The 56,866-nt window shown below is 71.1% G+C and carries 51 protein-coding genes, 1 tRNA gene and 1 pseudogene (1 of these 53 cut by a window edge); 23 read left to right on the top strand and 30 right to left on the bottom strand.

Going from position 1 to position 56,866, the window contains the following annotated elements:
• On the bottom strand, positions 1-449 hold the 5' portion of the coding sequence (locus tag ACFZDL_RS12685; protein ID WP_391191029.1) for an ArsR family transcriptional regulator. The gene continues 364 nt to the left of window position 1, outside the view; only the first 449 of its 813 coding nucleotides appear in the window; it begins with the start codon at positions 447-449; its stop codon lies beyond the left edge, outside the window.
• A 171-nt stretch (positions 450-620) separates the two neighbouring features.
• Between ACFZDL_RS12685 and ACFZDL_RS12680 the strand changes: the two genes are divergently transcribed.
• From ACFZDL_RS12680 to ACFZDL_RS12670, 3 genes are all read left to right on the top strand, one after another.
• Complete coding sequence (locus ACFZDL_RS12680) at positions 621-1,547, top strand: ABC transporter ATP-binding protein (protein WP_353593049.1); 927 nt, start codon at positions 621-623, stop codon at positions 1,545-1,547.
• Complete coding sequence (locus tag ACFZDL_RS12675) at positions 1,544-2,317, top strand: ABC transporter permease (protein ID WP_353593048.1); 774 nt, start codon at positions 1,544-1,546, stop codon at positions 2,315-2,317. The genes ACFZDL_RS12680 and ACFZDL_RS12675 overlap by 4 nt, the downstream gene beginning before the upstream one ends.
• Before the next feature lie 130 nt (positions 2,318-2,447).
• Complete coding sequence (locus ACFZDL_RS12670) at positions 2,448-3,437, top strand: COX15/CtaA family protein (RefSeq protein ID WP_353593047.1); 990 nt, start codon at positions 2,448-2,450, stop codon at positions 3,435-3,437.
• On the opposite strand, the gene ACFZDL_RS12665 is transcribed toward ACFZDL_RS12670, so the two are convergent.
• The 3 genes from ACFZDL_RS12665 to ACFZDL_RS12655 form a co-directional block, all read right to left on the bottom strand.
• Positions 3,401-4,579 carry an amidohydrolase gene (locus ACFZDL_RS12665; RefSeq protein ID WP_353593046.1) on the bottom strand — a complete coding sequence of 393 codons (1,179 nt, stop codon included), beginning with the start codon at positions 4,577-4,579 and terminating at the stop codon, positions 3,401-3,403. The genes ACFZDL_RS12670 and ACFZDL_RS12665 overlap by 37 nt on opposite strands.
• Positions 4,580-4,826: 247 nt before the next feature.
• Positions 4,827-5,222: a hypothetical protein gene (locus tag ACFZDL_RS12660; RefSeq protein WP_353593045.1), complete on the bottom strand. Its 396-nt coding sequence runs from the start codon at positions 5,220-5,222 to the stop codon at positions 4,827-4,829.
• 24 nt (positions 5,223-5,246) lie between these two features.
• Entirely contained in the window at positions 5,247-6,104 is an 858-nt protein-coding gene (locus ACFZDL_RS12655) for a heme o synthase (protein WP_353593044.1), read from the bottom strand.
• Positions 6,105-6,481: 377 nt separating this feature from the next.
• On the opposite strand from ACFZDL_RS12655, the gene tkt reads away from it, so the two are divergent.
• Genes tkt through pgl form a run of 5 tightly spaced genes read left to right on the top strand, consistent with a single transcriptional unit; the run spans position 6,482 to position 13,135 of the window.
• Positions 6,482-8,560 carry a transketolase gene (gene tkt / locus ACFZDL_RS12650; RefSeq protein ID WP_353593043.1) on the top strand — a complete coding sequence of 693 codons (2,079 nt, stop codon included), beginning with the start codon at positions 6,482-6,484 and terminating at the stop codon, positions 8,558-8,560.
• A gap of 44 nt (positions 8,561-8,604) precedes the next feature.
• Positions 8,605-9,747 (top strand): transaldolase, encoded by a 1,143-nt coding sequence (tal, locus tag ACFZDL_RS12645; RefSeq protein ID WP_353593042.1) that lies wholly within the window; start codon positions 8,605-8,607, stop codon positions 9,745-9,747.
• Between the two features lie 6 nt (positions 9,748-9,753).
• Positions 9,754-11,289, top strand: a complete 1,536-nt coding sequence (zwf, locus tag ACFZDL_RS12640) for a glucose-6-phosphate dehydrogenase (RefSeq protein WP_353593041.1) — start codon at positions 9,754-9,756, stop codon at positions 11,287-11,289.
• Positions 11,286-12,356 (top strand): glucose-6-phosphate dehydrogenase assembly protein OpcA, encoded by a 1,071-nt coding sequence (gene opcA / locus ACFZDL_RS12635; RefSeq protein WP_353593040.1) that lies wholly within the window; start codon positions 11,286-11,288, stop codon positions 12,354-12,356. The genes zwf and opcA overlap by 4 nt, the downstream gene beginning before the upstream one ends.
• Positions 12,353-13,135 carry a 6-phosphogluconolactonase gene (gene pgl, locus ACFZDL_RS12630; protein WP_353593039.1) on the top strand — a complete coding sequence of 261 codons (783 nt, stop codon included), beginning with the start codon at positions 12,353-12,355 and terminating at the stop codon, positions 13,133-13,135. The genes opcA and pgl overlap by 4 nt, the downstream gene beginning before the upstream one ends.
• Positions 13,136-13,208: 73 nt before the next feature.
• Here the strand turns inward: pgl and pgi are convergent, their stop codons facing one another.
• From pgi to uvrC, 13 genes and pseudogenes are all read right to left on the bottom strand, one after another.
• Entirely contained in the window at positions 13,209-14,861 is a 1,653-nt protein-coding gene (pgi, locus tag ACFZDL_RS12625; RefSeq protein WP_353593038.1) for a glucose-6-phosphate isomerase, read from the bottom strand.
• Between the two features lie 50 nt (positions 14,862-14,911).
• A complete protein-coding gene (locus ACFZDL_RS12620) occupies positions 14,912-16,150 on the bottom strand; it encodes an MFS transporter (RefSeq protein ID WP_353593037.1) in 1,239 nt (412 codons plus the stop codon).
• Between the two features lie 147 nt (positions 16,151-16,297).
• Positions 16,298-16,633 carry an RNA polymerase-binding protein RbpA gene (locus tag ACFZDL_RS12615; RefSeq protein WP_076971064.1) on the bottom strand — a complete coding sequence of 112 codons (336 nt, stop codon included), beginning with the start codon at positions 16,631-16,633 and terminating at the stop codon, positions 16,298-16,300.
• Positions 16,634-16,827: 194 nt separating this feature from the next.
• Positions 16,828-17,055: a preprotein translocase subunit SecG gene (gene secG / locus ACFZDL_RS12610; RefSeq protein WP_319696307.1), complete on the bottom strand. Its 228-nt coding sequence runs from the start codon at positions 17,053-17,055 to the stop codon at positions 16,828-16,830.
• A gap of 143 nt (positions 17,056-17,198) precedes the next feature.
• A complete protein-coding gene (gene tpiA, locus ACFZDL_RS12605; RefSeq protein WP_353593036.1) occupies positions 17,199-17,975 on the bottom strand; it encodes a triose-phosphate isomerase in 777 nt (258 codons plus the stop codon).
• 5 nt (positions 17,976-17,980) lie between these two features.
• The gene (locus ACFZDL_RS12600) at positions 17,981-19,183 is read right to left on the bottom strand and encodes a phosphoglycerate kinase (RefSeq protein ID WP_353593035.1); all 1,203 of its coding nucleotides are present in this window, start codon (positions 19,181-19,183) and stop codon (positions 17,981-17,983) included.
• Positions 19,184-19,261: 78 nt separating this feature from the next.
• Positions 19,262-20,266 carry a type I glyceraldehyde-3-phosphate dehydrogenase gene (gene gap / locus ACFZDL_RS12595; RefSeq protein ID WP_353593034.1) on the bottom strand — a complete coding sequence of 335 codons (1,005 nt, stop codon included), beginning with the start codon at positions 20,264-20,266 and terminating at the stop codon, positions 19,262-19,264.
• Positions 20,267-20,453: 187 nt separating this feature from the next.
• Positions 20,454-20,760, bottom strand: a pseudogene (locus ACFZDL_RS12590) (zinc carboxypeptidase); the annotation flags it as partial.
• Positions 20,761-20,900: 140 nt separating this feature from the next.
• Positions 20,901-21,383, bottom strand: a complete 483-nt coding sequence (locus ACFZDL_RS12585; protein ID WP_353593033.1) for a hypothetical protein — start codon at positions 21,381-21,383, stop codon at positions 20,901-20,903.
• 103 nt (positions 21,384-21,486) lie between these two features.
• Positions 21,487-22,476 carry a DNA-binding protein WhiA gene (gene whiA / locus ACFZDL_RS12580; protein ID WP_353593032.1) on the bottom strand — a complete coding sequence of 330 codons (990 nt, stop codon included), beginning with the start codon at positions 22,474-22,476 and terminating at the stop codon, positions 21,487-21,489.
• Positions 22,467-23,486, bottom strand: a complete 1,020-nt coding sequence (yvcK, locus tag ACFZDL_RS12575) for a uridine diphosphate-N-acetylglucosamine-binding protein YvcK (protein WP_353593031.1) — start codon at positions 23,484-23,486, stop codon at positions 22,467-22,469. Before yvcK ends, whiA begins: the two co-directional genes overlap by 10 nt.
• Positions 23,483-24,418, bottom strand: a complete 936-nt coding sequence (rapZ, locus tag ACFZDL_RS12570) for an RNase adapter RapZ (RefSeq protein WP_353593030.1) — start codon at positions 24,416-24,418, stop codon at positions 23,483-23,485. The genes yvcK and rapZ overlap by 4 nt, the downstream gene beginning before the upstream one ends.
• On the bottom strand, positions 24,415-26,454 hold the full coding sequence (uvrC, locus tag ACFZDL_RS12565) for an excinuclease ABC subunit UvrC (protein ID WP_353593029.1): 2,040 nt from the start codon (positions 26,452-26,454) through the stop codon (positions 24,415-24,417). Before uvrC ends, rapZ begins: the two co-directional genes overlap by 4 nt.
• A gap of 178 nt (positions 26,455-26,632) precedes the next feature.
• Between uvrC and ACFZDL_RS12560 the strand changes: the two genes are divergently transcribed.
• Both ACFZDL_RS12560 and ACFZDL_RS12555 read left to right on the top strand, forming a co-directional pair.
• Positions 26,633-27,631 carry a LacI family DNA-binding transcriptional regulator gene (locus ACFZDL_RS12560; protein WP_353593028.1) on the top strand — a complete coding sequence of 333 codons (999 nt, stop codon included), beginning with the start codon at positions 26,633-26,635 and terminating at the stop codon, positions 27,629-27,631.
• Between the two features lie 70 nt (positions 27,632-27,701).
• Positions 27,702-28,646, top strand: coding sequence for a carbohydrate kinase (locus ACFZDL_RS12555; RefSeq protein ID WP_353593027.1), 945 nt, complete (start codon positions 27,702-27,704; stop codon positions 28,644-28,646).
• A gap of 111 nt (positions 28,647-28,757) precedes the next feature.
• Here ACFZDL_RS12555 and uvrA read toward each other — a convergent pair whose 3' ends face one another.
• A complete protein-coding gene (gene uvrA / locus ACFZDL_RS12550; protein ID WP_353593026.1) occupies positions 28,758-31,748 on the bottom strand; it encodes an excinuclease ABC subunit UvrA in 2,991 nt (996 codons plus the stop codon).
• A gap of 229 nt (positions 31,749-31,977) precedes the next feature.
• Between uvrA and ACFZDL_RS12545 the strand changes: the two genes are divergently transcribed.
• The 3 genes from ACFZDL_RS12545 to ACFZDL_RS12535 all read left to right on the top strand — a co-directional run bounded on the left by ACFZDL_RS12545 (position 31,978) and on the right by ACFZDL_RS12535 (position 34,837).
• Complete coding sequence (locus ACFZDL_RS12545; RefSeq protein ID WP_353593025.1) at positions 31,978-32,703, top strand: maleylpyruvate isomerase family mycothiol-dependent enzyme; 726 nt, start codon at positions 31,978-31,980, stop codon at positions 32,701-32,703.
• A 4-nt stretch (positions 32,704-32,707) separates the two neighbouring features.
• Positions 32,708-33,364: an MBL fold metallo-hydrolase gene (locus ACFZDL_RS12540; protein WP_353593024.1), complete on the top strand. Its 657-nt coding sequence runs from the start codon at positions 32,708-32,710 to the stop codon at positions 33,362-33,364.
• A 171-nt stretch (positions 33,365-33,535) separates the two neighbouring features.
• Positions 33,536-34,837, top strand: coding sequence for an MFS transporter (locus ACFZDL_RS12535; RefSeq protein WP_353593071.1), 1,302 nt, complete (start codon positions 33,536-33,538; stop codon positions 34,835-34,837).
• A 112-nt stretch (positions 34,838-34,949) separates the two neighbouring features.
• Here the strand turns inward: ACFZDL_RS12535 and ACFZDL_RS12530 are convergent, their stop codons facing one another.
• The 4 genes from ACFZDL_RS12530 to uvrB all read right to left on the bottom strand — a co-directional run bounded on the left by ACFZDL_RS12530 (position 34,950) and on the right by uvrB (position 41,191).
• Positions 34,950-35,969, bottom strand: a complete 1,020-nt coding sequence (locus ACFZDL_RS12530; RefSeq protein ID WP_353593070.1) for a TerC family protein — start codon at positions 35,967-35,969, stop codon at positions 34,950-34,952.
• Between the two features lie 263 nt (positions 35,970-36,232).
• Positions 36,233-38,176, bottom strand: a complete 1,944-nt coding sequence (locus ACFZDL_RS12525) for a TerD family protein (protein WP_353593023.1) — start codon at positions 38,174-38,176, stop codon at positions 36,233-36,235.
• Positions 38,177-38,309: 133 nt separating this feature from the next.
• A complete protein-coding gene (locus tag ACFZDL_RS12520; RefSeq protein WP_353593022.1) occupies positions 38,310-38,888 on the bottom strand; it encodes a TerD family protein in 579 nt (192 codons plus the stop codon).
• 164 nt (positions 38,889-39,052) lie between these two features.
• The gene (gene uvrB, locus ACFZDL_RS12515; RefSeq protein ID WP_353593021.1) at positions 39,053-41,191 is read right to left on the bottom strand and encodes an excinuclease ABC subunit UvrB; all 2,139 of its coding nucleotides are present in this window, start codon (positions 41,189-41,191) and stop codon (positions 39,053-39,055) included.
• A 286-nt stretch (positions 41,192-41,477) separates the two neighbouring features.
• Here uvrB and ACFZDL_RS12510 point away from each other — a divergent pair, with 286 nt between their 5' ends.
• The 4 genes from ACFZDL_RS12510 (at position 41,478) to ACFZDL_RS12495 (ending at position 44,874) form a co-directional block, all read left to right on the top strand.
• Positions 41,478-42,401 carry a glycerophosphodiester phosphodiesterase family protein gene (locus ACFZDL_RS12510; protein WP_353593020.1) on the top strand — a complete coding sequence of 308 codons (924 nt, stop codon included), beginning with the start codon at positions 41,478-41,480 and terminating at the stop codon, positions 42,399-42,401.
• Between the two features lie 99 nt (positions 42,402-42,500).
• Positions 42,501-43,121, top strand: a complete 621-nt coding sequence (locus tag ACFZDL_RS12505; RefSeq protein ID WP_353593019.1) for a methylated-DNA--[protein]-cysteine S-methyltransferase — start codon at positions 42,501-42,503, stop codon at positions 43,119-43,121.
• Positions 43,122-43,484: 363 nt separating this feature from the next.
• Positions 43,485-44,132: a DUF4360 domain-containing protein gene (locus tag ACFZDL_RS12500; protein ID WP_353593018.1), complete on the top strand. Its 648-nt coding sequence runs from the start codon at positions 43,485-43,487 to the stop codon at positions 44,130-44,132.
• An 82-nt stretch (positions 44,133-44,214) separates the two neighbouring features.
• Positions 44,215-44,874, top strand: coding sequence for a DUF4360 domain-containing protein (locus tag ACFZDL_RS12495; protein WP_353593017.1), 660 nt, complete (start codon positions 44,215-44,217; stop codon positions 44,872-44,874).
• A 90-nt stretch (positions 44,875-44,964) separates the two neighbouring features.
• Here ACFZDL_RS12495 and ACFZDL_RS12490 read toward each other — a convergent pair whose 3' ends face one another.
• Positions 44,965-45,612: a uridine kinase gene (locus ACFZDL_RS12490; protein WP_353593016.1), complete on the bottom strand. Its 648-nt coding sequence runs from the start codon at positions 45,610-45,612 to the stop codon at positions 44,965-44,967.
• 178 nt (positions 45,613-45,790) lie between these two features.
• Here ACFZDL_RS12490 and ACFZDL_RS12485 point away from each other — a divergent pair, with 178 nt between their 5' ends.
• Positions 45,791-46,333 carry a DUF1697 domain-containing protein gene (locus ACFZDL_RS12485; RefSeq protein WP_353593015.1) on the top strand — a complete coding sequence of 181 codons (543 nt, stop codon included), beginning with the start codon at positions 45,791-45,793 and terminating at the stop codon, positions 46,331-46,333.
• A 29-nt stretch (positions 46,334-46,362) separates the two neighbouring features.
• On the opposite strand, the gene ACFZDL_RS12480 is transcribed toward ACFZDL_RS12485, so the two are convergent.
• Positions 46,363-46,833 (bottom strand): type II toxin-antitoxin system PemK/MazF family toxin, encoded by a 471-nt coding sequence (locus ACFZDL_RS12480; protein ID WP_353593014.1) that lies wholly within the window; start codon positions 46,831-46,833, stop codon positions 46,363-46,365.
• 101 nt (positions 46,834-46,934) lie between these two features.
• Between ACFZDL_RS12480 and ACFZDL_RS12475 the strand changes: the two genes are divergently transcribed.
• Together ACFZDL_RS12475 and ACFZDL_RS12470 are read left to right on the top strand one after the other, a co-directional pair.
• Positions 46,935-48,158 (top strand): aromatic acid exporter family protein, encoded by a 1,224-nt coding sequence (locus tag ACFZDL_RS12475; protein ID WP_353593013.1) that lies wholly within the window; start codon positions 46,935-46,937, stop codon positions 48,156-48,158.
• Between the two features lie 214 nt (positions 48,159-48,372).
• Entirely contained in the window at positions 48,373-49,449 is a 1,077-nt protein-coding gene (locus ACFZDL_RS12470) for an RNA ligase (ATP) (RefSeq protein WP_353593012.1), read from the top strand.
• A 388-nt stretch (positions 49,450-49,837) separates the two neighbouring features.
• Here the strand turns inward: ACFZDL_RS12470 and ACFZDL_RS12465 are convergent.
• Together ACFZDL_RS12465 and ACFZDL_RS12460 are read right to left on the bottom strand one after the other, a co-directional pair.
• Positions 49,838-49,924, bottom strand: a tRNA-OTHER gene (locus ACFZDL_RS12465).
• 30 nt (positions 49,925-49,954) lie between these two features.
• The gene (locus tag ACFZDL_RS12460; protein ID WP_353593011.1) at positions 49,955-50,686 is read right to left on the bottom strand and encodes a hypothetical protein; all 732 of its coding nucleotides are present in this window, start codon (positions 50,684-50,686) and stop codon (positions 49,955-49,957) included.
• 267 nt (positions 50,687-50,953) lie between these two features.
• Between ACFZDL_RS12460 and ACFZDL_RS12455 the strand changes: the two genes are divergently transcribed.
• Positions 50,954-52,021 carry a transposase gene (locus ACFZDL_RS12455; RefSeq protein ID WP_353593010.1) on the top strand — a complete coding sequence of 356 codons (1,068 nt, stop codon included), beginning with the start codon at positions 50,954-50,956 and terminating at the stop codon, positions 52,019-52,021.
• Here ACFZDL_RS12455 and ACFZDL_RS12450 read toward each other — a convergent pair whose 3' ends face one another.
• Entirely contained in the window at positions 52,022-53,224 is a 1,203-nt protein-coding gene (locus tag ACFZDL_RS12450; RefSeq protein WP_353593009.1) for an ADP-ribosylglycohydrolase family protein, read from the bottom strand. It lies immediately after the preceding gene.
• Positions 53,225-53,408: 184 nt separating this feature from the next.
• Here ACFZDL_RS12450 and ACFZDL_RS12445 point away from each other — a divergent pair, with 184 nt between their 5' ends.
• Positions 53,409-53,741: a DUF6343 family protein gene (locus tag ACFZDL_RS12445; RefSeq protein WP_353593008.1), complete on the top strand. Its 333-nt coding sequence runs from the start codon at positions 53,409-53,411 to the stop codon at positions 53,739-53,741.
• Here ACFZDL_RS12445 and ACFZDL_RS12440 read toward each other — a convergent pair.
• From ACFZDL_RS12440 to ACFZDL_RS12430, 3 genes are all read right to left on the bottom strand, one after another.
• Positions 53,710-54,078, bottom strand: a complete 369-nt coding sequence (locus tag ACFZDL_RS12440) for a tetratricopeptide repeat protein (RefSeq protein WP_065958464.1) — start codon at positions 54,076-54,078, stop codon at positions 53,710-53,712. The two genes, ACFZDL_RS12445 and ACFZDL_RS12440, sit on opposite strands and share 32 nt — an antisense overlap.
• A gap of 186 nt (positions 54,079-54,264) precedes the next feature.
• Complete coding sequence (gene coaE / locus ACFZDL_RS12435) at positions 54,265-54,882, bottom strand: dephospho-CoA kinase (RefSeq protein ID WP_353593007.1); 618 nt, start codon at positions 54,880-54,882, stop codon at positions 54,265-54,267.
• Positions 54,883-54,970: 88 nt separating this feature from the next.
• A complete protein-coding gene (locus ACFZDL_RS12430) occupies positions 54,971-55,915 on the bottom strand; it encodes a PAC2 family protein (protein ID WP_353593006.1) in 945 nt (314 codons plus the stop codon).
• Between the two features lie 335 nt (positions 55,916-56,250).
• On the opposite strand from ACFZDL_RS12430, the gene ACFZDL_RS12425 reads away from it, so the two are divergent.
• Positions 56,251-56,700 (top strand): hypothetical protein, encoded by a 450-nt coding sequence (locus ACFZDL_RS12425; protein WP_353593005.1) that lies wholly within the window; start codon positions 56,251-56,253, stop codon positions 56,698-56,700.
• The last annotated feature ends 166 nt before the right edge of the window (positions 56,701-56,866 follow it).

Genomic DNA, 56,866 nt, shown 5'->3' with positions numbered 1-56,866 from the left:
CGGTACGCCACGGCCTGGGCGGCGAGCCTGGCGCGCGCGAAGGCGGCGACCGCGGCCCGGCCCGCCTCGCCGCCGCCGGCGCTCTGCTCGATCCAGCGCAGGGCGTCCATGGCCAGCTCGTCATACGCCTGGTCGAACGCGTCGCGACCGCAGTCGGTGAGCGCGAAGACCTTGGCCGGGCGGCCGCGGCCCCGCGCCCCGTACACCCTCTTCTCGCGGGGCTCGACGACGCCGTCGGCGACGAGGGTGTCGAGGTGGCGGCGCACGGCCGCCTGGGTCAGCTCGAGCCGCAGGGCGAGCTCGGCCGCGGTGGACGGGCCGTGGTCGAGGATGGAGCGGGCGACCTTGTTGCGGGTGCCGTGCTGCTCGTCGGGCGCGGGCACGGGCACGGCAGATCGCGCGGCCGCCTCGACCGCGCGTCCCGCCGGAGCTTCGCTCGCGTATTTCACAACGCCATTGTTGCGTAATTCCCCGCGGAGGTACAAGCGGGGTCCTCCCGGTGGTCCGGTGGAGTGCGTCACTAAGGCACACCTAACCGGAATGCCGAGCCGGCCTGCGGAAACAGGGTCCGCCCCGCCCTGCCCTCCAGGCCCGCCCGGGCGATTCGTAGACTGCCGGGCATGCGAGAAGAGCCCGCGGTCGACATCGTCGGCCTCGTCAAGCGGTACGGCTCGAAGACCGCCGTGGACGGGCTCGACCTGTCCATCGCGCGCTCCTCCGTGACCGCCGTGCTCGGCCCCAACGGGGCAGGCAAGACCACCACCGTCGAGACCTGCGAGGGGTACCGCCGGCCCGACGCCGGCACGGTGCGCGTCCTCGGCCTCGACCCCGTCACCCAGGCCGCCGCACTGCGCCCGCGCATCGGCGTGATGCTGCAGTCCGGAGGGGTTTACTCCGGGGCGCGCGCAGAAGAGATGCTGCGCCACACCGCGGGCCTGCACGCCCATCCCGTCGACGTCGACCACCTCATGGAACGGCTCGGCCTCGGCTCCTGCGGCCGCACGACCTACCGGCGGCTCTCCGGCGGCCAGCAGCAGCGCCTGGCGCTCGCCATGGCCGTCGTCGGCCGCCCCGAACTCGTCTTCCTCGACGAGCCCACCGCCGGTCTCGACCCGCAGGCCCGGCGCGCCACCTGGGAGCTCGTCCGCGACCTGCGCCGGGATGGCGTGACCGTCGTGCTGACCACGCACTACATGGACGAGGCCGAAGAGCTCGCCGACGACGTCGCGATCGTCGACGGCGGCAAGGTGATCGCCCAGGGCAGCCCGGAGGAGCTGTGCCGCGGCGGAGCCGAGAACACCCTGCGCTTCAGCGGCCGCCCCGCGCTCGACCTGGCCTCGCTGCTCAAGGCGCTGCCCGCCGACTCCACGGCCGACGAGCTGACCCCCGGCTCGTACCGCGTCACCGGCAAGATCGACCCGCAGCTGCTGGCCACCGTCACCTCCTGGTGCGCCCAGAACGGCGTCCTGCCGGACCGGATCTCGGTCGAGCGGCACACCCTGGAGGACGTCTTCCTCGAGCTGACCGGCAAGGAGCTGCGCGCGTGACCGCCCCGGGAACCTTCACCCCGCAGCCGGGCGCCGCCCCGCTGCCCCGCATGATCCGCGCCCAGGCCACCCTGGAGACCCGGATGCTGCTGCGCAACGGCGAGCAGCTGCTGCTGACCGTGATCATCCCGTCCCTGCTGCTGGTGCTGTTCAGCAGCGTCGACATCGTCGACACGGGCTCGGACGGCAAGGCCGTGGACTTCCTGGCCCCCGGTGTCCTGGCGCTCGCCGTGCTGTCCACGGCCTTCACCGGCCAGGCCATCGCGACCGGCTTCGAGCGGCGGTACGGCGTCCTCAAGCGGCTCGGCGCCTCGCCGCTGCCGCGCTGGGCGCTGATGACCGCCAAGACCTGCTCGGTGCTGGTCACCGAGGTGCTGCAGGTCGCGCTGCTGACCGTGATCGCCCTGGCTCTCGGCTGGTCCCCGCACGGCAACCCGCTCACCGTCGCCCTGCTGCTGCTCCTCGGCACGGCCGCGTTCTCCGGCCTCGGCCTGCTGATGGCCGGCACCCTGAAGGCCGAGGCGACCCTCGCGGCGGCCAACCTGGTCTTCCTGCTGCTGCTCGTCGGCGGCGGGGTGATCGTGTCGCTGGACAAGTTCCCGGACGCGGTGCGCGGCGTGCTGCAGCTGCTGCCGATCTCCGCCCTGTCGGACGGGCTGCGGGACGTGCTGCGGGACGGGGCCGGGGTGCCGTGGAGGGACCTGGGGATCCTGGCGGTGTGGGCGGTGCTGGGGCTGGGGGCGGCGGCGCGCTGGTTCCGCTGGGAGTAGTGGGACCCCCGTACCGCCTCGTACTGCATGTCCGCGGGGACCCCCTCGTACTGCATCTTCACGGGGGAGCCGACTCCCCCCACACCCCCCTCGTGAAAAGCTGCACAAGCGCCCGCCTACGATGGGCGGCGTGCCCTCTTCGCTGAACCCCCTTGAGCAGATCGCCCGCCGCTGGCAGCCCTCCGCGCGCTTCGTGGAGCGCGCGGCGCTGGTCGCCGTGGTGATGACCGTGGTCATCGTGGTGACGGGCGGCGCGGTCCGGCTCACCCAGTCCGGGCTCGGCTGCCCGACCTGGCCGACCTGTACGAAGGACAGCCTGACGCCCACCCACGAGATGGGCATCAACGGAGCCATCGAGTTCGGCAACCGCATGCTGACGTATGTGCTGTGCGCGGTCGTCGGCGTGCTGATCATCGCGGCCCGCGCCCGTACCCCGGTGCGCCGCTCGCTCACCCGGCTCGGCTGGGCCCAGTTCTGGTTCGTGATGGGCAATGCCGTGGTCGGCGGCATCACGGTGCTCACCGGGCTCAACCCGTACATCGTCAGCTCGCACTTCCTCCTGGCCACCGCCCTGCTCGTGGTCACCGTGATCACCTGGCAGCGCACCCGCGAGGGCGACGGCGAGCCCCGCGATCTGGTCGCCCGCCCCATCCGCCAGCTGACCTGGCTGCTGGTCGGCGCGACCGGTGCGCTGATCCTCATCGGGACCGTGGTCAGCGGCGCCGGGCCGCACGCGGGCGACGCCCGCAAGGTGCACCGCATCCCGCTGGACTGGCAGGAGATCACCCAGCTGCACGTGGACTTCGTCTACATCGTGCTGGGCCTGAGCGCCGCCCTGTGGTTCACGCTGCGCGCGGTGAAGGCGCCGGCCGCTCTGCGCCGCCCCGTCGTCGAATTCCTCGTCGTGCTGCTCCTGCAGGGCGTGGTCGGCTACGTCCAGTACTTCACGCACCTGCCCGAGGTGGTCGTCGGCGTCCACATGTTCGGCTCCTGCCTGGTGCTGATCGCGGTGCAGCGGATCCTGCTCTCCCAGCGCGAGCGGGCCGAGCTTCCCGCCCCGGTCGCCACCCCCGCACCCGCCGCTCAGCCCGTGGCCGAGCCCGCCGCGTCCAGCCGGTAGACGCGGCGCGCGGTCCCGGCCGCGACGAGCGCGGCGATGCGCCGCGCCTCGGGCCGGGTGCAGACGCCGTCGGCGACCCATTCGGCCGCCAGCCGCGCCATGGACCGTACGAACAGCCGGGCGCCGGTCACATACAGCTCGGGCAGCGCCCGCGCCCCGGTCGAGAACAGCAGCTTGCCGAACGGCGCCTCGCCAAGGGTCTCCCCCGGCTGGGGCCCCGCGTCCGCGTACACATGCGCGAAGGCGGCGGCCAGCTGGGCGGCGCGGCGGTGGTGCGGCCGGCCGGGCAGCAGCACCAGGTCGGTCCCGGCGCCCGCGGTGGCGCGCAGAAATCCCGCGAGCGGCTGGGGATCGGCGCAGTGCAGCTGGACGGGCAGGCCGGTCGCGACGGCGCTCCACAGCAGATGCTGGAGGAGCGCCGGATCGGCGGGGCGGGCCCGCGGGGTGCGCCCGCCGAGCCAGCGGTCCGCCGCCCGCCGCACCTCCCGGGGGTCCGGCGGGGTCTCGTCGCAGAAGGTGAGGCCCACGGCGAAGGCGGTCGCGTGCTGGGCCGCGGCGTACAGGGCCTCCGCGGCGTTGCCGATGAACGAGTCGGCCGAGCCCGAGGTGTGCGCGACCTCCTCGGCCAGCGGCTCCAGCCGGATGACCTCGTGGACCGGGCCGTCCGCGGCCGCGGCCAGCTCGGCGGCCGAGGTGAGCTCGCCCGGCGCCCCCGACTCCAGCAGGAAGGCGCCGATGCCGGCGCCGCGCAACAGCAGCCGCCCGGCGCGGTAGGCGCCCAGCTCGCGGCGCCGGGCGAGATAGCGGACGGGGGAGCAGTGGGCCTCCAGGCCGAGGAGCGGGGGGCACCAGCGGCGTACGGCCAGGCCGGTCCAGCTGTCGAAGAAGGTGGTGCCCGCCGGGGCGGCGGCGCCGGAGCCCACGGCGGCGGCGAGATGGGCCTCGAACGAGCCGAGGCCGAGCTCGCTGTGGAGAGCGCCGTGGCTGTGCTGGTCGATGAGCGGCGGCAATCCCAGGGGGCGAGCGGCCTCGGAGGGTCTGTGTCCTGTTTCCGGGGCGGCCTCCGGGACGTCCGAGGCGGCCGGGTCGGCCGCAGTGCCCGTCGCCTCGTCCATCACCGCCGCCTCCTCGCCGTCGGGCATCGAAGGGCTTAACGGGCGAAACGGTATGAGGTGTCGCCGGGCCCGCCCCCGAGCCTGGCCCGCCTTGGCCTCGCCCGACAAGGGCGCACCGTCGGAGGTGGAGTGCGAGCCCTTGTGGACCGCGGAGGTCTTCCCCGGCCCCAGCCCACAAGAACGGTGCCGCGCCCACACCGGGCGCGGTACGCGGCCCGCGCCGGCGCACGCCCCGGGAGGGGCGGGCCGGGGGCGCGAGCCGCCGCGGCGCGGGCTACGCGTTGCTCGGGCCGCCGAGCTGGATACCGGCCATACGGGTCCACTCGTACGGGCCGGTGCGGACCTTCGCGGCGAGTTCGCCGTCGAAGTCGTCGTGCAGGGTGATCCCCGCGGTCTCCGCGGCGCGGCGGGCGGTCTCGTAGGAGGGGGCGACCAGGTTGCCCCAGTCGCCGTTGGCGCCGACCAGGGCGACGCGGACGGTGCCGCGCCCGATGTGGGCGAGCTGGCCCTCGGCGCTGCCGCCGTGGGACTGCGCGAAGGCCGTCATCTGGTGGGCGAGCCGCCTGGCCCGCTTCTCGGCCTTGGCCGACGCGGACTTGCTCGACGCGGACGTGCCCGGTGCGGACTCGTCCGACGGGCCTTCCGGGGCCGTCTGCGTGGTGTCTCCCATAAGGCCGATGCTACCGGCTGGTAATCAGCGCAGGAAGGGGTCCACGGCGACGGCGGCGAACAGCAGCGAGGCATAGGTGATGGACCAGTGGAACAGCCGCATCTCCTTGAGCTTCGCCCCCGTGATCCCGGCCTTGGCGCGCGCCTGGAGGCCGTGCGCCTCCTTGAGCCAGAACGCGCCCAGCACCGCGGCCACGGCGGGGTAGAACCAGCCGGTATAACCGAGCGGCCAGAGCAGCAGCGAGACGATGACCATGACCCAGCTGTAGAGGACGATCTGCCGGGCGACCGCCTTGTTGCCCGCGACCACGGGCATCATCGGCACGCCCACGCGCGCGTAGTCCTCCTTCACCTTCATGGACAGGGGCCAGTAGTGCGGCGGCGTCCAGAAGAAGATGACGAGGAACAGAATCAGCGCGGCCCAGGAGACCGTATTGGTGACGGCGGACCAGCCGATGAACACCGGCATACAGCCGGCGATGCCGCCCCACACGATGTTCTGCGCGGTACGCCGTTTGAGCCACATCGTGTAGACGACGACGTAGAAAACCAACGCGCCGAGCGACAAAATCGCGGACAGCGGATTGACCAGGAACCAGAACCAGGCCGTCGACCCGATCGCGAGCGCGAAGGCGAAGACCAGGCACTCGGCCGGCGAGACCATCCCGGTCACCAGTGGGCGGTGCGAGGTGCGGTCCATGAGCGCGTCGATGTCGCGGTCGTAATACATATTGAACGCGCCCGCGCCGCCGGCCGACAGATAGCCACCGACGCAGGTGGCGAGCACCAGCCATAGATCCGGGACGCCCTCGGCGGCCAGGAACATCACCGGCACCGTCGTCATCAGCAGCAGCTCGATGACACGCGGCTTGGTCAGTGCCACGAAAGCCTTGACGCGGGCACCGAGCGGCCGGTGGCTCCGGCTCGTATCGAGCACCCCCGCAGGACGGGAATCGACGGCCGTCACGCACACCCCTGGTAGAAGCAAGAACCAGCAAGCACCGGACATGAAGAGCCGGTAAAGACTTGCGCGTACCACGCCACTCTAGACGTTGCGGATACGCCGCCCGCCGCCGGGGTCGGCTCGTGTTCGCCGAGCTCACGACCCTCGGGGGAATGGCACATCTCCGGCATTCGTTCCCGGGATGTCGGGTACTCGCTCGAAAAGATGAGCGTTCTTCCAGGGGTAGGCTCGACAACGCCGGTGTGCGCATCGTCGCCGGGATATCGACATTTTGTGGAGAGGAGCCCTGACTCAGGGTGAGCACGAAGCCGACTACCACAGACCTCGAGTGGACCGATGTGGACCAGCGTGCCGTGGACACAGCACGCGTCCTGGCCGCGGATGCAGTGCAGAAGGTCGGCAACGGCCACCCCGGCACCGCCATGAGCCTGGCCCCCGCCGCATACCTGCTCTTCCAGAAGCTGATGCGGCACGACCCCTCCGACGCCGGATGGGTGGGCCGCGACCGGTTCGTCCTCTCCCCCGGGCACACCTCGCTGACCCTCTACGTCCAGCTGTACCTGGGCGGGTTCGGTCTGGAGCTGGAGGACCTGAAGTCGTTCCGCACCTGGGGCTCGCTGACCCCGGGCCACCCGGAGCACGGCCACACGGTCGGCGTCGAGACCACCACCGGCCCGCTGGGCCAGGGCATCGCCAACGCGGTCGGCATGGCGATGGCCGCCCGCTACGAGCGCGGTCTGTTCGACCCGGAGGCGCCCGAGGGCACCTCTCCCTTCGACCACACCATCTGGGCGATCGTCTCCGACGGCGACCTGGAGGAGGGCATCTCCGCTGAGGCCTCCTCGCTGGCCGGCCACCAGAAGCTCGGCAATCTGGTCGCGCTCTACGACGACAACCACATCTCGATCGAGGGCGACACCGCGACCGCCTTCTCCGAGGATGTGCTCAAGCGCTACGAGGCGTACGGCTGGCACGTCCAGCGCGTCGAGCAGGCGGAGAACGGCGACTTCGACGTCCACGCGCTGTACGCGGCGCTGAAGGCGGCGCAGGCCGAGACCGAGCGCCCCTCGATCATCGCCGCCCGCACCATCATCGCCTGGCCCGCGCCGAACGCGCAGAACACCGAGGCCGCCCACGGCTCGGCGCTCGGCGCCGACGAGGTCGCCGCCACCAAGCGCGTCCTGGGCTTCGACCCCGAGAAGGACTTCGAGGTCGAGGAGTCGGTCATCGCCCACTCCCGCTCCCTGGCCGACCGCGGCCGCGAGGCCCGCGCCGCCTGGGACAAGAAGCTCCAGGACTGGCGGAACAACAACCCCGAGCGCGCCGCCCAGTTCGACCGGATCACCGCCGGTGAGCTGCCCGAGGGCTGGGACAAGGCGATCCCGGTCTTCGAGCCGGGCAAGGACGTGGCCACCCGCAAGGCCTCCGGCCAGGTCCTCAAGGCGCTCGGCGGGGTGCTCCCCGAGCTGTGGGGCGGCTCCGCCGACCTCGCGGGCTCGAACAACACCACCATCGACGCGTCCTCGTCCTTCCTCCCGAAGGACAACCCGCTGCCCGAGGCCGACCCGTACGGCCGTACGGTGCACTTCGGCATCCGCGAGCACGCCATGGGCTCGACCATGAACGGCATCGCGCTGCACGGCAACACCCGTATCTACGGCGGCACCTTCCTGGTCTTCTCCGACTACATGCGCCCCGCCGTCCGTCTCGCCGCCCTGATGAAGCTCCCCGTCACCTATGTGTGGACGCACGACTCCATCGGCCTGGGTGAGGACGGCCCGACCCACCAGCCGGTCGAGCACCTGTCCGCGCTGCGCGCCATCCCGGGCCTGAACATCGTCCGCCCTGCCGACGCCAACGAGACCGCCATCGTCTGGCGCGAGATCACCCGCCGCCACAGCGACAAGCCGGCTCCCCACGGCATCGCGCTGACCCGGCAGAACGTGCCGACGTACGACGTCAACGAGGACGCCGCCAAGGGCGGCTACGTCCTGGCCGAGGCCGAGGGCGGCACCCCGCAGGTGATCCTCATCGGCACCGGGTCCGAGGTGCAGCTCGCCGTCGAGGCGCGCGAGCAGCTGCAGGCCGCCGGGGTCCCGACCCGCGTGGTCTCGATGCCCTCGGTCGAGTGGTTCGAGGAGCAGGACCAGGCGTACCGGGACAGCGTGCTGCCGCCGTCGGTGAAGGCCCGGGTGGCGGTCGAGGCGGGCATCGGCCTGACCTGGCACCGCTTCGTGGGCGAGGCCGGCCGCATCGTCTCCCTCGAGCACTTCGGCGCCTCCGCCGACTACAAGGTGCTCTACCGGGAGTTCGGCCTGACCTCGGAAGCCGTCGTCGCCGCCGCCCGCGAGTCGCTTGAGACCGCCGGGCACTGACGCCGTATACGACCCTGTAGCGACGAGTAGGAGATGCAATCCCGATGACAGACGCACTCAAGCGGCTGGCCGACGCAGGCGTCGCGGTCTGGCTCGACGACCTTTCGCGCAAGCGCATCACATCCGGCAACCTGGCCGAGCTGATCGACGAGAGCCATGTGGTGGGCGTGACCACCAACCCGTCGATCTTCCAGAAGGCGATCGCCGGCGGTGACGGCTACCAGCAGCAGGTGGCCGACCTCGCGACCCGCAAGGTCACCGTCGAGGAAGCGGTCCGGATGATCACCACCGCGGACGTCCGGGACGCCGCCGACATCCTGCGCCCGGTCTACGACGCGACCGGCGGCCAGGACGGCCGGGTCTCCATCGAGGTGGACCCGCGCCTGGCGCACAACACGGCCGCCACCATCGCCGAGGCCAAGCAGCTGGCCTGGCTGGTGGACCGGCCCAACACCTTCATCAAGATCCCGGCCACCAGGGCGGGCCTGCCCGCGATCACCGAGGTGATCGGGCTCGGCATCAGCGTCAACGTCACGCTGATCTTCTCGCTTGAGCGCTACCGCGAGGTCATGGACGCCTTCCTGGCCGGCCTGGAGAAGGCCAAGGCCGCGGGTCTTGACCTGCAGAAGATCCACTCGGTGGCGTCCTTCTTCGTGTCCCGCGTGGACACCGAGATCGACAAGCGCCTCGACAAGCTGGGCACCGACGAGGCCAAGGCGCTGCGCGGCAAGGCCGCCCTGGCCAACGCCCGCCTCGCCTACCAGGCGTACGAGGAGGTGTTCGGCTCCCACGACAAGTCGACGCCGCCGTCGGAGCGCTGGGCCGCCCTGGACCGGGCCAACGCCAACAAGCAGCGCCCGCTGTGGGCCTCGACCGGCGTCAAGGACCCGGCCTACAAGGACACGCTCTACGTGGACGACCTGGTCGCCCCGGGCACGGTCAACACCATGCCGGAGGCCACGCTCGAGGCCGTCGCCGACCACGGCCAGATCACCGGTGACGCGGTGCGCGGTACATACGAGCAGGCCAAGGCCGATCTCGACGCGCTCGCCGGGGTCGGAATCTCGTACGATGACGTTGTACAGCTCCTCGAGGACGAGGGCGTCGAGAAGTTCGAGGCGTCCTGGAACGACCTGCTGAAGTCCACTGAGGCGGAGCTGGGCCGCCTCGCTCCTTCGGAGGCGTGAGAGACCTTGTCACTTTCCACGAGCGGAGCCAATCCGCTGCGTGACCCCCGGGACCGGCGGCTTCCGCGTATCGCGGGGCCGTCCGGCCTGGTCATCTTCGGCGTCACGGGCGACTTGTCCCGCAAGAAGCTGATGCCGGCCGTCTACGACCTGGCCAACCGCGGCCTGCTGCCGCCGGGCTTCTCGCTCGTCGGCTTCGCCCGCCGCGACTGGGAGAACGAGGACTTCGCCCAGGTCGTGCACGACGCGGTCAAGGAACACGCCAGGACCCCCTTCCGCGAGGAGGTCTGGCAGCAGCTCGCCGAGGGCTTCCGCTTCGTGCCCGGCGAGTTCTCCGACGACGAGGCGTTCGAGAAGCTGCGGGAGACGATCGAGGACCTGGACAAGGCGCGCGGCACGGGCGGCAACTTCGCCTTCTACCTGTCGGTCCCGCCGAAGTTCTTCCCCTCCGTCGTCCAGCAGCTCAAGAAGCACGGCCTGTCCTCCGGGCCCGGCGACTCCTGGCGGCGCGCCGTCATCGAGAAGCCCTTCGGCCACGACCTGGCCAGCGCCCAGGAGCTCAACCAGGTCGTCCACGAGGTCTTCCGGCCGAGCGACGTCTTCCGGATCGACCACTACCTGGGCAAGGAGACGGTCCAGAACATCCTGGCGCTGCGCTTCGCCAACACCATGTTCGAGCCGCTGTGGAACCGGTCGTACGTCGATCACGTACAGATCACCATGGCCGAGGACATCGGCATCGGCGGCCGGGCCGGCTACTACGACGGCATCGGCGCCGCGCGCGACGTCATCCAGAACCACCTGCTGCAGCTCCTCGCGCTGACCGCCATGGAGGAGCCCTCCTCCTTCGACGCCACCGCGCTGGTCACCGAGAAGCTCAAGGCGCTCAAGGCCGTCAAGCTGCCGAAGGAGCTGGGCAAGCACACCGTGCGCGGCCAGTACTCCCACGGCTGGCAGGGCGGCGAAGAGGTGCTGGGCTATCTGGAGGAGGAGGGCATCGACCCCCACTCCAAGACCGACACCTATGCCGCGATCAAGCTGGAGATCGACAACCGCCGCTGGGCGGGCGTCCCCTTCTATCTGCGCACGGGCAAGCGGCTCGGGCGGCGGGTCACCGAGATCGCGGTGGTCTTCCAGCGCGCCCCGCACTCTCCCTTCGACGCCACCGACACCCAGGAGCTCGGGGAGAACGCCCTGGTCATCCGGGTGCAGCCGGACGAGGGCGTGACCATCCGGTTCGGCTCCAAGGTGCCCGGCACCTCCATGGAGATCCGGGACGTGACGATGGACTTCGCCTACGGCGAGTCCTTCACCGAGTCCAGCCCCGAGGCCTATGAGCGGCTGCTGCTCGACGTCCTGCTCGGCGACGCCAACCTCTTCCCCCGCCACCAGGAGGTGGAGGAGTCCTGGCGGATCCTCGACCCCGTCGAGGCCTACTGGGACCAGCACGGAAAGCCCGAGCAGTACACGGCGGGCACCTGGGGGCCGAAGGCGGCGGACGAGATGCTCGCACGAGACGGACGGAGCTGGCGCCGGCCATGAACATCGATCTCACCGACACCACGTCCAGCCAGATCAACGCTGCTCTGGTCCAGGCGCGGAGGGCGGCGGGGATACCGGCCGTGGGCATGGTGCTCACCCTTGTCGTCGTGACCGACGAGGGCAATCACTACGACGCGCTGAAGGCGGCGAGCGAGGCGTCCAAGGAACACCCCTCGCGCATCCTGGTCGTCATCAGGCGGCCGGGGCGCTCGCCGCGCGACCGCAAGATGGCCCGGCTTGACGCGGAGGTGCGGATCGCCGGCGAGAGCGGCACCGGTGAGACGGTGCTGCTGCGGCTGCACGGCGAGCTCGCGGGCCACGCCCAGTCGGTGGTGCTGCCACTGCTGCTGCCGGACGCCCCGGTGGTGGTGTGGTGGCCGGATGACGCGCCGGAGCACCCCAGCGAGGATCTGCTGGGCCGGCTGGCCGCCCGCCGGATCACCGACGCCCAGGCCACCGAGGACCCGGTGGCCACGCTCGCGCTGCGGGCCAGGACGTACACCCCGGGCGACACCGACCTGGCCTGGACCCGCATCACCCCGTGGCGCAGTGTGCTGGCGGCGGCGCTCGACCAGAAGCACTCGGCGATCACCTCCGCCGTGGTCGAGGGTGAGGCGTACAACCCCAGCGGCGAACTGCTGGCGCTGTGGCTCGCGGAGCGGCTTCGGGTCCCGGTGCAGCGGCAGGTCTCCGAGGGCCCGGGGCTGACCGCGGTGCGGCTGGAGACGCCCGACGGCACGATCTGCCTGGACCGGGCCAACGGGTCACTGGCCGAGCTGGCGATGCCGGGGCAGCCGGACCGGCATGTCGCGCTGCAGCGGCGGGACAGGTCGGAGCTGATAGCGGAAGAGCTGCGCCGTCTGGACCCGGACGAGATGTACGCCTGCGCGGTGAGGTTCGGGGTGAGCCGGCTCGGCAAGGGCATGACCCGCGCGGCCGAGCAGCCCGCGGCGCGGGCCGGTGACGCGGGTCGTCCGGAGGCGGCGCAGAAGGCGGCCGGGGCCCCGGCGCATGCGGCCGGCGGCCCTGGTGACGCGGGCGGCGCGGCCGGCAAGGCGGCGTCGTGAGCGCTCCGCAGGTCGTCGTCCACCGCGACAAGGAGCTGATGGCACAGGCCGCGGCGGCCCGGCTGATCACAAAGATCGTGGACGCCCAGTCGGCCCGTGGCTCGGCCTCGGTGGTGCTGACCGGCGGGCGCAACGGCAACGGCCTGCTGGCCGCGCTCGCCGAGGCGCCCGCCCGGGACGCCGTGGACTGGTCGCGGCTGGATCTGTGGTGGGGTGACGAGCGGTTCCTGCCGGAAGGACACCCGGACCGCAATATCACCCAGGCGCGGGCGGCGCTGCTGGACGCGGTGGGTCTGGACCCGGCCCGGGTGCACCCGATGCCGGCGTCCGACGGCCCGTGGGGCAGCGAGGTGGAGGCCGCCGCGGAGGCGTACGCCGAGGAGCTGGACCGGGCCGCGCGGCCGGAGAACCACGGCGCGGTGCCGTCCTTCGATGTCCTGCTGCTGGGCGTCGGCCCGGACACCCATGTGGCCTCGCTCTTCCCGGAGCTGCCCGCCGTACGGGAGGCCGAGCGGACGGTGGTGGCGGTGCGCGGCGCGCCCAAGCCCCCGCCCACGCGGGTCTCCCTGACCCTGCCCGCGATCCGCGCGGCGCAGGAGGTCTGGCTGCTGGCGGCGGGCGAGGACAAGGCCAAGGCGGTGACGATCGCGCTGTCGGGGGCCGGGGAGATCCAGGCCCCGGCCGCGGGCGCGTACGGCCGCCGCCGCACGCTGTGGCTGCTGGACCGGGCCGCCGCGGCGGGCCTGCCGCGCGAGCTGTACCCCCCGGCGTCGCCCTGACCGGGCGCGGGACACAGCCGGACGGGCCGACTGGGCAAAGCCCCGGTCGGCCCGTCCCGCGTCCTGCACCGTCTCAGCGCCCGCGCAGCGAGCGGTAGGTGGCGACCAGCCTCGCCGTGGAGGGGTCGAGCCCCGGCACCTCGGCGCCCTCGGTGAGGGCGGGCTCGACGCGCTTGGCGAGGACCTTGCCGAGCTCCACCCCCCACTGGTCGAACGAGTCGATGTTCCACACGGCGCCCTGGACGAACACCTTGTGCTCGTAGAGCGCGATCAGCTGGCCGAGCACCGAAGGGCTCAGCTCGGCGGCCAGGATCGTGGTCGTGGGGCGGTTGCCGGGGAAGGTCTTGTGCGGCACCAGCTCCGGCGCCACCCCCTCGGCGGCCACCTCCTGCGCCGTCTTGCCGAACGCCAGTGCCTGGCCCTGGGCGAAGAGGTTGGCCATCAGCAGGTCGTGGTGGCCGGCGAGGATCGGGGACAGGTCCGCCACCGGGTTGGCGAAGCCGATCAGATCGGCCGGAATCATCTTGGTGCCCTGGTGGAGCAGCTGGTAGTAGGCGTGCTGTCCGTTGGTGCCGGGCGTGCCCCAGACGACCGGTCCGGTCTGCCAGCCGACCGGATTGCCCTCGCGGTCCACCGACTTGCCGTTGGACTCCATGTCCAACTGCTGCAGATAGGCGGGGAACTTCGACATGTAGTGCGAGTACGGCAGCACGGCATGGGACTGCGCGTCGAAGAACTGTCCGTACCAGATGCCGAGCAGCCCGAGCAGCATCGGCGCGTTCTCCTCGGGCGGGGCGCAGCGGAAGTGCTCGTCGACGAGGCGGAAACCGGCCAGCATCTCGCGGAAGTGCTCCTGGCCGATGGCGATCATCAGCGACAGGCCGATGGCCGAGTCGAAGGAGTAACGTCCGCCGACCCAGTCCCAGAACTCGAACATGTTGTCGGTGTTGATGCCGAACTCGGCGACCTTCTCCGCGTTGGTCGACAGCGCCACGAAGTGCTTGGCGACCGCTTCCTGGCCCGCTTCGAGGCCCCTCAGCAGCCATCGGCGGGCGGAGGTGGCGTTGGTGATGGTCTCGATGGTGGTGAAGGTCTTGGAGGCGACGATGAACAGGGTCTCGGCCGGGTCAAGACCGAGCAGCGCCTCGTGCAGATCCGCCCCGTCGACATTGGAGACGAAGCGGAACCGCAACTCGCGGTGGGTGTAGGCGCGCAGCGCCTCGTACGCCATCGCCGGGCCCAGGTCGGAGCCGCCGATACCGATGTTGACGACGTTCTTGATGCGCTTGCCGGTGTGGCCGGTCCACTCCCCCGAGTGGATCCGGTCGACGAACGTGCCCATCTTGGTGAGCACCGCGTGTACTTCGGGGACGACGTCCTGGCCGTCGGCCTCGATGACCGCCGAGTGGGGCGCGCGCAGCGCGATATGCAGCACCGACCGGTCCTCGGTGGTGTTGATCTTCTCGCCCCGGAGCATGGCGTCCCGCAGCTCGGCCACCCCGGTGGCCCGGGCCAGCTCCCGCAGCAGCCGCAGGGTCTCGTCGGTCACCAGGTGCTTGGAGTAGTCCAGATGGAGGTCGCCGACCGACAGGGTGAACCGCTCCGCGCGCCCGGGGTCCTGGGCGAACAGCTCGCGCAGCCGCGCGTCACCCAGCTCCTGGCGGTGTGCGGCCAGTGCGTTCCACTCCGGCAGCTGGTCGAGCCTGCTGCGGCCATCTGCGTTCATCTCGGAATCAGCCCACTTCTTGTCGGTGCCTGGCCCCCGTGGCCCCCAACCTAATTGATCGGGGCGCGCATCCCGGGGACGAGGGCCACCAGACCGCCCGCGAAGAGCGCGGCGGCCGCCAGCGCCGGTGTGTTCAGCCCCCATGCCCCGGCTATGACCCCGCCGAGCAGGGCGCCCAGCGGGGTGCCGGCGATCGACAGCGTGCGGAAGGCGGCGCTGACCCGGCCCAGCATCTCGGCCGGGCTGCGCTGCTGCATCATCGTCACCTCCGTGACGTTCCATATGATCCCGGCGAAGCCGAAGACGCCGAGGGCGGCCGCGGCGGCCGGCAGCTCGCGGATGACGCCCAGGGCGAGGAGGGCGGCGACCTGCGCGATACCGCACACCATGATCGTGGGGCCGCGCCCCAGCCGCTCCGCCACCCGCGCGGCCACCAGCCCACCCGCCACACTGCCGATCCCGTACACCGTGATGACGGCCGCGTAGCCCGCGTCCCCGGCGCCCAGCCATCCGGTGACATGCAGCACCAGCGTGGCGATGAGCGCGCCGATGCCTATGTTGCACAGCGTCGTGGACACACACAGCGCCCGCAGCAGCCCGTCCCGCCACAGCACTTTGATGCCCTCGGCCATGTCCCGGCGGATCGTGCGCCCCGGCGCCCGGGGCTCCCCGCCCGATGGGCGCACCGAGCCCAGCGAGGCGACGAGCGCGGCGGCGGCGAGATAGGTGGCCGCGTCCGCCGCGTACGGCACGGCGGCGCCGAGCCCCAGGGCCACCGGCACCAGCGGCGCGCCCACGAACCGGCCCATGACCTCCTGCCCTGTCATCAGGCGTGCGTTGGCCCGGCTCAGGGCCTCCGGCGCCACCACGGACGGCAGCAGGGCCGTGGCCGCGTTGTCGAAGAGGGTCTGCAGGGTGGTGAGCGCGAAGGCGAGGGCGAGCAGCAGGCCGATCGTGGCATGTCCCAGCCATACGACGACGGCGAAGGCGGCCATCAGCACGCCGCGCGCCACGTCCACCGCCCACATCGCCCGCCGCTGGTCCACCCGGTCGGCGATGGCCCCGCCGAGCAGCCCGAACAGCAGCCACGGCAGGAAGCCGCACGCGGTCACCAGGGAGACCAGCACCGGGGAGTCGGTCAGCGAGACGGCCAGCAGCGGAAGGGCCGCCCCGCGCAGCGCGTCCCCGAACCGGGACACCACCGCGGCCCCCCACAGCCGCCCGAAGCCACCCCGCCACCCGAGCGACGCCCGCTCGGCACCCTGCTCACCCGCCTCCACCGTGGTCATGCCGCCCCCTCACAGCCACGCGGCACCGCCCCGTACGGCACCCCACGTCACGACCGTAGCCCCCGCCACTGACAACGGCCCGGCCGCGCACCCCCGTCAGAGGTGCCCGGCCGGGCCGTCGTACCGTGCGTCGTCCCCGCCCGCCGCTCAGATCTCGCCGCGGAGCTTGGCGAGGGCCTCGGCGAGGATCGCCTCGCCGTCGGCGTCGCTCCGCCGCTCCCGCACATACGCCAGATGCGTCTTGTACGGCTCGGTGCGCGGCGGGTCCGGCGGGTTGTCCCGGTCCTTGCCGGCCGGGAAGCCGCAGCGGGGGCAGTCCCAAGTGTCCGGGATCTGCGCGTCGCTGGCGAAGCTCGGCTGAGTCTCGTGCCCGTTCGAGCACCAGAAGGAAATACGCAGGCGAGGCGCCGATTCGCCTCGCTCCGCTTCTCCCATCGGCCCCGCTCCGACCCGACTTCCACGGATCGCGTTGCCACTTGCCACGGTCGTAACTCCCTGCGTGATGGTGCCGCGAAGCATTGGTAGGCAGCTCCGCTGCCGGGCGCCCCAGTCTACGTAAGGCCCAACGCGCGTCCAGTGAGAGGAGTTACACCCTCCCCCAGCCTTCGGCAAGGAGGTGCCCCCGAGGACGCAAACCCATGATAAGCCGCGCTCGCGACGGTGCGTCAGCTATCGGCTCAATCGAGCTTCATCAGCAGCCCGAGCACCACGATGCAGACGAACCACAGCAGACCGACGACGATGGTGATCCGGTCCAGGTTGCGCTCGGCGACCGAGGAGCCGCCCACTGAGGACTGCATGCCACCACCGAACATGTCGGACAGACCTCCGCCCTTCCCCTTGTGCATGAGCACCAGCATCATCAGCAGGACGCTGAAGATGATGAGGGCGATCGAGAACCCCATGACCACGGCTGGAACCAACTCTCTCGGGCTTGGACGGGACGGTAGGAACGGTAAGGAGCGGGGGCCGGGCGGTGCCTTCCGCACCACCTCGACCCCCGCCAGGGTACGACGAGTGACCTGCTACGGCCTACTCACCGGCCTGCTCACTGGTCGCGGAACCGGACGATCTTGACGAAGTCGTCCGCGTCCAGGCAGGCGCCCCCGACCAGCGCGCCGTCCACGTCCGGCTGCGCCATGATCGCGGCGACGTTCCCGGGCTTCACCGAGCCGCCGTACTGGATCCTGACCTTGTCGGCCACGTCCTGGCTGTAGAGCTCGGCCAGGCGGCCCCGGATGGCCCCGCAGACCTCCTGGGCGTCCTCGGGCGTGGCCACCTCACCGGTGCCGATGGCCCAGACCGGCTCGTAGGCGATCACGATCCGCTCGGCCTGCTCGGCGGGGATGTCCTTGAGACCCCCGTCGACCTGCGCGAGCGTGTGGGCGACCTGGTTGCCCGCCTTGCGCACCTCCAGGCCCTCACCGACACACAGGATGGGGACGATGTCGTTCTTGAACGCGGCCTTGACCTTGGCGTTGCACAGCTCGTCGGTCTCGTTGTGGTACTGGCGCCGCTCGGAGTGGCCGACCGCCACATAGGAGCACCGCAGCTTGGCGAGCATCGCGCCGGAGATCTCTCCGGTGTACGCGCCTGAGTCGTGCGCCGAGATGTCCTGGGCGCCGTACTTGAGCTTCAGCTTGTCGTGCTCGACCAGGGTCTGGAGCGTCCGGAGGTCCGTGAACGGCGGAAGGACCGCGACCTCGACGGCCTCGTAGTCCTTGTCGGTGAGCGAAAAAGTGATCTTCTGGGTGTGGGCGATGGCCTCGAGGTGGTTGAGGTTCATCTTCCAGTTGCCCGCGATCAGCGGGGTGCGGTCACTCACGGTGTTCAGTCCTCCAGTGCGGCAAGGCCGGGGAGCGTCTTGCCCTCGAGGTATTCGAGGCTCGCTCCACCGCCGGTCGAGATGTGGCCGAAAGCATTCTCGTCGAAGCCCAGGATGCGTACGGCGGCGGCGGAGTCTCCCCCGCCCACCACGGTGAAGGCCGGGCTCTCGACCAGCGCCTGGGCGACGGCCCTGGTGCCCTCGGCGAAGTCGGGGTGCTCGAAGACGCCCATCGGGCCGTTCCAGAAGACGGTGGCGGCGTCGGCCAGCTTCGAGGCGTACAGCTCCTGGGTCCCCGGGCCGATGTCAAGACCCATCCGGTCGGCCGGGATCTCCGCGACGGAGACGGCCTGCGGGCCGGCGGGGGCCTTCGTCTTCAGGTCCGGGAACTCGGGGGCCACCAGGACGTCGACGGGGAGCACGAACTCCACACCGCGCTCCTTGGCGCGCGCCAGGTACTCCTGGACGGCCCCGATCTGGTCCTCCTGGAGCAGCGAGGTGCCGATCTCATGGCCCTGGGCCTTGAGGAAGGTGTACGCCATGCCGCCGCCGATCAGGATGCGGTCGGCCCGCTCCAGGAGGTGGTCGATGACGCCGAGCTTGTCGGACACCTTGGCGCCGCCGAGGACCACCGCGTACGGGCGCTTCACGTCCTCGGTGAGCTGCCTGAGGACGTTCAGCTCCGCGGCGATCAGGTGGCCCGCGGCGTGCGGCAGCCGCGCCGGGAGGTCGAACACGGAGGCGTGCTTGCGGTGCACGGCGCCGAAGCCGTCGCCCACGTACAGGTCCGCGAGGGCGGCGAGCTGATCGGCGAAGGCGCCGCGCTCGGCGTCGTCCTTGCTGGTCTCACCGGCGTTGAAGCGCAGGTTCTCCAGCAGCACCACATCGCCCTCGCCGAGCCCGGCCACGGCCTCGCGGGCGCTGTCCCCGACCGTGTCGGCCGCGAACGCGACCTGCTTGCCGAGGAGTTCGCCGAGCCGCCGGGCGACCGGGGCGAGCGAGAAGCGGGGCTCGGGCGCGCCCTTGGGCCGGCCCAGGTGGGAGGCGACGATCACCTTGGCGCCCGACTCGGCGAGCCCCGCGATGGTCGGCACGGCGGCGCGGATACGGCCGTCGTCGGTGATCGTCTCGCCGTCGAGCGGGACGTTCAGATCGGCGCGGACGAAGACCCGCTTCCCGGCGACCTGCAGATCGTCAATCGTCTTCACAGAGGACTCCTAGTTCATGGGACAGGGCCCGTACGACAGCGTCGTACCGGGCCCTGTCCTGGCTCATCTCGGCAGCGGTCAGAGCTGGTTGCCGACGAAGACGGTCAGGTCGACGAGGCGGTTGGAGTAGCCCCACTCGTTGTCGTACCAGCCGATGACCTTGACCTGCTTGCCCTGGGCCATGGTCAGCGAGGAGTCGAAGGTGCAGGAGGCCGGCCAGTTGACGATGTCCGAGGAGACGATCTCGTCCTCGGTGTACTCGAGGATGCCCTTGAGCTGGCCCTCGGCGGCCTTCTGGAAGGCGGTGTTGACCTCGTCCCTGGTGACCTCGCGGTCCAGCTCGACGACCAGGTCGGTGACCGAGCCGGTGGGCACCGGGACGCGCATGGCGATGCCGTCCAGCTTGCCCTTGAGCTGCGGGAGGACCAGGGCGGTGGCCTTCGCCGCACCGGTCGAGGTCGGGATGATGTTCTCCGCGGCGGCCCGCGCGCGGCGCAGGTCCTTGTGCGGGAAGTCCAGGATGCGCTGGTCGTTGGTGTACGCGTGCACCGTGGTCATCAGACCCTTGGTGATGCCGAAGGCCTCGTCGAGGACCTTGGCCATCGGGGCCACACAGTTGGTGGTGCAGGACGCGTTGGAGATGACGTGGTGGTTGGCGGCGTCGTACTTGTCCTGGTTGACGCCCATGACGATGGTGATGTCCTCGCCCTTGGCGGGCGCGGAGATCAGGACCTTCTTGGCACCGGCGGCCAGGTGCTTCGCCGCGTCGTCGCGCTTGGTGAAGATGCCCGTCGACTCGATGACGATGTCGGCGCCGAGCTCGCTCCAGGGCAGCTGGGCCGGGTCCCGCTCGGCGAACGTCTTGAACGTCTGGTTGCCGACGGTGATGGTGTCGTCGGTGTGGCTGACCGCCTGCTTCAGCCGACCCAGGATGGTGTCGTACTTCAGCAGGTGGACGAGAGTGGCGTTGTCGGTCAGGTCGTTGACACCGACGATCTCGATGTCCGCGCCCTGGTCCAGGAGCGCGCGGAAGTAGTTGCGTCCGATGCGGCCGAAGCCGTTGATGCCTACGCGGATCGTCACGAACCGATCTCCTCGTTGGTGTGCCGGTATGGACGCCGGCGAGCCTTATTGGATGTCCCCGACCGCATCCGACCCTACCGCTATCACGGGACGTACGTGACATTGGCACCGGTGGCCCACGTCCACTGAAAAGTGGTACGGACCGCCGGCTTCGATTTACCTGTCAGTCACTTTCCGTCACGAGAGGTCAACGTCGCAACGCACGCGGCGCGGACCCCACGAGTCGCTTCCGCTCGGACGCGCTGGGGATGTGTTCCAGTCCGAAGCCGAGGAGCACGGCATCCCGGGTGGTGACCGCGGCCGAGGCCGCCCGTACCGGAGTCGGTCACATACGAGAGGGACAGCTCGACCTTTTTGCCCGCGTAGCCGCTCAGGTCCACGGAGACGGGCCGCCAGCCTTCCGAGGAGCCGTTGAAGGCGTTCCAGTCGCCCGTGGTCCCGCCCGCCTCACAGGCGTTCGCGCCACGGGTCAGGTAGCGCGCCAGGAACGGGTGCAGGATCAGTTGACGTCTCCCCCGACCGAAGCCGGGGACTTCCCGCCTGGCCACCGCTGTTGGACGGCGGTCTTCGGGTGGTTCCTGTTTCATCACCCACCGCCCGGCTTGCCGGGTCTTCCACGGGCTCCGCAGGCGTTTTACGTGTCGGCCCGCCCGGCCGCCACCATGCGCCGCCCCTCGGCGCGAAGGTTGCACTCAGCATTCCGGTCGCGGTCGTGCACGGTGCCGCAGTCACACGCCCAGACCCGGACCTTGAGTCCGGCCGTTCCCTTCGGGCCGGTGAGCGCGCCGCAGCTGTCCGCTGGGGCACGGCGGAGCATCTTGAAGCGCGGCGGCCCGATCTTCGGTCCCTTACGGGTGCCCTTCTTCGACGCGAAGAAGTTGCCGTACGCGGTCTGAAGGTCCCTCAGGGACGACTGAAGTACGACCGCCGACACCTCGCCGAGCCACCCCCGCTCGGGCGTCTTTTTCGCCTCGGTGATCACCATCTTCGCCAGTTCGACGATCGACGGGACCGGCTTGCCTTGTTTGAAGGCGTCCTGCCGGATACGCAGCGCGCCCGATCCCGATAACACCGCAAGGCCGTCCGGCGCGAAGAACCGCGAGGCGCAGGGCAGCATCGCGCCCCCGGCCTCTCCTGGGAAGCCGGGGGCGCGATGCCTCTCGAGCAGTCCTGCCGTGCAGTTCTGTCGTACTGTCAGCCGAGGTGGGCAGCCGGTGCGGTCAGCCGACCATGCCCTCGGCCATCTCCTCGGTCAGGCTGGACTCCGTGCCGGGGATCCCGAGGTCCTGGGCGCGCTTGTCCGCCATGGCCAGCAGGCGGCGGATACGGCCCGCGACAGCGTCCTTGGTCAGCGGCGGGTCGGCGAGCGCGCCCAACTCCTCCAGGGACGCCTGCTTGTGCTCCATGCGCAGTCGGCCGGCCGCGGCCAGGTGCTCGGGCACCTCGTCGCCCAGGATCTCCAGCGCGCGCTGCACCCGGGCCCCGGCGGCGACGGCGGCCCGGGCCGAGCGGCGCAGGTTGGCGTCGTCGAAGTTGGCGAGCCGGTTGGCGGTGGCGCGGACCTCGCGGCGCATCCGGCGCTCCTCCCACGCGAGCACCGACTCATGGGCACCGAGTCGCGTCAACAGCGCGCCGATGGCATCACCGTCACGGACGACAACGCGGTCAACACTGCGCACCTCCCGCGCCTTGGCGGCGATCTGCAGCCGGCGCGCCGCGCCGACCAGCGCGAGCGCGGCCTCGGGGCCGGGGCAGGTCACTTCCAGCGAGGAGGAGCGGCCGGGCTCGGTGAGCGAGCCATGGGCGAGGAAGGCCCCGCGCCAGGCGGCCTCGGCGTCACAGGTGGCACCCGAGACGACCTGCGGCGGCAGCCCGCGGATCGGCCGGCCGCGGCCGTCGACCAGCCCGGTCTGCCGGGCCAGTTGGTCACCGCCCGCCACCACCCGCACCACATAGCGGCTGCCGCGCCGCAGCCCGCCGGGGGCCATCACCACCAGGTCCGAGGAGTGTCCGAAGATCTCCAGGATGTCCTTGCGCACTCTGCGGGCCGCGATGCCCGTATCCAGCTCCGCCTCGATCACGATCCGCCCGCTGACCAGGTGCAGCCCGCCCGCGAACCGCAGGATCGCCGAGACCTCCGCTTTCCGGCAGCAGGTGCGGGTGACGGGGAGCCGGGAGATTTCGTCCTTCACCGCTGCCGTCATCGCCATGGGCCGATCCTTCCATGCATCCGAAAAATACGGTCGTACGCGGCCGCCAAAAGCTCCGGGTCGTGTTTCGGGGAGCCGTCGGGCCTGGCCACCGGCGCGAGCTCGACCGTGCCGCCCAGCCGCTTCGCGGCGTCGCACAGACTGCCCTGGTCGGGGACGGCGGCCTGGTCGGCCAGCACCACGTCGAAGGCGAGTTTAGGGGCGTGTCGGGCCAAAACCTCCAAATGACGCTGCGGGGAGAAGCCGTCGGTTTCACCGGGCTGGGGGGCGAGGTTCAGCGACAGGACCCGTCGGGCCTTGGTGTCGGTGAGCGCTTCCAGCAGCTCGGGGACGAGCAGATGCGGGATCACCGAGGAGAACCAGGAGCCGGGGCCCAGCACCACCCAGTCGGCGTCCAGGACCGCCTCGACGGCCTCGGGGACAGCCGGCGGGCCGCCCGGCACCAGATGGACCGACTGCACCTCGCCGGGGGTGAGCGCGACGGTGGCCTGCCCGCGCACCGTGGTGACCTCGTCCGGGCGGCCCGGGTCGTGGCCGCGGACGAACGCCTGGAGCTCCAGCGGGACCGCCGACATGGGCAGCACCCGGCCGTGCGCGCCCAGCAGCTTGCCGACCAGGTCCAGGGCCTTGACGTGGTCGCCCAGCTGCTCCCACAGGGCGACGATCAGGAGATTGCCGACCGCGTGGCCGTGCAGCTCGCCCTCGCTGGCGAAGCGGTGCTGGATGACCCGGGCCCACGTCTGGCCCCAGTCGTCGTCGCCGCACAGCGCGGCCAGCGCCTTGCGCAGATCGCCGGGCGGCAGCACGCCGAGCTCGTCGCGCAGCCGCCCGCTGGAGCCCCCGTCGTCGGCGACGGTGACGACGGCGGTCAGATCGCCGGTGATCCGGCGCAGGGCGGCGAGCGAGGCGGACAGCCCCATCCCGCCGCCGAGCGCGACCACCTTGGGCTGCGCTCCTTTGCTGGTGCGGGATCCGACCAGCCGCCGCAGCCGTCTGGTCCGGATCGTCACTCGCGCCCCATGTCACGGTGGACGATGACGGTCTCGACTCCCTCGGCGGCGAGCCGGGCCGCCAGCCGCTCGGACATCGCGACGCTGCGGTGCTTGCCTCCGGTGCAGCCGACGGCGATGGTCACATAGCGCTTGCCCTCGCGGCGGTAGCCGGTCGCGATCAGCTGCAGCAGCTCCGCGTAGCGGTCCAGGAACTCCTTGGCGCCGGGCTGGTTGAAGACATAGCCGGCGACCTCCTCGTTGAGGCCGGTGAAGGGGCGCAGCTCCGGGACCCAGTGCGGGTTCGGCAGGAAGCGGCAGTCCACCACCAGGTCGGCGTCGACCGGCAGGCCGTACTTGTAGCCGAAGGACATGACGGTGGCCCGCAGCTCCGGCTCCTCCTCGCCGGCGAACTGGGCGTCCATCTTGGCGCGCAGCTCGTGCACGTTGAGGCTGGAGGTGTCGATCACCAGGTCGGCGTCGCCGCGCAGCTCGCGCAGCAGGTCCCGCTCGGCCGCGATGCCGTCCACGATCCGGCCGTCGCCCTGGAGCGGGTGCGGGCGGCGCACCGACTCGAAGCGGCGCACCAGGGCCTCGTCGGACGCCTCCAGGAACAGGACGCGGCGCTTGACGCTCTTGGCGGCCAGGTCCGCCAGGGACTCGCGCAGATTGTCGAAGAAGCGACGGCCGCGGACGTCGACGACCACCGCGATACGGGCCACATTGCCCTGGGAGCGGGCGCCGAGGTCCACCATGGTGGGGATCAGCGCGGGCGGCAGGTTGTCCACCACGAACCAGCCGAGGTCCTCCAGACATTTCGCGGCGGTGCTGCGGCCCGCCCCCGACATACCGGAGATGATCACCAGCTCGGGGATGGCCGTCGCCTCGGCGGCGTCTCCCGGGGTGCCCGTATTCACCTGCGCTCCGTCTCCATGCTTCTCATGCTCGTTCATCTGTCCGTCCCCCGCGTCGATGACGACGCCGCGCTCGCGGCCTCATCCTCAATGATCTCTCCTGTGGCGGTGTTCACCGCCGGGGCGGCCGGGGCCGCCGTGGCGAGGGCGGCCGCGACCGTCTCGGCCGTCTTGCGGCCCACCCCCGGCACCTCGCATATCTGCTCGACCGTCGCGGCGCGCAGCCGCTTGAGCGAGCCGAAGTGCTTCAGGAGCGCCTGCCGACGGCTCTCGCCGAGCCCGGGCACGGTGTCCAGCGGGCCGGCCTTCATCGACTTGGCCCGCTTGCCGCGCTGGTAGGTGATGGCGAAGCGGTGCGCCTCGTCGCGCACGCGCTGCAGCAGATACAGCCCCTCGCTGCTGCGGGGCAGCACCACCGGGTCCTCGTCGTCGGGCAGCCAGACCTCCTCCAGCCGCTTGGCGAGGCCGCAGACGGCCACGTCGTCGATCCCGAGCTCGTCCAGCGCCCGCTTGGCGGCGGCGACCTGCGGCCGGCCGCCGTCCACGACGACGAGCTGCGGCGGGTAGGCGAATCGCTTCGGCTTGCCGCTCTCGTCGATGGGCCCGGCGGGCGCCGCGGAGTCCCCGTCCGCAGCGGTGTCGCCCTCGGGCGCCGGGCCCCACTCGCCGGTGTCCGTCTTCTCCTGCAGATAGCGGCGGAACCGGCGGCTGACGACCTCGTGCATGGCGCGGACGTCGTCCTGGCCCGCGAAGCTCTTGATCTGGAAGCGGCGGTACTCGCTCTTGCGCGCCAGGCCGTCCTCGAAGACCACCATGGAGGCCACCACGTCCTCGCCCTGCAGGTGCGAGATGTCGAAGCACTCGACGCGCAGCGGGGCGGAGTCCAGCTCCAGGGCCTCCGCGATCTCCTCCAGGGCGCGCGAGCGCGTGGTCAGATCGGAGGCGCGCTTGGTCTTGTGCAGCGCCAGCGCCTGCTGGGCGTTGCGCGCGACGGTCGCCATCAGGTCCTTCTTGTCACCGCGCTGCGGGATGCGCAGATCGACCCGGGAGCCGCGGCGGTCGCTCAGCCACTGGGCGACCGGCTCGGCCGGGTCGGGCAGGGCGGGTACCAGCACCTCCCTGGGGACCGCGTCGCCCTTCTCCTCCCCGTACAGCTGCTGCAGGGCGTGTTCGACCAGCCCGGCGGTGTCGACGGCCTCCACCTTGTCGGTGACCCAGCCGCGCTGGCCGCGGACCCGGCCGCCGCGCACATGGAAGATCTGGACGGCGGCCTCCAGCTCGTCCTCGGCGATCGCTATCAGGTCGGCGTCGGTGGCGTCGGCGAGCACCACCGCGTTCTTCTCCATGGCGCGCTTGAGCGCCCCGATGTCGTCGCGGAGCCGGGCCGCCTTCTCGTACTCCATCTCCTCGGCGGCCTCCTGCATCCGCTGCTCCAGGCGGCGCAGATAGGTGCCGGTGCGCCCGGCCATGAAGTCGCAGAACTCCTCGGCCAGCCGCCGGTGCTCCTCGGCGGTCACCCGGCCCACGCAGGGGGCGGAGCACTTGCCGATGTAGCCCAGCAGACAGGGGCGGCCGATCTGGGCCGAGCGCTTGAACACCCCGGCCGAGCAGGTCCGCACCGGGAAGACCCGCAGCATCAGGTCGACGGTTTCGCGGATGGCCCAGGCGTGGCCGTACGGGCCGAAGTAGCGCACGCCCTTCTTCTTGGGGCCTCGCATGACCTGGACCCGGGGGAATTCCTCGTTGAGCGTCACGGCGAGGGACGGATAGCTCTTGTCGTCGCGGTACTTGACGTTGAACCGGGGGTCGAACTCCTTGATCCAGGAGTACTCGAGCTGCAGCGCCTCGACCTCCGTGCTCACCACGGTCCACTCCACGGAGGCGGCGGTGGTGACCATGGTGCGGGTGCGCGGGTGGAGGTTCGCCAGGTCCTGGAAGTAGGAGGAGAGCCGCGGGCGCAGGCTCTTCGCCTTTCCGACGTAGATCACCCGGCCGTGCTCGTCTCGGAACTTGTAGACCCCCGGCGACTCGGGGATCTGTCCCGGCTTGGGGCGGTAGCTGCTCGGGTCGGCCATGGTCACCACCCTACTGGCGGGGAGTGACAGTCCGGAGCGGTCGGGCCTCCCCCGGCGGCGGGCTTTCCCTCTCGGCCGGGCCCAGGGCCCCGGCGGGGCGCACGGTCCGCGACCGGAAGCGCGTAAACGCTTGCGCAAGCGTTTACGCGCCGCCTTCGATGCGGTACGTTCCTGCTCCATGGCGACCATGGCTGATGTGGCCCGGCGGGCGGGCGTGTCCGTCGCAACCGTCTCGCATGTGCTCAACGAGACCCGCCCGGTGCTCCCGGACACCCGGCGGGCCGTGCTCGACGCCATCGACGCCCTGGGCTACACCCACAACACCCTCGCCCGCTCCCTGGTCACCGCGCGCACCCGCTCGATCGGCCTGGCGGTCTCGGCCATCAGCAATCCGTACTTCACCGAGATCCTCCAAGGCGTGGAGTCCAGCGCGCTGGAGCACGGCTACGGCCTGCTCATCGCCGACCCGCACGACGATCCCGAGCAGGAGCACAAGGCCGTCCGGCTGCTCCACGAACGGCGGGTGGACGGAGTAATCGTCGCCGCCTCCGCCGAACCCGGCGCGATGATCGACTATCTGACCCGCCACCAGGTCCCCGCCGTCTTCCTCGACCGGCTGGTCACCGACGCCCACGACCAGGTGAGCGCGGAGAACGCCCGCCACGTCGAACAGCTCGTCCACCACCTCGCCGATCTCGGCCACACCCGCATCGGCCTGGTCGCGGGCGCGCCGGGGCTGAGCACCACCGCCGAGCGGATCGCCGGCTACCGGGCCGGGCTGCGCCGACGAGGGCTGCCGTTCGCCCCCGAGCTGCTGACCGGCGGCGACTCCGAGGCGGACGGCGCGCGGGACGCCACCCGGCAGCTGCTGTCCGCCGCCCGGCCGCCCACCGCGATCGTCACCGCGAACAACGCGATGACCATCGGCGCGCTGCGCGCCCTGCGCGAGGCGGGCCTTCGCGTGCCGGACGACATCGCGCTGGTCTGCTTCGACGACTTCGCCTGGGCCGATGTGTTCTCGCCCCGGCTCACCGCGATCTCGCAGCCCAGCCGCGAGATCGGCGCCACCGCCGTCAGGCTGCTGCTCGACCGGCTGGCGGACCCCTCTCGGCCGCCGCGGACCGTCCGGCTGCCCTGCACCCTGGTGCACCGCACCTCGTGCGGCTGCGAGGAGTGAAGCGCATGACGGGGCCGCCACCCGGTGGGCCCCGGGACCCCCACCCACCCCCAACGTGAGGAACCGCCCCGTGATCGTCGTCGCCGGAGAAGCCCTGATCGACCTGGTGCCCGACCGCCCGGCAGCGGCCGGGCCCGCGGCGGACCCGGCCCTGCCGGCGCTGCTGCCGCGGCGCGGCGGCGGCCCGTACAACACGGCCGTGGCGCTGGGCCGGCTGGGCTCGCCGACCGCCTTCTGCTCCCGGATCTCCACCGACGGCTTCGGCGAGGCGCTGATGGCGGGGCTGCGCGCGGACGGCGTGGACACCGCGCTGGTGCAGCGCGGTGGGGAGCCGACCACGCTGGCGGTCGCGTCGATAGCCCCCGACGGATCGGCGGGCTACGGCTTCTACGTCGAGGGCACTGCGGACCGCCTCTTCGAGCTGCCCGCGGCCCTTCCCGACTCGGTCACGGCGCTGTCCTTCGGCACCTGCTCGCTGGTGCTGGAGCCGGGCGCGAGCGCCTACGAGGCGCTGCTGCGGCGCGAGGCGGCCCGGGGCGTCTTCACCACGCTCGACCCCAACATCCGCACTGGTCTGATCCCCGACGCCGACGCCTACCGGGCCCGGTTCCACGGCTGGCTGCCGCATGTCGGGCTGCTCAAGCTGTCGATGGAGGACGCGGCCTGGCTGGCCGGCGCCCAGGACCCGGCGGCGGCCGCCCGGGAGTGGCTGGCCGCGGGCCCTGCGGCCGTGGTCCTCACCCACGGCCGGGACGGCATCAGCGTCCTCACCCGGGGCGGGGGCGGCTGCGCCGTGCCCGGCGTACAGATCGAGGTCGTGGACACCATCGGGGCGGGCGACACGGTGAACGCCGCGCTGCTGCACCGGCTGGCGGCGCATGAGGCGCTGTCGGCGGACGCGGTGGCGAAGCTGGACGAGGCGGCCTGGCGGGATGTGCTCGGCTTCGCGGCGCGGGCCGCGGCCGTCACCTGCTCCCGGCCGGGCGCACAGCCGCCCTACGCGTCCGAGCTCTGACCCGGAGAGGCCGCCGGGGGCCGCCGAAGGACGCATGGGGCGCGCCCGCCGCCGGTTCGACGGCGGGCGCCGGAGCGTGCCGCGCCCTGGGGCGCGGCACGCCGAAGGGCGCTACTTCGCCGCCGCGCGCCGTCCGGGAACCGTCGCCTTGGCCGCCACCTTCTTGACGGCGGCCTTCTTGGCCGCCGTCTTCTTCGCCGGGGCCTTGGCGGGGGCCTTCTTCGCGGTCTTCCGGCCGACCGGCGCCACCGCGTCGCTCACCCGGTCCCCCAGCATCTCCCTGAGGAACTTGCCGGTGTGGCTGGCCGGGACCGAGGCCACCTGCTCGGGGGTGCCCTCGGCGACGACCAGACCGCCGCCGCTGCCGCCCTCCGGGCCCATGTCCACGACCCAGTCGGCCGTCTTGATCACATCGAGGTTGTGCTCGATGACGATCACCGTGTTGCCCTTGTCGACCAGTCCGGACAACACCTTGATCAGCTTGCTGATGTCCTCGAAGTGCAGCCCGGTCGTGGGCTCGTCCAGGACGTAGACCGTGCGCCCCGTCGACCGCTTCTGCAGCTCGCTCGCGAGCTTGACGCGCTGCGCCTCACCGCCGGAGAGGGTCGGCGCGGGCTGCCCGAGCCGGACATAGCCGAGCCCGACCTCGTTGAGCGTGCGCAGATGGCGGGCGATCGTCGGCACCGCCTCGAAGAAGTCGAGCGCCTCCTCGATGGGCATGTCCAGCACCTCGGCGATGGACTTGCCCTTGTAGTGCACCTCCAGGGTCTCCCGGTTGTAGCGGGCGCCGTGGCAGACCTCGCACGGCACATACACATCCGGCAGGAAGTTCATCTCGATCTTGATGGTGCCGTCGCCGGAGCAGTTCTCGCAGCGGCCGCCCTTGACGTTGAACGAGAAGCGCCCGGGCTGGTACCCGCGGACCTTGGCCTCCATCGTCTCCGCGAACAGCTTGCGCACATGGTCGAAGACGCCGGTGTACGTCGCCGGGTTCGAGCGGGGGGTGCGGCCGATGGGCGACTGGTCGACGTGGACCACCTTGTCGACGAGGTCGTCGCCGGCGACCCGGGTGTGCCGGCCCGGGACGGCCCGCGCCCCGTTCAGCTCGCGCGCCAGGTGGGTGTACAGGATGTCGTTGACCAGGGTGGACTTGCCCGATCCGGAGACGCCGGTGACGGCGGTGAGCACACCGAGCGGGAAGGACACATCGATGTCCTTGAGGTTGTTCTCCCGGGCGCCGTGGACCGTCAGCTGCCGCTCCGCGTCCATGGGCCGGCGCATCCCCGGCAGCTCGATGGACCTCTTCCCGGCCAGATACTGCCCGGTCATCGAGTCCTCGTTGGCCAGCAGCTCCTTGAGCGGCCCGCTGTGGACGACCTTGCCGCCGTGCTCGCCCGCGCCCGGGCCGATGTCCACCACCCAGTCCGAGGTCTTGATGGTGTCCTCGTCGTGCTCGACGACGATCAGCGTGTTGCCCAGGTCGCGCAGCCGCACCAGCGTCTCGATCAGCCGGTGGTTGTCGCGCTGGTGCAGCCCGATCGACGGCTCGTCCAGCACGTACAACACGCCCACCAGACCAGAGCCGATCTGGGTGGCCAGCCGGATGCGCTGTGCCTCGCCGCCGGACAGGGTGCCCGCCGCGCGGTTGAGCGAGAGATAGTCCAGGCCGACGTCGACCAGGAACCGCAGCCGCTCGTTGACCTCCTTGAGCACCCGCTCGGCGATGGTCTTGTCCCGGGCGCTCAGCTTCATGTCGCGCAGGAACTCGGCGCACTCGCTGATCGACATCGCGGAGACCTCCGCGATGGAGCGGCCCTCCACCGTGACCGCCAGGATGAGCGGCTTGAGCCGGGTGCCCTCACAGGTGGGGCAGGGCACCTCGCGCATATAGCCCTCGAAGCGCTCGCGGCTGGAGTCGCTCTCCGCCTCCGTGTACCGCCGGCGGACGAAGGGCACCGCCCCTTCGAAGGCCGTGACGTAGGCGCGCTCCCGCCCGTAGCGGTTGCGGTAGCGGACCTCGATCTGCGTCTTGTGCCCGTAGAGCAGCGCCTTCTTGGCGCGCTGCGGAAGCCCGGCCCAGGGGATGTCCGTACGGAAGCCGAGCGCGTCGGCGAGTCCTCCGTACAGCCGGGCGAAGTAGTCCTTGGTGTGGCCGTGGGACCAGGGGTGGATGGCGCCCTCGTCGAGCGACTTCTCCTCGTCCGGGATGATCAGCTCGGGGTCGACCTCCATGCGGGTGCCGATGCCGGTGCACTCCGGGCAGGCGCCGAAGGGCGAGTTGAAGGAGAAGGAGCGCGGCTCCAGCTCCTCGAAGGACAGGTCGTCGTACGGGCAGTAGAGGTGCTCGGAGAACATCCGCTCGCGCTGCGGATCGTCCTCGTCGAGGTCGACGAAGTCGAGGATCACCATGCCGCCGGAGAGCCCGAGCGCGGTCTCGACGGAGTCGGTCAGCCGCCGCTTGGCGCTTCCCTTGACCGTCAGGCGGTCGATGACCACCTCGATGGTGTGCTTCTCCTGCTTCTTCAGCTTCGGCGGATCGGTCAGCTGGATGGTCGTGCCGTCCACCCGCGCCCGGCTGTAGCCCTTGGTCTGCAGGTCGGCGAAGAGGTCGACGAACTCCCCCTTGCGCTCGCGCACCAGCGGGGACAGCACCTGGAAGCGGCTGCCCTCGGGCAGCTCCAGCACCTTGTCGACGATCGCCTGCGGCGACTGGCGGGTGATCGGGCGGCCGCACTCGGGGCAGTGCGGCTTGCCGATCCTGGCAAACAGCAGCCGGAGGTAGTCGTAGACCTCCGTGATGGTGCCGACCGTGGAGCGGGGGTTGCGCGAGGTGGACTTCTGGTCGATGGACACCGCCGGGGACAGGCCCTCGATGAAGTCCACGTCGGGCTTGTCCATCTGCCCCAGGAACTGGCGGGCGTACGAGGAGAGCGACTCCACGTAACGGCGCTGGCCCTCCGCGAAGATCGTGTCGAACGCGAGGGAGGACTTGCCCGACCCGGAGAGCCCGGTGAAGACGATGAGGGAGTCGCGAGGGAGGTCGAGCGAGACGTTCTTGAGGTTGTGCTCGCGAGCGCCACGGACGATGAGACGGTCGGCCACGCCGGTCGGCACCTTTCTTGAGAGAGGTGTGGGGTCCGCGGGCCCCGCTTCCGTGGGGGCTCTGCCGGTACGCAGAACCGGAGCGAGGCGAAGCCCCCCGACCCAGGGTAGGGGGCGCTGCGGCGATGTCTTTAAGGATGCAGCACACGAGCCTATAGCACGCACATTCGATTTGCTGACCAAGGACGACAGCTTCACCCGAACGTGTGGTGCGGACTACCGTCGGGACATGACCGATTACGCACGGGACGCCGCCGCGGTGCGGGGCGCGACCGACCGGCTGATGGCTTCGGTGTCCCGGCTGGACGAGACGGCCGTGACCGAGCCCTCACTGCTCCCCGGCTGGACCCGGGGCCACGTACTGGCGCATCTGGCGCGCAACGCGGACGCCCTGGTGAATCTCCTCACATGGGCGCGCACCGGGGAGCCGACCCCCATGTACGAGAGCGAGGACGCGCGCGACCGGGAGATCGAGGAAGCCGCGTCCCGGCCGCTGCCCGTCCACGTCGACGATCTGCGCACCAGCGCGTTCCGCTTCCACGCGGCGGCCGCGGCGCTGCCCGCGGACCGCCGGCCGTACGAGGTCACCATGCGGCGCGGCGTCGTCGAGCAGGCCGGCCGGCTGCCCTTCCGCAGGCTGGCCGAGGTCGAGCTGCACCATGTGGATCTCGGGGTCGGCTACACGCTGTCGGACCTGCCCGCCGCGTTCGTCGAGCAGGAGCTCGACTTCCTCGCCGGGGAGAGGTTCGCGGGCCACCCCGACATCCCGCCGCTGCTGCTGGTGTCGGGCGACGGCGGGCGGGTCCGGCGCACCGGCCGGGCGGGCGGGGACGAGCCGCCGCTGACCGTCGAGGGCTCCCCCGCCGCCCTGTTGGGGTGGCTGAGCGGGCGCACGGACGGGGCGGACCTGTCCTGTGCGGAAGCGCCCCTGCCGACGCTTCCGCCGCTAGGCTGAGGCCATGACGTACAGCGGAGCGGTGAAGGTCGGCGGGCCGGCGGATGTGCACGAACTGACCGATCTGATGATCTCGAAGGTCGCGGTCGGTCCGGGGAGCAACAACGCCTATCTGCTGCGCTGCCGGGCCACCGACGAGCAGCTGCTCATCGACGCCGCGGCCGAGCCGCACACCCTGCTCTCGTTCATCGGGAGCAGCGGTATCGCGTCCGTGGTGACCACCCACCGCCACCCCGACCACTGGGGCGCGCTGCGCGAGGTGGTGGAGGCGACCGGTGCCCGCACCTACGCCGGCCGCTACGACGCCGAGGGCATCCCGGTCCCCACCGACGTCCTGGTCGAGGACGGGGACACGCTGCGCGTCGGCCGGGTCGAGCTCACCGCCCGCCACCTGGTCGGCCACACCCCGGGCTCCATCGCCCTGATCTACGACGACCCGCACGGCCACCCTCATGTGTTCACCGGCGACTGCCTCTTCCCCGGCGGGGTCGGCAACACCTGGAAGGACCCGAAGGCGTTCGAGAGCCTCATCAACGACGTCGAGGCCAAGCTCTTCGCCCCCCTGCCGGACGAGACCTGGGTGTACCCCGGCCACGGCGACGACACCACCCTGGGCACGGAGCGCCCGCATCTGGGCGAGTGGCGCCAGCGCGGCTGGTGACGGCGGCCCCTCCCGGCCCACTCCATGACGGGCGTGCGGCGAGGTGTGAGAGCAGCGCGCGCGGCGCGAGCCGCGCCCTGGCGCCGTGCGCCCTCACACGCGCCGCACGCCCCGTAACCGTGGGCGCACGGCGGCGGTTGGCGCTTCATGCACGACGACCGCTCCCCGTCCATGGTCCGGCTCGCCGCCGCGTCCCTGGCCGGCACCGCCATCGAGTTCTACGACTTCTTCGTCTACGGCACCGCGGCCGCTCTCGTCCTCGGCCCGCTCTTCTTCCCCACCGTCTCCCCGCTCGCCGGGACCCTCGCCGCCTTCGGCACCTTCGCCGTCGGCTTTCTCTCCCGGCCCCTGGGCTCGGCGCTCTTCGGCCCCCTCGGCGACCGGTACGGCAGACGGCCGGTCCTTGTGTTCTCACTGCTGCTGACCGGGGTCGCGACGGTCGCGGTCGGCTTTGTGCCCACGTATGACTCGATCGGCGTCGCGGCCCCCGTACTGCTGCTGACGCTGCGCTTCGTGCAGGGCCTCGGGCTCGGCGGCGAGTGGGGCGGCGCGGTGCTGCTGACCGCCGAGCACGCGCCCGAGCGCCGGCGCGGGCTGTGGGCGGGCTTTCCGCAGATCGGCCCGGCCGTCGGATTCCTGCTCGCCAACGGCGTCATGCTGACCCTGTCGGCGACACTGGGCGAGGCCGCCTTCCGGTCCTGGGGCTGGCGGGTGCCCTTCTGGGCGGCGGCCGTGCTGGTGGCGGCCGGGCTGCTGCTGCGGGCCCAGCTCGCCGAGTCCCCGCGGTTCCGGGAGCTGGCCGAGCGGGACGAGCGCGCCGCCGCGCCGCTCACCGAGGTGGTGCGCGGCCACTGGCGGCTGGTGCTGCTCACCGCGGGCGGCCTCTCGGTGGGCTACGCGGTCTTCTACACCGTGACGACCTGGTCGCTGGCGTACGGGACGGAGCGGCTGGGGGTGGACCGCACGGTCATGCTCGGCTGTGTCATGGCGGCGGTGGCGGTCAAGGGCGCGGTGACGCCCCTGGCCGCGCATCTCGGCGACCGCTTCGGGCGGCGGACCATGTGCCTGGTGGGCTGCGTCGGCACGGTGCTGTGGACGTTCCCGATGGTGGCGCTGCTCGGCACCGGGCGGGCCCCGCTGATGTTCCTCGGCTTCCTGGGCGCGCTGCTGGCCTTTGTCGCGATGCTCGCCGTCACGGCGGCCTATCTGCCCGAGCTGTACGAGCCGCGGGTGCGCTGCACGGGCGCGGCCCTCGGCTACAACCTCGGGGGCGTGCTCGGCGGCGGGCTCACCCCGCTGGCGGCGACCGCCCTGTCGCGCGGCGACGGTCCGCCGTGGGGCGTCGCCGCGTATCTGACCGGTATCGCGCTGCTCAGCCTGGGCTGCTTCGCGCTGCTGCCGGAGACCCTTCCGGCGGACGGCACGGACCGCCCCCTCCCGCGGCCGATGGAGGCCGGGGAGGCGGCGGTCTAGAGCCCGCTCCGGGGTCAGGGCGGCCCGGGGCGAGTCCGGGGCGGGAGCCGGCGGGTGCGGCCGCCGGCTCCCTGGTCGGGGTGGTACGTCAGCACTGCCGCCGTCGCCGTCGTCAGGGCCGGGCGTCGACGCTGTCCCGCTCGGCGGCGGCCTCCTCGGTCCGCTCCCCGGCCGCCCGCTCCCGCTCGGCCTGCTTCTTCGAGGCGTAGAGGCTGGTGACCGTGGTGATGGCGAGCACCGAGCAGATGACCCCGAGCGAGACCGGGATGCTGATCTCGGGGACGTGCACCCCGGACTCGTGCAGCGCGTGGAGCACCAGCTTCACGCCGATGAAGCCGAGGATCACCGACAACCCGTACGAGAGGTGGACCAGCTTCTTCAGCAGCCCGCCGATCAGGAAGTACAGCTGGCGCAGGCCCATCAGCGCGAAGGCGTTGGCCGTGAAGACGATGTACGGGTCCTGGGTGAGGCCGAAGATCGCGGGTATGGAGTCGAGCGCGAACAGGACGTCCGTGGTGCCGATGGCCAGCATGACGATGAGCATCGGGGTCATCAGGCGCTTGCCGTTCTCCACGATGAACAGCTTGGTGCCGTGGTACGTGTCGGTGGACGGGAAGCGCTTCTCGACCGCCTTCAGCAGGCGGTTCTCCTCGAACTCCTCTTCCTCCTCGTCGGCCCGCGCCTCCTGGATCAGCTTCCAGGCGGTCCAGATGAGGAACGCGCCGAAGAGGTAGAAGACCCAGGAGAAGTTCGAGATGATCGCGGCGCCCGCGCCGATGAAGACCGCCCGCAGCACCAGCGCTATGAGCACGCCCACCATCAGCACCCGCTGCTGGTAGATCGTCGGCACCGCGAACTTCGCCATGATCAGCACAAAGACGAAGAGGTTGTCGACGCTCAGCGACTTCTCGGTGATGAACCCGGCGAAGAACTCGCCCGAGGGCTGACCGCCCGCGAAGACGAGCAGCCCGAGCCCGAACAGCCCGGCGAGGGCGATCCAGACCGCGGTCCAGATCCCCGCTTCCTTGAGCGAGACCTCGTGTGGTTTGCGGCCGCCGATGAAGAAGTCGACGGCGATAAGGGCGCACAGACCGACGATGGTCAGCACCCACAGGGACCAGGAGACGTCCAACGGTTCCTCCGGCATTCGTACGGCAAGTTCAGCGTCGTCGCTGCCGGAGGTCTCTTCCGCCCGGGCTCGCACCACGGGCCGACGCCCCGGGTTCGCATCCGGCCCGAACAGGCGCCGGACGCGATCCGTACTGACGGGAACGCCGCGACAGGAGTACTCCCCTCCGCACAAAGAAGAGTACAGGAATCACCAAGGAAGAGTAAAGAGATGGGTAAATACGCTGGTCAGTGGTCCTTTACCGAGTAATGACCGAGGATCAGCAGTCACCGTCCATACGATTGCCGGGCCCTGACCACCTGCGCCAGCACCTGCTCCACCACCTGGCTGCCGGCCGGCACCAGCGACGGCTCGTACGTCCAGGCGTGGCCCACCCAGGGGTCGGCCAGGTGGTCGTCCGGGACCGGGGTGACCCTGAGCAGCGAGCGCCACAGCGGGTCCAGCACCGGGCCGTAGGCCTGGGCGTCCTGCCGGTCGGCCACCATCATCAGGTGCACGCCCACCGAGGGGCCCTCGTCCGCCAGATAGCGCAGCTGGGTGACGGCGCGGTCGTCGAAGCCGTGCGGGAAGTCATTGACGATCAGCAGCTGTTCGGCGATGTCCAGGTCCGGCGGCAGCGCGTCCGTGGCGCCGCTGCGCACGGCCATCTGCACCAGGTCGACCCGGCGCGTCAGCCCGGCGAGCATCGCGCTCACCCCCTGGGCGCCCGAGGCGGGCGGCTCGCGCAGCACACCGGAGCGCAGCAGCGGGGCGAGGGACCCGGCGGCCGACCCCGCCGGGTCGATCACATGCACCGTGAACTCGCCCGCCGGATAGACCGCCAGCAGCCGCGCGGCATGCGCCACCGCCGTGTCCGCGGCCAGCCGGCGCAGCTCGCCGGAGTCCACCATCGCCGCGTCGGACAGGCTGTCCCGCCCGCTGTCGATCCACAGCCCGCGCTCCAGCGGCAGCCGCACCAGCATCGGGATGCGCAGATCCGGGCGCTCCGGGAGGTGCAGGTCCCCCAGGCGCAGCGCCATGGGGATCTCCATGGGCACCTGATAGCCCTGCCAGACCGGGCTGTCCCAGTGCGCGAACGCCGGGGGCAGCGCGGGCTCGACCACCTCGGCCTCGGCGGCGAGCTGGGCCAGGTCCCGGTCGAGGGCCGCGCGGGCCTGCTCCACCAGGGCGGTGTGCTTGGCGCGGGCCTCCGCGCGGGCCGAGTCGGCGACCGGGCCGAAGCGGGTGCGCGGGTCGGAGAGGACTCCGTCCAGCTCCTTCTCCATCCGGGAGTCGGCGAAGTCGACGGCGCTGCGGTAGGCCGCGGTCGTCCGGGCCAGGTCCTCGAACATGCCCCAGACCTGGTTGTAGAGCCGCTCATCCATGGTCCAGCCGGAGGCGTCGCCCGCGACGGGCTGGGCGGGCTGTCCGGGCTGGGCGGGCGGGGCTGCGGGAGGGGGCGTGGGCGGCGCGGAGGTACGGCGGCCGGGGTGCTGGTAGTTGACCGGCCCGCCCGAGCCGGGTCCGCCCGCACCGGGCGCGCTCCCGCCGGCGGTGCCCGCGGGGGCCTGCTGCGGCGCGGTGGCGGGCTCGCCCATCGGGCCGCTGCCGCCGGCCGTGGCCGTGCGCACCCGGCCCTCGCCCTCCGGACGGGGCGGCGGCTGGGCGACCGAGCGGGCCATCCCCTGGGCGACCGCGTCATTGATCCGCGCGGCGAGTTCGACGGCCTCCGGCAACCCCTGGTCCCGCAGCATCGCGGCGAGCCCGCCCGCGTACCCCTGGCCGACGGCGCGCACCTTCCAGGCGCCCTGCCTGCGGTACAGCTCCAGGGCGACCACCGCGGACTCCGAGTCCAGGTCGGTGATGGTGTAGCTGGCGACCTCGGTGCCGTCCAGACCGGTGGCGGCGACGAACGGCGCGGGCATGGCGCCGAAGCGGGTGGGGCCGCCGACGCCCGTCGGCAGGGCCAGCAGCACACTGACCCGGTGGACGGCCTCGGGCATGGCGCCGAGGTCCACGGCCAGCCGGTGGTCCGCCGCGGCCTGCCTGGGCACATCGATGCCCGGGAGCTGCGGCGCGGCGGGATGGGCGACCCACTCGGTCCCCCGTACTGTGCCCTGCTCGTCGCCGAGGGTCACCCCGGCCACGATCGGATGGCCCGCCGAGACCCGGATCTCCAAACGGGTCTGGGGCAGTGGGTGGTTCTGCCCCCGGACCAGCTCGGCCGTCATGGCTGCGTCCCCTCGTTGTGTTTCGCCGTATTGAGATGTGCGATGAGTGCTTGTGTGCGATCGGTGCTCATGGTGCCGGGAGCACATCGGCCCGGTGGGCGGATGCGCCTACCGGGCCGACGGATTCAGCTGCTCACAGGTGCGGCAGGAGGTGCGGCATCAGGTCCTGGAAGGTGCGGCCGTTGGCCGGCTCGCCGACGGCCTTCATCTGCCAGCCCGATCCGGCGCGCTGCACCTTGGCCATGATCTGCGCGGTGTACTGCCCGCCGCCGGTGAGGGTGTAGCGGGCCAGCTCCTGACCGTTGGTCTCGTCCACCAGCCGGCAGAACGCGTTCTGCACCTCGGCGAAGGTCTGGCCGGTGAAGGAGTTCACCGTGAAGATGATCTGATCGATGTGCACCGGCACCCGCTGCAGGTCGACCAGGATGGCCTCGTCGTCGCCACCCTGGCCGGCGCCGCCCACCAGGTTGTCGCCCGTGTGGCGCACCGAGCCGTCGTCACTGACCAGGTGGCGGAAGAAGACGACGTCCACCGGCTGCTTGTCGGCGAACAGGACAGCCGAGGCGTCGAGGTCGATCTCCCGGGTACGGGAACCGAACAGCCCGCGGCGAGGAGCCGCCTGCCAGCCAAGTCCCATCCGCACCGCGGTCAGGGTGCCCCCGTCGGCCTTCTGCAGACTGATGGCCTGTCCCTTGGACATGTTGACCGTCACGCGCTGTCCCTACTCTCGTTTCTCGATTCCCCGCGGCCGCCCGGTCCGCACGGCCTGCTTGAACCCTATGCACTGGGACAAGCCCTCCAACCGCCCCCACCGGCTTTTGTGTCGGTCTTGCAACACACCGGGCGGCACGGACCGGACGCGGCACGTCTCAGGGGTCAGGACAGCCCTGCCTCCCTCATCTGGCGCAGCTCCTTCTTCAACTCCCCCACCTCGTCCCGCAGCCGCGCCGCGACCTCGAACTGGAGCTCGGCCGCCGCGGCCCGCATCCGGTCGGTCATCTCCTCGATCAGCTCGGCGAGTTCGGCGGCCGGACGGTCCGTCAGCTGCCCGTCCTTGGCACCCTTGGCCCCCTTGCCCGCGCTTCCCGCCCTCTGCCCCGCGAGAGCGGGCACCGGGGCCTTGGCCGCGCCCTTGCCGTCGGCCTTGCGGTAGCCCGTGCCCAGCAGCTCCTTGGTGTCGATCTCCTCGCGGGCGATGGTCGCCACGATGTCGCCGATCTTCTTGCGGAGCGGCTGGGGGTCGATCCCGTTGGCCTTGTTGAAGGCGATCTGCTTCTCCCGGCGCCGGTTGGTCTCGTCGATGGCCTTCTCCATCGCCGGGGTGATCTTGTCGGCGTACATGTGCACCTGGCCGGAGACGTTACGAGCGGCGCGGCCGATGGTCTGGATCAGCGAGGTGCCGGAGCGCAGGAACCCCTCCTTGTCGGCGTCGAGGATCGCGACCAGCGAGACCTCCGGCAGGTCCAGGCCCTCGCGCAGCAGGTTGATGCCGACCAGGACGTCGTATTCGCCCGCTCGCAGCTCGCGCAGCAGCTCCACGCGGCGCAGGGTGTCCACATCGCTGTGCAGATAGCGGACCTGGATGCCCAGCTCCAGCATGTAGTCGGTGAGGTCCTCGGCCATCTTCTTGGTGAGGGTGGTGACCAGGACGCGCTCGTCCTTCTCCGTGCGCGTGCGGATCTCGTGGATCAGGTCGTCGATCTGCCCCTCGGTGGGCTTGACGACGACCTCGGGGTCGACCAGGCCGGTCGGGCGGATGATCTGCTCCACGAAGCCGTCGCCGCGCGAGAGCTCGTACGGCCCGGGGGTCGCGGAGAGATAGACGGTCTGGCCGGTGCGCTCCAGGAACTCCTCCCACTTCAGCGGGCGGTTGTCGAGCGCGGACGGCAGCCGGAAGCCGTGCTCGATCAGCGTGCGCTTACGGGAGGCGTCGCCCTCGTACATCGCGCCGATCTGCGGGACGGTGACATGGGACTCGTCGATGACCAGGAGGAAGTCCTCCGGGAAGTAGTCCAGCAGGGTGTGCGGCGGGGAGCCGGTCTCGCGGCCGTCGATGTGCAGGGAGTAGTTCTCGATGCCGGAGCAGGTGCCGATCTGGCGCATCATCTCGATGTCGTAGGTCGTCCGCATCCGCAGCCGCTGGGCCTCCAGCAGCTTGCCCTGCTTCTCCAGCCGGGCCAGGGTCTGCTCGAGCTCGGCCTCGATCCCGGCGATGGCCTTCTCCATGCGCTCGGGTCCCGCCACGTAGTGGGAGGCCGGGAACACATACAGCTCCTGGTCGTCGCTGATGACCTCGCCGGTGAGGGGGTGGAGCGTGGACAGCGCCTCGATCTCGTCACCGAACATCTCGATCCGGACGGCGAGCTCCTCGTAGACCGGGAAGATCTCGATGGTGTCGCCGCGGACCCGGAAGGTGCCCCGGGTGAACGCCATGTCGTTGCGCGTGTACTGGATGTCGACGAAGCGGCGCAGCATCTGATCGCGGTCGATCTCCTGGCCGACCTTCAGCGGCACCATGCGGTCCACGTACTCCTGCGGGGTGCCCAGGCCGTAGATGCACGAGACGGATGCCACCACGACCACGTCACGCCGGGTGAGCAGCGAGTTCGTCGCGGAGTGGCGCAGCCGCTCGACCTCCTCGTTGATCGAGGAGTCCTTCTCGATGTAGGTGTCCGACTGCGGGACATACGCCTCTGGCTGGTAGTAGTCGTAGTACGACACAAAGTACTCGACCGCGTTGTTCGGCAGGAGCTCGCGGAACTCGTTGGCGAGCTGGGCGGCGAGGGTTTTGTTGGGCGCCATGACGAGCGTCGGCCGCTGAAGCTTCTCGATCATCCACGCGGTGGTCGCCGACTTTCCGGTGCCGGTCGCGCCGAGCAGCACAACATCACTCTCACCAGCGCGGATGCGTCGCTCCAGGTCGGCGATCGCCGTCGGCTGGTCGCCGCTTGGCTGATACGGGCTGACGACCTCGAAGGGCGCCACCTTGCGTTCGATGTGAGATACGGGCCGCATGACACCCACCGTACGACCCGCCACTGACAACGGCCGACCGGCCGAACCCGGGGCCGGGGAGAGTGACCCCCGCTCGCGCCACGCCGGGCCGCCCGGCGAGGCCGTGCTTCACTCGGTTCATCCGACTTCCACCCGGCCTGTACGACTTTCATCCAGCTTGTTCGATTTTCAGCCTACCCATCCCCGATCTCATTCTGTCCATCCGCGACCTACCCTCCGGGACGGCACGACTGGGACCCTCTGCCCGTCCGCGAGTCACGCGAGCAAGACGACGCGAGGAGTCCGTATGCGCACCCGCCCCGCCGCCGCTCTCACCGGCGCGCTCATCGGTATGTCCGCGCTCTTCCTCTCACCGGCGGCCGCCCGGGCCGACCAGGCCGATCAGACCGACGAGCAGTCGCGCCACACCGTCACCGTCGCCCACCGGGGCGCCTCCGCCTACGCCCCGGAGAACACGCTCGCGGCCGTCGACGCGGCCGACGACCTCGGCATCACCTGGGTGGAGAACGACGTCCAGCGCACCAAGGACGGCGAGCTGATCGTCATGCACGACACCACGCTGAACCGGACCACGGACGTCGAGGAGGTCTTTCCGGACCGCGCCCCCTGGAAGATCTCGGACTTCACCCTCGACGAGATCCAGCAGCTGGACGCGGGCAGCTGGTTCAGCCCTGAGTTCGCGGGAGAGGGGGTGCCGACCCTCGAGGATTACCTCGATCGGGTGGAACACAACCACCAGAAGCTGCTCCTGGAGCTCAAGGCCCCCGAGCTGTATCCGGACATCGAGCGCCAGACGCTGCGCGAGCTGCGCAGAGAGGGCTGGCTGGACCGCCGCCATGTCCAGCACAAGCTGATCGTCCAGAGCTTCGGCGCGGACGCCGTGAAGCAGGTCCACGATCTGCGGCCGGACGTGAAGACCGGCTTCCTCGGTACGCCCGCGGTCGGCGACCTGGAGACGTACGCGGAATTCGCCGACCAGATCAATCCGAGCTACAAGACCATCGACGCCGAGTACGTCGCGGCGGTGCACGAGGTGGACGGCGCCCACGGCCGGCCGTTCGAGGTCTACGCCTGGACGGTGAACGACGCGCAGACGGCGGTCGACGTCGCGCACATGGGCGTGGACGGGGTCATCACCAACAACCCGGATGTGGTGCGGGACGCGCTGGAGGACGCGGGCTACGAGGTGCCGGGCGCCCCGGCGGCGTAACGCCCCTCGCCCGGATTCGCGGGGGCGGGGCTCCCGGCCCCGCGGGTCTGCGGCTCATGCGCGGGAGGCGTTGTCGGTCCCGCCGCCTACGCTGACACTGTGACGATCTCAGAAGGACCGACGCAGGCGCGCGAGACCCGAGCATGGTGCTGGAGCGTGCTCGGCTCCCCCATCGGCCCGTTGCTGCTCGCGACGACGGATCAGGGTCTGGCTCAGGTCGTCTTCCATGCCGACGACACGACGGCGGGCGAGGCCGTCTCCCGGCTCACCGGCCGGCTCGGCACGGCCCCGGAGCCCGGCCCGGCCTCCGCCCCCGCCCTTCGTGCGGCCTTGGGGGCCGGGGCCGTGCCGGACCGTCTCGGCCACCTCGGCTCGGCCGTGCGCCAGCTGGAGAGCTACTTCTCCGGTGCGCTGCGCGAGTTCACCGTCCCCCTGGACTGGTCCCTCACCGCCGGTTTCAACCGCCGCGTCCTGCGCGAGCTTGCCGACCACGTCCCGTACGGCACGGTCGTCGGCTACGGGGAGCTCGCCGAGCGCGTCGGCGAGCCGGGCGCCGCGCGGGCGGTGGGGATGGCCATGGGCAGCAATCCGCTGCCGGTCGTGGTGCCCTGCCATCGCGTCGTCGAAAGCGGCGGCGGCATAGGGGGCTTCGGCGGCGGCCTGGAGACCAAGCGCACGCTGCTGGCCCTGGAAGGGATCCTTCCGCAGCCGCTCTTCTGACCTCGGCTCCGAGCCTGGATGCCGCCTGCCAAATATCTTGTTCCGGAAAACTCCACCTGTCTTGTCGTGGACACGTTTCGCTCCTATCTTTGGATCGCTCCCAATGCGCACTGACCACGCGCATGGCACTGAGAGCCCTTCTTGAAGGCTGAACCGCTTTCCCCCACAACGGTTAAGGCCTTCCCGGAAATACCGTGAAGAGCCGCGGACGACCGCATATGCCCGCAGCTACTGCCGGACATCCGGACATCCAAACATCCGACGAAATCGCGCCGAAAGCGCGCGTCGGCATGCGCCACACCCCTGGCACCACACGTCCCCACGGCTTCGGCCACCGCTTGCTCGACGTTCGATAGGAGAACCATGTCTTTTGGCCTGCTCGCCGGCGGCGCGATCGCGGCGTTATTCGCATCGGGCATTTCCCCGCAGGGCGCGTCGGTCTCCGATGTGCCGAACGAGAAGATCCAGGTCAGCGTCAACACCGTGAACGGATCGGGCTGTCCCAAAGGGACCGCCGCTGTCGCCGTCTCCAGCGACAACACGGCCTTCACGGTGACCTACAGCGACTATCTCGCCCAGGTGGGCGCGGGCGCCGACCCGACCGACATCCGTAAGAACTGCCAGCTCAACCTGGGAGTTCACGTACCGCAGGGCTTCACGTACGCCATCGCCAGCGTCGACTACCGCGGCTACGCGCATCTGGAGAAGGGCGCGAAAGGCACCGAGAAAGCGAGTTATTACTTCCAGGGTTCGGCGGACACCACATCGCGGACCCATGACTTCAGCGGTCCGTACAGCGACAACTGGCAGACCCGCGACTCCACCGATTACAGCGCCCTGGTCTGGGCGCCGTGCGGCGTGGACCGCAACTTCAACATCAACACCGAGCTGCGGGTGAACGCGGGTACCTCGGCGTCGGGCAGCACCAGCTTCATGGCCATGGACTCGACCGACGGCAGTTCGAACACCATTTACCACATCGCCTGGAAGGAATGTCCTTCCGTCCGGTAAGGCGCGAAACTCCACCAGCCAGGGCGGCGTCGGAGCCTGCCCGGCTTTCCGTCGTCGTCCACAGACGATCGAATGGAGAATCATGCCCCGTGCAATGTTCGCCGGCGGCGTGGCCACGGCTTTCCTCGCCACGGCACTCGCCTCCTCCCAGCCCGCGTCCGCACAATCGCCGTTCGAAACCGTGCCGCCCGACAAAATCGTGATCACGGTGGCGACGGTCAACGGTTCCGGCTGTCCCGCGGGAAGCGCGGCCGTGGCCGTATCGCCCGACAACACGGCGTTCACCGTCACCTACAGCGACTATCTCGCCCAAGTGGGCAAGGGCGCCAAGCCGACCGACTTCAGGAAGAACTGCCAGCTCAACCTGGTCGTCCATGTGCCGCAGGGCTTCACGTACGCCATCGCCAGCGTCGACTACCGCGGCTACGCTCACCTGGAGAAGGGCGCGTCCAGCGTCGAGAAGGCCTCGTACTACTTCCAGGGGTCGTCACAGACCGCCGCCCTCTCCCATAATTTCAACGGTCCGTACGACGACAACTGGCAGGCGACCGACGTCTCCGACATCGCCACCGTCGAATGGGCCCCCTGCGGTGCGCTGCGGAACTTCAACATCAACACCGAGCTGCGGGTCAACGCCGGCACCTCGGACACGACCAACACGACGAGTTTCATGACCATGGACTCGACTGACGGCAGCGTGAGCACCACGTACCACTTCGCGTGGAAGGAGTGCCCGGCGTAGCCACCCCCCGCCGGACCCCGCACTCCTGGCGCCGTGCGCCCCGTCCCCCGCAGGGGCGTGGCGCACGGCGTCGCCGCGGTGCGCGGGGGCTCAGGCGCCCGGTCCGCTCCAGGCCGGATGGCGCGGGTCGTCCGCGCGGACCACCACATCCGCCGTCTCCACGGGCCGCACCTCCTCCTCGTACCGCGCGAAGGCGGGCAGCGTCCACTGTTCGTCCGCGTCCGTGCGGCGGGCGAGGGCGGCCGGGGACAGCCGCAGATGCACCGACAGGTCGAACGGGAACCAGCGCCCCAGCAGCAGCGCGCCGTGGAGCAGCAGCACCCCGCCCGGTGGCAGTTCGACATACGGGGAGCGGGTGGCCCGGTCGGTCACCGGGTCCCACAGGTCGGGCAGCACCCGCCCCGTGCCGCGCGGCGCGGGCTCCAGCGGGTCGAAGACCTCACGCCACAGGGCGCCCGTGTCCAGCCACATGTCGTAGTACGCGTCGGCGTCCCGCCGCCCGTACTCGTAGCGCAGCGACGCCGCGCGCAGAAAGCCGCCCGCCGAGACCACCAGCGCCGGCCGCCCCCGCACCCGCAGCGCCTCGGCCAGCCCGTGCGCCAGCTCCCCGGTACCCGCCCCCGGGGCCCCGTCGACCGCCACCCTCAGCCAGGGGCTGCCGTCCGCTGCCGTCAGATCCGCGACGCGGTCGGCGAGCGCGCCGGTCAGCCGTTCCCAGGAGATCGCTTCGAGCCGCACAGCCCCATCATGCAGGTACGGGGTGGGGCACTTGCCCCGCGGTGGGTCCGCGGTGGGGTCCGCTGCGGGTCCGCGGTGGGGTCCACTGCGGGCGAGCGGCCCCTCGCCGCGATGGCCCGCACCGCCGGACGGGACGCGAGCGTAGGATCCGCTCATCCCATCCGGAGGAGTCCCCGCCATGTCGTCCCAGATCGCGCTGTTGCGCGGCATCAATGTCAGCGGCCACAACAAGTTCCCGATGGCGCGGCAGCGCGAGCTGATGCGGGACCTGGGCTTCAAGGACGTCACCGTCCACCTGCAGACCGGCAACATCGTCTTCGCCGACCCCGGTACCCCGCCCGAGGAGACGGCCCGCACGATCGCCGACCGCATCACCGCCGACCTCGGGCTGACGGTGCCGGTGGTCATCCGGACCCGCGACGAGCTCGCCGCCGTCGCCGAGGCCAACCCCTACCCCGAGGCCGCGGCCGAGCCCAAGACGCTGCACGTGGTGTTCCTGTCGGCCGCCCCGGCCGACCCGGGCCCGCTGGAGGCCCTGGACCTGCCCTCGTACGCCCCGGACGAGTTCCGCCTGGCCGGCCGGGAGATCTATCTGCGCGCCCCGGGCGGCGTCGGCCGCTCCAAGCTGGCGGAGAAGGTCACGCGGGCGCCGCTCGGCGTCACGATGACGGCCCGCAACTGGAACACGGTCACCAAGCTGCTGGCGCTGGCCGGCGCCTGACCCTCCCCGCCCGTGGGCCCGCGCGCCCCTCAGCTCCAGCCGTACCGCTGCCTCAGCCGGGCCACGACCCGGTCGAAGCGGGGCCGGTCCAGGGCGCAGGCCTCGCGGCGCATGCCCTCCGGGTGCACCCGCAGCACCCGGTCCAGGTCCACCCATGAGTCCCGCCCGGCCCGGTCCCACGGCCCGGCCCCGATGGCCACCCATTCGCGGTCGCCGTCGTGCCGCTGGCTCGACAGCTGTACGGCCAGCAGGGTCCCGCCGCGCTCACGGGCGACGACGAGCACCGGCCGGTCCTTCCCGCGGCCGTCCCTCTCCTCGTACGGCACCCAGGTCCAGACGATCTCCCCCGGGTCCGGGTCCCCGTCCGGGTCCGGCGCGTACTGCGTGCGCACCCGGCCGACCTGGCGCGGATGCGCCTCCACCGTGGCTGTGGGGCCCGTGCTGCCCGGCAGCGGGGCGGCGTCGCCGTGCTCGTTGAATGGCGTGATCACGGCCCACACGTTAGCCCGTTCGTGGTTTCGCGTGGCGTGTGAGGGTCCGCTCAGGTGGCAAGCCGACGTAGTGATGCCTTTGTGACCTCTGATGCGGGAAGGGGCAGAACGTGCCAGATGTTCTCGACCCGGTGGCAGACCTCGTCAAGCGGCGGAAGGACCCGGTCGTCGTACAGACGCTGCGTTCGACGGCCGCCGCGACCATCGCTTACGTCGTCGCCCTCAAGCTGAGCAGCGAACCGGCCCCACTCACCGCCCCGCTCACCGCCCTGCTGGTGGTGCAGGTCACGCTCTACGCCACCATCACGACCGGCGTCCGCCGGGTGAACTCCGTGGTCGTCGGCGTGATCATCGCGATCGGGTTCAGCGCGCTGGTGGGGCTGACCTGGTGGAGCCTCGGACTGATCATCCTGGTGGCGCTGACCGTCGGCCATTTCGTACGGGTCAGCGAGTTCGTCGCCGAGGTGGCGATCAGCGCCATGCTGGTCCTCGGCGTGACCCGGGTCGCGAACACGGCCTGGGACCGGGTGCTCGAGACGCTGATCGGCGCCGGGGTGGGGCTGGCCTTCAACCTCCTTCTCGCCCCGCCGGTGTGGGTCGAGACCGCCGGCGAGTCCATCGTGGACCTGGCCCGCCGCATGCGCCGGCTGCTGCTGCACATCGGCGAGGAGCTGGGCGGCCATACCCCCGTCGAACGCGCCGCCGCCCGGCTCCACGAGGCCCGCCGCCTCGACCAGGACATCGCGCAGGTGGACGCCGCCCTGCGGCAGGCGGAGGACAGCGTGCGGCTCAACCCCCGCGTCAAGGAAGGGCTGCTCTACCGCGTCGTGCTGCGCACCGGCCTGGACACCCTGGAGATCTCCATGGTCGTGCTGCGCGTCCTGGCGCGCACCCTCACCGATCTCGCCAAGAAGCGAAGGGACGAGCCCCTCTTCCCGCCCGATGTGGCGGCCGCCCTGGAAGACCTCTTCGTCCACCTCGCCTCGGCCGTCGAGAGCTTCGCGGTCCTGGTCACCACCCAGGTCAGCGCCAACGCCGAGGAGGCCGAGTCGCGGCTGGCCAACGAGCTGGCCAAGGCCCACACGAGCCGCGACACCGCCGCCGACGCGCTCCTCCAGCGCGTCCAGCAGCACCCGCGCCAGTGGCAGCTCCACGGGGCCCTGCTCGCCGAGATCGACCGGATCCTCGACGAACTGGACATGGAACAGCGCTCCATGCGCCTGATGGAAGAGCTCGACCGCAGCGCCCGCGAGCAGCGCGAGCGCTACCCCTTCCTGCGCAAGATCCAGCGCTGGATCCGCGGGGACCGCGCGGAGGACCGCGGCGCGGCCTGACCGCGCCCCCTCGCCCGAGGCCCCTGAGAGCCCCTGAGAGCCCCTGAGAGCCCCTGAGAGCCCCTGGCGGAACATCCCCCTTCAAGCTCCGCCTCGGCCTGATTCCGCGCCGGCCCCGGGCCCCGCTTCCGCCGCCGCAAATTCGGTGGCCACCCGGCTCGTCCACGCACCACAGTGGTGGCACTCCACTGAACGAGGGACGGGGGACCCGAACATGTCGACGCTGCGTGTCACCGCTGAGCGGCTGACCATTCATGAGCATCCGAACGCCGACGCGCTGGAGCTGGCGCAGGTGGGGCTGTACCGGGCCGTGGTGGCCAAGGGGGCCTTCCGGTCGGGGGAGTTCGCCGTGTACGTGCCGGAGCAGGCCGTACTGCCCGACGAGCTGATCGACGAGCTGGGGCTGACGGGGAGGCTGGCGGGGGCCGCGCACAACCGGGTCAAGGCCATCAGGCTGCGCGGCGAGCTGTCCCAGGGGCTGGTGTGCCGGCCGCGGGCACTGGCCGGGGTGGACCTGGAACGGGCGGCGCGGGAGGGCGTGGACTTCGCCGAACGGCTCGGGATCGTCAAGTGGGTGCCGCCGGTGCCGATCGCGATGAGCGGGGACGTGGAGTCGGCGCCGGATCTGATGCCGTGGATCGACATCGAGAACCTCAAGCGCTACCCGGACGTGTTCGAGGACGGGGAGCCCGTCGCGATCACCGAGAAGCTGCACGGCACGGCGTGCTGCCTGACGTACTCCGCGGACAGCGGGGACGTGCGGGTGACATCGAAGGGGCTGGGGGCCCAGCGGCTGGCTCTGAAGGAGGACGAGAAGAACCTGTACTGGCGGGCCGTGCGCGGACACGGCGTGCCCGCGGTGGCGGCCCGGGTGGCCGCCGAGCTGGGCGCGGCGCGGGTCGGGATCTTCGGCGAGGTGTACGGGGGCGGGGTGCAGGACCTCGGGTACGGGGCCGACAGCCGGCGCGGGGTGCCCGGGTACGCCGTGTTCGACATCGCGGTGGACGTCGACGGGCGGTCGCGCTGGATGGACCCGGAGGAGCTGGCGAAGCTGCTGGACGGCGGGCTGCCGGTGGTGCCGACGCTGTACACCGGGCCGTACGACGCCGGGCGGGTGCTGGAGCTGGCCGAGGGGCGCGAGACCGTCTCCGGAAGCGGGCTGCACATCAGGGAGGGGGTGGTGGTCCGGGCGGCGAGCGACCGGTACAGCTCCGTGCTGGGCGGACGGGCCATCGCCAAGGTGGTCAGCGGTGCCTATCTGACGCGCAAGGGCGGCACGGAGTACGAGTAAGGGATGCGGAGTACGAGTGGGGTGGTGGCGAGGCCGGCCGGGGCGCCGGAGCCTCGGCACCACCCTGCCCCGGTGTTCGGGCACCGCGCCAGTGTTCAGGCATACGGCGCGGGCCCGGGGGCGTAGCCTGCCCCCGAGCCCTGTGATGCCGCCCAATTGCGCACGCCGGCTCCGTTGAGAGCACGGGTCAGTCTCATGCCGTCGTGTTCTGCCTTTGAACTACCGCGCATCGAAGCTGCACGGGCCGGAGTTGAACCGGCATCCGACGACCAAAGCCCGCGCCCGGTCGATCCGGCGATCGGCGGCGAATGCTGAGTCTGGAGCGAGAGTCTGAGATTGATCGCGGTCTGCCTCTGCCTGACTTGGGCTACCCCGGCCCGTGGATGAGCGCCGGGAGGAGGATTCGAACCTCCACTGACGACCGCGCCGTCACGACAAGCTTCAGCTTCAGCTTGCGCTCCTCGCGCACCCCGCCCGCGCTCGGGCGGACGGGGAGTTCATCACGCTACCCGAACAGGTAGCCGAAGACCACGTCACCGACGCGCTGGTCGGTGGCCTCCACACCGTTCGCCTCCTCGCGGGCGAACTTGACCGCGTGCTGGAGCTTTTCGACGCGGTCGAGGATGTCGTTGACCCGGCGGGCCGGGAGGGCGCCGGAGAACTTGACGGTGGTCCAGTAGCCGACCGGGATGTCCTCGTAGTAGACCTCGACCTGCGCCGGGTGCTTGTCCGTGGCCTCCGCCTTGACGTGGTTGCGGGGGACTTTCTTGGTGCGGACGGTGCGGACCGGCTCGGTCTTCCAGGAGTCCGTGGAGGGGTCGAGCGACCAGGACTCGGCGGCGTCGAGCACCGGGAGCTTGCGCACGAGTGCGTTGAGGTCGGTCAGCTGCTTCTCGAGGAAGAGGAGATAGGAGACCGGGACGTCGCGCAGAAGGGTGCGGCCCTCGACCGTCACATCCGCCTTCGCTGTGCAGTTCGACCAGTCCTTGGTGGCGGTGACGTCGAAGAGCCGGGTGAGGACGGCCGCGGTGTCGCGCAGCACGTCCTCGGCCTTGACCTGCACGCGGGTGGACTCGGGCGGCAGCTGCTCGCCTTCCTCGTCCTTGGGCTGGTACGTACGGGATATGCCGGCCAGCAGGGCCGGCTTCTGCAGACCGTGGTGAGCGGCCGTCAGGTCCTGCTGCGACTTGGACTTGACGCCCTTCTCCACGGCGATGATCTGATTGAGTTTCGCCACACCCGCACGTTAACAGGCGGGTGTGACAGCGCTCGAACGGATTATTCAGCAGGACTCTTGCGAGGATCGTGGTCGTTCACGACCAGGAGGAATCACATCCCGTGAGCCCGGAGCGGTCCCAGCATCGTCTCTTCTGGGCGCGAGCCACCCTCATCGCAGCCCGACGGACCCGGTGAGAGCGAATTTGTGTGCAAGGGGTCGCACATGCGAGTGAACTGACATTCGGAAGTGAAATGCTTGTACACCTGACCACGTAGAGTCGCGGTCATGAAGCTGGTGGTCCAAGTGAAGCTGCTGCCGACGCCCGAGCAGGCGTCGGCCCTGAAGGCGAACCTGAAGGCCGGGAACCTCGGCAAGCCGGGCTCTAAGCGCTACCGCAAGGCCACCGAGAAGCCGATAACCTTCCGACCCGAGGGCTCCCAGCCATATGACGACCGGATGCTGTCCTGGCAGATCACCGAGCGGCGAATCTCGATCTGGACACTGACTGGCCGGGTCAAGGACGTGAGGTTCACCGCCTCCGTGGAGCAGCTTGCCACCCTGGCCCTGTACCGCAAGGGCGAGTCGGACCTGATGCGCCGGGACGGCATGTGGTTCCTGATGGCGACCTGCGAGGTGCCCGAACAGCCGCCAAACCCCGACCCGGCGGAGTGCCTGGGCATCGACCTGGGCATCGTCAACATCGCCACCACCTCCGACGGCGAGATCCTGGCCGGGCGCTGCCTCAACCGCACCCGGGCCCGCGAGCGGACGCTGCGCACCAAGCTGCAGAGGAAGAACACCCCATCGGCCAGACGCCGGTTGAAGAAGCGGCGCCGCAAGGAGGCCCGGCGGGCGAGGGACATCAACCACAAGATTGCCAAGCACGTGGTGGCCGAGGCAGAACGCACCGGTCGCGGCATCGCCCTGGAAGACCTCACGGGCATCCGCGAACGGGTACGGCTTGGCAAGCCCCAACGGGCCACCGTGCACTCCTGGGCCTTCGCCCAGCTGGGCAGCTTCATCGCCTACAAGGCCCGCAAGGCCGGAGTGCCGGTGGTGCACGTCGACCCGGCGTACACCTCCCGCACCTGCGCCGAATGCGGCCACATCGACAAGGCGAACCGGGTGAGTCAAGCCTGGTTCGCATGCCGGTCCTGCGGATTCGTTGATCACGCGGACCGGAACGGCTCCCGCAACATCCGCGCCAGAGCGCGAAAGTTGTGGCGACGCGGGGTGCTGTCAACCACCCCAGCCCCACCCCCGAAACCCGGGCGTGGGACAGGACGCAAACGCAGCTCTACAGCCAGTGGCGCCCGTTGTGCAAGCCCGGGACTTCCAGTCCCGGGCGGTTGACTAGAGGGGGTAGCGGGAACGCGGGAAGATCAGGCCGTCGAACTCGTACATCTCGATCGACTGGTGGAACACGGAGGAGAAGTCGTCGGCGAGTTCGGCGATGGTGCCCCGGCCCTCGATCTGCGCCAGCCACATCGGGGGCAGACGGAGGTCGCCGTAGTGGGCGCCGAGCAGATTGCCGCAGATGGAGCCCGTCGAATCGCTGTCGCCCGAGTGGTTGACGGACAGCAGCATGGCCTTCTGGAAGGGGGTACGCCGCCACTTCGGGTCGTAGCCGGTCCCGCCGCCCTTGCTGTAAAGGGAACGCCGCGGCGCCGTATGAGCCAGGGCGCAGTAGACCGCGATGGCCAGGGCCTCCTCGGCGACCCAGCCGCCGCCGAGCGATTCGGTCTTCTCCGGGGTGGGCTCGCCCTGCGCGGCCAGGTCGACGGCCCTGCGCAGCGCGGCGCTCGTCTCCTCGTGTCCCGGGTAGCGGCCGAGCAGTTCCAGGGTGCGCAGGACGGCGCCCTCCAGGGAATCGCCGTCGAGGATGAGGGCGATGATCGCGGCCAGGGCGCCGGCGGCGTAGTAGCCGGTGGGGTGGCCATGGGTGATCTGGGCGCAGCGGGCGGCGAATTCGAACGACTCGCGGGCGCCCGTGCCGATGAGGCCGAAGGGGGCGGAGCGCATCACCGTGCCGCAGCCCTTGGAGTTGGTGTTCACCGGGCCGGGGGTGCCGTCGAGCGGGTCGGAGGACGAGGGGATGTGCTCCTGGGTGAGGCCGGACAGACAGGCGCCGCCGGGGGCGCGGCGGGCGTACAGCCACTGCTGCTCGCGCAGCCAGCCGGAGCGGACCAGGTCCTGTTCCTGCCGCCGGGGCGGCGGCGCGGGGTGGTTCTGGGTGTCGAGCCAGCGCAGATAGGAGTGGCGCACGATGGCGACCTCGGCGCCGCCGATGCCCTTGGCCGTGGACCTGGCGCAGGCCCGTATCATCCCCTCGGCAGTGAACATGGTCATCTGGGTGTCGTCGGTGATCCGGCCGATGACACCCTCCGAGTCCGGGACGAGAGCGGTGATCCCCTCCGGCCCGTAGGTCTCGCGGATCTTGTGCAGCGACAGGAACTCGATCGGGTTGCCCAGGGCGTCGCCGATCGCGCCCCCGAGGAAGCAGCCGCGGATACGGGCCCGCCTGGCGGCCGTTTCGTCCCATGACTCGCGGATCATCGCGCGGCTCCTCATCGCCCGGGGTGTCGCCCGAGGTCTGCGCTGATCGATGTGCTCAGGTGCTCAGATGCTCGGGTGTTCAGATGCTCAGGTGTTCGGGCCATGATCCCAGACCGCGGATCCGGGATCGCGCGGGGAGTACGCGTTAGATTCGTAAGTGGTAGGTAGTGGGAGATGGTGCGCCATGCCGAGCCGACTGATCCGTACGGGAGACGAGCCACTGCACGCGCGCAGCCCGCTGCGCCTGCGGTGTGCGCTGGCCCTGTGGGGCCTGGCCTGGACCGTCGCGGGCACAGTGGCCTTCTGGATGGTCCACCGGCCCGGCTGGGCGGCCGCCTGCGGGGTGCTGGCCGCCCTCACCCTCACCGATCTGGTGCTGGTCCTCCGGCACATCCGGCAGGGGCCGCACTACCAGCCCGGCCGCGACGTGCCGCCGTACGCGCCGGTGCGCGGCCCCCGCCCGGCGGAACCGCGGGGGCCGAGGCTCAGCCGTTTTCGCCGAAGCGCGCGGCCTTGACGAAGTCCGGGCGCGGGTCGAGCGCCGCCGCCAGGCGGAAGTGGCGGGTGGCCTCGGCGGGGCGGTTGGCGCGCTCCAGGGTGCGGCCGAGGGCGAAGTGGGCGAAGGCGTTGTCCGGTTCCCGCTCCAGGACGAGCTGGAACTCCAGCTCCGCCGCTCGCAGCTGCGCCGCGCCGAAGAAAGCGCGCGCCCGCAGCAGCCGGGCCGCGGTGTTCTCGGGGTGGGCGGTGATGACCGAGTCGAGCAGCTTCACCGCGCCGCGCGGGTCGCGGGCGGCCAGCAGCTGCTCGGCCGCGCGGTAGTCGATGACATGGGTCTCGGGCGTGGGCTCGGGCACAACCGTTTCCTTCCCGGAGCGCGCTGACGACCACCGTCGGCGCGAGCTGGTCGTCGGACGAGGTGATCGTCTGGTACGGGTGATCGTCTGGTATGGGTGATCGTTGGTACGCGCTACACAACAATGACGCCATACGGCGCATTCCCGCCAGAGCCCCGGCGCCGGCGCACCGCGGTGGCGGTCCGGTCAGCCCTCGGTCCGGGCGCCGCCCGTCGTACGCTCGACCAGGTCCGCCCAGACCTTCGCGACCTGCGGCTCCAGCTCCTCCAGCGGGCCGTCGTTGTCGATCACCACATCGGCCACGGCCAGCCGCTCCTCACGCGTCGCCTGGGCCGCCATCCGGGCGCGCGCCTCCTCCTCCGTCATCCCGCGCAGCCTCACCAGCCGGTCGAGCTGGGTCCCGGGCGCCGCGTCGACGACCATCACCATGTCGTACAGGGGCGCCAGGCCGTTCTCCGCGAGGAGAGGGACGTCATGGACGACGATGGCGTCCGGCCCGGCGGCCGCCTCCAGCTCGGCGGAGCGGGCGCGGACCAGGGGGTGCACGATCGCGTTCAGGGCGCGCAGCCGCTCCGGGTCGCCGAAGACGATGCCGCCGAGCTTCGGGCGGTCCAGACCACCGCCGGGAGCGAGGACGCCGGGCCCGAACTCGGCGACCACGGCCGCCAGTCCGGGCGTCCCCGGCTCGACCACCTCGCGGGCGATCCGATCGGAGTCGATCAGTACCGCTCCGTACGAGGACAGCATGCGCGACACTTCGCTCTTGCCCGCGCCGATTCCGCCCGTGAGTCCCAGCCTCAGCATGGGGTCAGCCTATGCGGTCCCGGCCGTAGGCGGTCCAGACCCGCACACGGTCCAGACCGTACGCGGTCCAGGCCGTCCCCACGCGGCTCTAGGCCGGCCCATCGCCCTCCCGCTCGGCCAGGAAGCGCTCGAACTCGGCCCCCAGCTCATCCGCGGAGGGCAGCTCGACCGGCTCGGCGACCAGGCTGCCTCGGCTCTCCACCCCGGCCACCGCGTCGTACTGGTGCTCGAGGCCGCGGACCAGCGCGACGAGGTCCTCGTCCCCCTCGGAGATCTGCCGCTCGATCTCCTCTTGGGTCTTGTGCGCCTCGTTGCGCAGCGCGTGGGCCGCTCCGGGCAGCACCAGGCCGGTGGCCGCGGTGATCGCCTCCAGCGCGGTGAGCGCCGCGTCGGGGTAGGCGGAGCGGGCCAGATAGTGCGGCACATGAGCGGCGACGCCGAGCACATCCAGGCCGGCCTCGGCGAGCCGGTACTCGATGAGGGATTCGGCGCTGCCGGGCACCTGGGCCTCGTCGAAATAGCCCCGGTGACCTGGCATCAGATCGGAGCGGTTGCCGTGAGGGGTGATGCCGACGGGACGGGTGTGCGGCACGCCCATGGGGATGCCGTGGAAGTTCACCGACAGCCGCACCCCGAGCCGCTCGATCAGCTGCCGCACGGCCACCGCGAACCGCTCCCACTCCACATCCGGCTCGGGCCCGGAGAGCAGCAGGAAGGGGGCCGCGGTCGCGTCGCGCAGCAGGCGCAGCTCGATCGCGGGGGTCTCGTACGCGGTCCAGTGGTCGCGCTTGAAGGTGAGCAGGGGGCGGCGCGCCCGGTAGTCGACGAGCCGGTCGTGGTCGAAGCGGGCGACGACCTGGTGCGGCAGGCCGTCGAGCAGCCGTTGCACGATCTGGTCGCCGGTCTCGCCGGCGTCGATGTAGCCGTCGAAGTGGTAGAGCAGCACCAGCCCGGCCGAGTCCCGGGAGGTTATCGCGTCGACTTCCGCGAGTCCGCTCGGCTCCCACTCGTACAAATCCTGCGGATCTAGCACTGTGACCGCTCCTCCTTGTGTTCCGTTCGGGGAACGTCGGGCGAGGGCGCGGCATTCCCGGCCCTCGCCCTCGAGTTCGCGTCGTCGCACGACCAGCCCGCGGCTAACGTACGCGGCGGCGCGGAGCGGTGACGGCCTTTCGGCCGGAACAGAAGGCGTCAAGCTACCGTCCAATACCGGTCACACGGCCCCATGAGGGGGTTGACGCGCCCAGGTGACGCCCCTAGCTTCGCGATCCGTCAGAGGTTCACGCTGTCGTCTCACGTTCAGCCACAAGAACATTTGCGCGTCACGAAGGTGCCACCCCTGACCACGGCAGGAAGGCGGAACCCCCCATGCATCCCCGCACCCCCACCCGCACCCGGGCCCTGATCGCCGCACCCGCCGCCGGCATCCTCGCCATGGGCGGGCTGGTCGCCGCCGGCACGGCCGCGGAGGACGGCCGCGAGCACTCCGTCCGGCTGATCCCGGTCTCCGACGCGGCCCAGCTCAAGGACGCCCTCGCGGCGGCCAGGCCCGGCGACACCATCGAGCTCGCCGACGGCACCTACCGCGGCGGCTTCGTGATCACGTCCTCCGGGACCTCCGGCTCCCGGATCACGCTCACCGGCTCCCCGAAAGCGGTGCTCACGGCGAGCGACGGCTATGCGTTCGGGCTGCACCTGAACGGCGCCTCGTACTGGACGGTCCGGGGCATCACGATCACCGGCGGCCGCCAGGGCATCATGATCGAGAAGGCGGAGAGCGTCACGGTCGACTCCGTCACCGTGCAAGGGGGCGCCTAGGCGCTGAGGATCGCCCGGACAGGACCCAGCCGTCCGTGGGCGTGAGCGTGCGCCCCCACCCGGACATGCGCGGGCGCGGGCCGCGCCAGGCATGCGTAAGGCCCGCTCTCCAGGAGAGCGGGCCTTACGTCGATCAGCCGTTCAGCCGGTCAGCCGGGGCTGCCCC

It is taken from the genome of Streptomyces sp. NPDC007917 (genome assembly GCF_042959105.1).
GTDB lineage: Bacteria > Actinomycetota > Actinomycetes > Streptomycetales > Streptomycetaceae > Streptomyces.
Note: the sequence above shows the minus strand (reverse complement) of the source record. Positions and strands in the feature narration are given on the sequence as shown.

Excerpts from the sequence above, each read along its gene's own strand:
- ACFZDL_RS12535 (WP_353593071.1), top strand. The coding sequence starts at position 33,536 with ATGGTCCGGCTCGCCGCCGCGTCCCTGGCCGGCACCGCCATCGAGTTC.
- ACFZDL_RS12540 (WP_353593024.1), top strand. The coding sequence starts at position 32,708 with ATGACGTACAGCGGAGCGGTGAAGGTCGGCGGGCCGGCGGATGTGCAC.
- ACFZDL_RS12455 (WP_353593010.1), top strand. The coding sequence starts at position 50,954 with ATGAAGCTGGTGGTCCAAGTGAAGCTGCTGCCGACGCCCGAGCAGGCG.
- ACFZDL_RS12660 (WP_353593045.1), bottom strand. The coding sequence starts at position 5,222 with ATGGGAGACACCACGCAGACGGCCCCGGAAGGCCCGTCGGACGAGTCC.
- ACFZDL_RS12620 (WP_353593037.1), bottom strand. The coding sequence starts at position 16,150 with ATGACCACGGTGGAGGCGGGTGAGCAGGGTGCCGAGCGGGCGTCGCTC.
- ACFZDL_RS12680 (WP_353593049.1), top strand. The coding sequence starts at position 621 with ATGCGAGAAGAGCCCGCGGTCGACATCGTCGGCCTCGTCAAGCGGTAC.
- ACFZDL_RS12485 (WP_353593015.1), top strand. The coding sequence starts at position 45,791 with ATGTCGTCCCAGATCGCGCTGTTGCGCGGCATCAATGTCAGCGGCCAC.
- ACFZDL_RS12525 (WP_353593023.1), bottom strand. The coding sequence starts at position 38,176 with ATGACGGCCGAGCTGGTCCGGGGGCAGAACCACCCACTGCCCCAGACC.
- ACFZDL_RS12665 (WP_353593046.1), bottom strand. The coding sequence starts at position 4,579 with ATGCCCGACGGCGAGGAGGCGGCGGTGATGGACGAGGCGACGGGCACT.
- opcA (WP_353593040.1), top strand. The coding sequence starts at position 11,286 with ATGAACATCGATCTCACCGACACCACGTCCAGCCAGATCAACGCTGCT.
- ACFZDL_RS12560 (WP_353593028.1), top strand. The coding sequence starts at position 26,633 with ATGGCGACCATGGCTGATGTGGCCCGGCGGGCGGGCGTGTCCGTCGCA.
- secG (WP_319696307.1), bottom strand. The coding sequence starts at position 17,055 with ATGGGGTTCTCGATCGCCCTCATCATCTTCAGCGTCCTGCTGATGATG.
- ACFZDL_RS12545 (WP_353593025.1), top strand. The coding sequence starts at position 31,978 with ATGACCGATTACGCACGGGACGCCGCCGCGGTGCGGGGCGCGACCGAC.
- ACFZDL_RS12585 (WP_353593033.1), bottom strand. The coding sequence starts at position 21,383 with ATGCTGCCCTGCGCCTCGCGGTTCTTCGCGCCGGACGGCCTTGCGGTG.
- tal (WP_353593042.1), top strand. The coding sequence starts at position 8,605 with ATGACAGACGCACTCAAGCGGCTGGCCGACGCAGGCGTCGCGGTCTGG.
- whiA (WP_353593032.1), bottom strand. The coding sequence starts at position 22,476 with ATGGCGATGACGGCAGCGGTGAAGGACGAAATCTCCCGGCTCCCCGTC.
- coaE (WP_353593007.1), bottom strand. The coding sequence starts at position 54,882 with ATGCTGAGGCTGGGACTCACGGGCGGAATCGGCGCGGGCAAGAGCGAA.
- ACFZDL_RS12495 (WP_353593017.1), top strand. The coding sequence starts at position 44,215 with ATGCCCCGTGCAATGTTCGCCGGCGGCGTGGCCACGGCTTTCCTCGCC.
- uvrB (WP_353593021.1), bottom strand. The coding sequence starts at position 41,191 with ATGCGGCCCGTATCTCACATCGAACGCAAGGTGGCGCCCTTCGAGGTC.
- ACFZDL_RS12500 (WP_353593018.1), top strand. The coding sequence starts at position 43,485 with ATGTCTTTTGGCCTGCTCGCCGGCGGCGCGATCGCGGCGTTATTCGCA.
- ACFZDL_RS12510 (WP_353593020.1), top strand. The coding sequence starts at position 41,478 with ATGCGCACCCGCCCCGCCGCCGCTCTCACCGGCGCGCTCATCGGTATG.
- ACFZDL_RS12470 (WP_353593012.1), top strand. The coding sequence starts at position 48,373 with ATGTCGACGCTGCGTGTCACCGCTGAGCGGCTGACCATTCATGAGCAT.
- ACFZDL_RS12425 (WP_353593005.1), top strand. The coding sequence starts at position 56,251 with ATGCATCCCCGCACCCCCACCCGCACCCGGGCCCTGATCGCCGCACCC.
- ACFZDL_RS12445 (WP_353593008.1), top strand. The coding sequence starts at position 53,409 with ATGCCGAGCCGACTGATCCGTACGGGAGACGAGCCACTGCACGCGCGC.
- rapZ (WP_353593030.1), bottom strand. The coding sequence starts at position 24,418 with ATGAACGAGCATGAGAAGCATGGAGACGGAGCGCAGGTGAATACGGGC.
- uvrC (WP_353593029.1), bottom strand. The coding sequence starts at position 26,454 with ATGGCCGACCCGAGCAGCTACCGCCCCAAGCCGGGACAGATCCCCGAG.
- pgi (WP_353593038.1), bottom strand. The coding sequence starts at position 14,861 with ATGAACGCAGATGGCCGCAGCAGGCTCGACCAGCTGCCGGAGTGGAAC.
- ACFZDL_RS12450 (WP_353593009.1), bottom strand. The coding sequence starts at position 53,224 with ATGATCCGCGAGTCATGGGACGAAACGGCCGCCAGGCGGGCCCGTATC.